The following is a 57671-nucleotide window of genomic DNA, read 5'->3' on the forward strand; positions in this document are numbered from 1 at the left end:
TATTTTCAGAGCCAAAAACGGACCTGAATTTCATTGGATGTACAATACAACATTATTTAAACCTGAGACTATAACTAAAATGATGGCCTCTTTTGAAGAAATTATCAGCAAAGTCATCTCAAACACAAACGATCCGTTATCCACTTTAATTGGAGGAAATTATCTAGCAGATTATGAGACATTAAATAATACCGAAATGCCATATCCTGATGTAACCCTGACCGAATTACTTAGAAAACAAGCGGAGTTTACGCCTGATAAAATAGCTTTGGAGTTTCACGATTCTAAAATCAGCTATTTAGAATTGCATAACAAAGTAAACCAAATGGCGCATTATTTAAAAGAGCAAGGTGTTCAATCTGGCGATTTTATTGCGGTTTCGTTTTCAAGAAGTCCGGAATTGGTTTATTCTTTATTAGCCATTATGCAATGTGGCGCTGCCTATCTGCCGCTGGATCCTGAATATCCAAAAGAACGTTTAGAATTTATGCTGCATGATTCTGGAGCAAAAGTTTTATTAACGAGCAAAACTTTATTTGCATCGTTACCATCTTGGCCACAGACACTTTTTATTGAAGATGCGACAGAGGCATTGCATAAATACTCTTCGTCACCGCTTCCATTTATGGTGAGTTCAGAAAACAATGCTTACATATTGTACACTTCAGGATCGACTGGTAATCCGAAAGGCGTGCCTATTACACATAAAAATTTAGTCAACTTTCTTTGTAGTATGGCAATAGAACCAGGTCTTGACGAAAATGACAGACTGCTTTCGATCACTACAATTTCCTTTGATATTGCTGGTTTAGAATTATACTTGCCACTTATTAAAGGCGCAACATTAATTCTAGCCGATCACGAAACTGCCAGAGATGGAAGGCTTTTACTTGATTTGGTAAAAAGTGAAAAAATCAGCTTTTTGCAAGCTACACCAACAACTTGGTCTATGCTTTTGGATTCTGGATGGTCTGAATTATTGCCAATTAAAGCTTTGTGTGGCGGTGAAGCAATGCCTGCAGATCTTGCTAAAGAATTATTGTCAAAATGCGATTCGCTTTGGAATGTTTACGGCCCTACAGAAACCACCGTTTGGTCTTCTGTAAAACAAATAACAGCCGAAGATAAATTGATCACAATTGGAAAACCAATCGGAAATACGCAGATTTATTTGTTGGATACTCAAGGACAGCTTGTAGCGCCAGGAACTATTGGTGAAATTGTTATTGGCGGAGACGGTGTTGCAAAAGGCTATTGGAACCGTCCTGAACTTACGGCTGAGAAATTCATTCAAGATAAATTTTCTGCAAACAAAGACGATATTCTTTATCGAACAGGTGATTTAGGAAGAATAACTCCAAATAATGAAATTGAGTGTTTAGGGCGTGTAGATCAGCAGGTTAAAATTAGAGGCCATCGTATTGAACCGGGAGAAGTAGAACAAGCGCTTTTATTGCTTGACGGAGTAAAATCTGCAGTGGTATTAGCCGATGAAAACTTCCTTGTTGCTCATATTGTTCCTGATTCCAGTATTGAAAGTGCTGAAGAAAATGTTCCTTCATGGCGCGAAGCTTTAACGGCAAAACTTCCTTCGCAGTTAATTCCGCATGATTTTAATCTTATCGAAAAAATACCAACAACGCTCAACGGAAAAATAGACCGAAAAGCATTGTCGCAATATAAAGTAAACAAGAAAATCGCTTATACTGCTCCTCGAACAGAAGAAGAAAATATCGTGGCAACCATTTGGAAAGAAAGTTTAAATCTTGAAAACATTGATATTTTCAGCGATTTCTTCGAAATGGGCGGACACTCCATCAAAGGAGTAAAAGTGATGATTGAAATTGAAAAACATACTGGTAAACGAATTCCATTATCAGCATTATTCAAATATTCGACAGTAGAGAAATTCGCCAAGTTATTAAACACTGGAACAGAAATTTACTCTGATTGTTTGGTTCCTATAAAACCTGTTGGAAACAAAGTTCCTCTTTTTATTATTCATGGCGCTGGACTTAATGTTTTAAACTTTATTAATTTAAGTAAACATTTTGATGAGGATCAGCCTATTTATGGTATTCAAGGTACGAAACCTAAAGGTTTTGAGGGATGGTACGAATCTATCGAAGCTATGGCTACGCATTACATCGATGCTATTATAAAAGTTAATCCAAAAGGCCCTTACGCTTTGGCTGGATTCTCTTTTGGTGGTATTGTAGCTTTTGAAATGACCCGCCAATTAAATGAAATGGGGAAAAAAGTAAGCCTTACAGGATTGTTAGACTCTTATGTTGATTCTTCTTATTATTATGGAAATTACAGGCGAAAACAACTTGTAAGATACTTTGACATAACGCATAGAAGGCTAGACTTTTTAAAAGAGATGTTGTTGAGCTGGAAAGCTTTCAAAATGCGCATTAACGGAAAAAAAGAATATATTTTAGAAAGATACTTTGGAAAAAAAATTACTATGACAGAACAAGAAGAGTTAGCTCTTCAGGAATTTATCGCAGCCGATAGAATGGTCAAAAAAATCGTTGACCGATATCATCTTAAACCACAAAATTTTAAAGTCGATTTATTTCGATCAAAAGATGATATCAATTATAAGCTAGACCCAACACATTTAGGATGGAAAAAAGCTGCATTAGGAGGCGTTACAATTCATAATATTTCTGGTAATCATCTAGATATTGTAGCCCCGCCAAATGACAAAGTATTAGCGCGATTACTTCAAGATATTTTAGACCAAAATCATGAAGATCTCTAAGCTCTTTATTTCATTTTTTAATTTAAAGATTACTGACTTTGTTCCAAAAAAAGAGTATTCTTTGGATAATAATGATATTGTGATCTATACCGTATATCTGCCCAATTTTAAGGATATACAGGCAGATTTGTCGAAGTTTCTTAATTCTGCTGAATTGAGCAAAACAAAGCGTTTTTATAAAGAAGTAGACCGAAACCGCTTCATTATATACCGATCGATTTTGAAACTTGTTTTAGGAGCTTACACGAAATTAAACGTGAAGAACATTTATCTTGATTATGATTTTAATAAAAAACCGTATTTAGCTTCGCATCCGTGGCTGCATTTTAATCTTTCGCATTCAGAAGATTTTGCGGCTATTGCGGTTTCGCGAAGAAAAGTCGGATTGGATATCGAATATATGAGTAAGGATTTCAATTTTACAAGCCTTCTTCCTGATGTTTTTGATGACAATGAAACCACAATTATTCAAAGATCAACTGATAAAAAAAATACTTTTTACACTTTATGGACACGAAAAGAAGCCTTTGTCAAAGCGCTTGGAAAAGGCATCGATGAAGATTTTAAATTCATTCCGTGTTTGGATGGAGAATATAGTGTCGATTTTTCATTGATAAAAAACAGCCAAGACTGGCAAGTACGTAGTTTTGATCTTGCAGACGATTACTTAGGCGCGATAGCTCTTGAAGGTTTGGCTACGATTTCTAAGAATATATCAATGTATAATGTGCCAAATAACATGAAAGATTTATTAGAAATGGCTCAAAAAAGAGGCAGTTAAAATAATTTATTCCCTAAAAAATCCCATTTTCTCAAATGGGATTTTTTAGTTTATATTACAATTAAATAACCAATTTAAGCAAGAGGTTCGGCTTCATCTATTGGAGAAACTGCTTCAACTTCAGGCTCGGAGGTATCATCGATCCAGGCAACAAAAAGTTTGTAACCTATTGAAAACACAATCGGTCCAACAAATAATCCGATAAATCCTGACATGATAAATCCTCCAATCACACCCAAAAATATAACTAGCATTGGCACAAGAGCTCCTTTCCCTAATAAAAGAGGTTTTAAAACATTATCCGAAAGTCCGCTGATGATGAAAAATACAGTCCAGAAAATAGCGTATCCCGAATCTCCAGTTGAAAAAAGATAAATAATAACTCCAATATTAATTATGATTGGTCCAATCTGTAAAATTGAAAATATCAGACAGATTAAAGTCAAAATTCCTGCGTATGGAATATCCGCCATAAACAATCCAATTGCCTGAATTATCGTCTGAATGACAGCAACTCCCAAAATCCCTTTCACTACTTGATAAATCGTTGAAACAGAAATCGTCATAATTTGTTCTGCTTCACTTCCTGCAATTTTTTTAAGGAATTTCATGAAGAAAGATTTACCACTTGGAGATACCAATAAAACACCTGCAATGATGATAGATAAAATAAATTGAAGAAACGCCGCTCCAGAACTTAAAATACTTGCCATAATTTTAGAAGACAATTCTCTTATCTGATCCTGATATTTAACCACTCCCTGTTCCAAATCTGTTGACATCGACAGTAAAAATTCATAAAGTGGTTTTCCTATTACTGGCCATTCTTTTATATTAGAACCAGGAGGCGCTACTTTTAAAGTTCCAGCCTCAAAGCTATTTTTCAATTCCAAAAAATTACCAGTTGCAGCCTTCAAAAAATAGATTAATGGAACTACCATCACAGCAATAATCAGAATTGTAATTACAACCGAAGCAAGTGCTTTTCGCCCTTTTAGTATCTTCTGTAACGCATTAAATAATGGATAAAAAACCACAGAAAGGATTACAGCCCAGAGAATAGGCATAAAAAAAGGCAACAGCAATTTAAGACAAAATCCAATTATCAGGAAAATGAAAAATAACTGCAAAATAGTTTCAAAGAGCTCTTTCTTTTTATTAGTATTAGTTGTTTTCATGGCTATATTAGTTTTTTAATTGTTGATTGTTAATGGTTAATGGTTAATGGTGAAATATGAGATGTTTAATGAAATTCTTAATTCTTAATTCTTAATTCTTAATTCTTAATTCTTAATTCTTAATTCTTAATTCTTAATTCTTAATTTTTTTTAACCCCAAAATTGGCATCTGAAACCAATCTTCCTATTAAAACTACAGGATATAAAACGCCTGTCAGCACTTCAATCTGGACGAGAGCGCGAGCCAAAGGATGAAGCGGCACGATCTCGCCAAAACCAGTTGAAGTAATACATACATAACTGAAATACATAAAACTAGCCTGATCGCTATTACTTTCAAATTTTGATTCTGTTATCTGAAAAGATCCTTCAATATGTTCAAAAAGAAATAAATAAAGCGTTGACCAAAATTGCACCAAAAGCATATAGACTACTACTGAACCTATAATTCGATAAATTGTTACAGGTCCTGGTTCTAATACTTTGGCTAAAACCAAAACAATCAGAAGAAGCATAATTGCTACTGAAAGAATAAGATCGGCAAATAAAATGAAGACATTGTGATTTAAATAATTGATCCACTGTATGGCAAGAAACAAAACTGGAATTATGGAAATAATTAAAGCTTGTTTTCTATGTTTTGATACGGCTATAATTCCTGCAAAGATGAATAGCATCCAGAAAATATTAACTGCGATCATAAAATGAGGATAACTGCCAAAAAGAGGAATAGCAATAAAATGCATAATAAATAGCAGTATCAGCATTCCGCTAAGCCCTTTTTCTTGGGTCCAAAAACGATACAAGAAGCGATCTTTTTTTATTATCATAATAAAAATCAATTTGTTAATTAAACAAGATGCGAACTACTTTTTATAATCTATATGATCAAATTGGTATTGGCTCTACTTCTACTCTTCCAATTGGCCTACGCCAAAGTTTGAAAAGCAGAATAATGAAAATAGGCAAAAAACAAATCGCCGACATGACGAGATAAATATCCTTATACGCTAATAATATAGCCGATTGAGAGGTTTGGTTGGAAAGACTTTTTTCTGCTTTTTTCTGAGCCTCTGCATCAGACAATCCCATAAATAGAAAATTCCTTTTGTAGTTTTCCAGCTGATTTTCTGCCAACTGATTTACAGAAGACAATTGTTGGCTTAAGCCCGTTTTATGCTGAACATTTAGATTAGAAATAAAAGTTCCTAAAATGGCACCGCCTAATAACGACGCAAAAATTGCCTGTGCGATAATTCCCGTCATCATGCGCGATGTACTTAAATCCTTTGGCACACCTTCGGAAATATAAAGCAGGGAAACAGGAAAGAGAAATCCCATTCCTAACCCTTTAAAAATAAGCGGAAGAAAAAAATCTGATGCATCGATTTCTGGATAAAACCTAAAAAAGAGAACAATATGATACAATCCGTAGCAGGCAAAACCAATAACCCAGATCGTCGCCAAATAAATGCGTTTGTACAAAAGATAAGTTGAAAGCGGAATCGAAATACACAAACCAATTAATAATGAAAGATGAGTTACTGCTCCTAAAACTGGATCAAAACCTAAAATATTGGTCATATAACCTGTAATAACGCTTCCCGTTCCATTTATCACACCGATATAAAACATTAAAACTGCACCTGCAATAACGTTTTTAAACTTGTAAACATTAGGATTAATAAGCGGTTCTGCTGTAAATCGAACATGAAGCAGATAAACTCCTACCGTAATAAATAAAAATGCTGATGCAAGTGTTATTTTAGGATCGCTGAACCAATTTCGACTCTGTCCTTCGGCGCATAAAAAAAGAATGATGGCAAAAAATAAAACCATGATAATCCAGCCTCGCCAATCAAATTGAAATTGCGTTTTCATTGGCGCAACATCAGCTTTATAAAAATACCAAGCCAAAATTATACAGATCAAAAAATTGACATTCAGGAAATAAACTCCAAAAGTCCAATTATGGAAACTCACGAAATGTGCTCCCAAATATTGGTATAAATGCTGACTCCCTTTTTGGATAAACTGAAAAATACCGTACATCAGAGCCATATTAAAAGCTGGATTGTATTTTAATAAAATCGGTACCATTGATGCAAATATTCCGATAATCGAAACTATTGCTAAAAGCGATCTGCACAAAACAAACCATACAATCGTTGGCGCAAAAAGTGATGCTGTATTGAATAACAAGGATAAAAATGAAACAGACAAAATCATTGTTCGCACTTTGATTTGTTTTCCCAATTTTAAACCTAAAGGAAGAAAAGCTAACATTGCAAAAATGGGAATGTAAACCGCATAACTAAAAGCAGTCGTTGAAGGTCCAAAATGTCCTAATATCTGCGAATTATCGTAAGTGGTAACATTGAGTCCATTAAAAAAAGGAATCGTCAGGATATACAATCCTGCAAGTGTAAAAACGCTTCCTTTTTTTCCTGCAAACATCTTTTATTTTTTTACTTCAACAGTTACATTCATTCCTGGTCTTACTTCCTGCAGCTCTTTAGCTGGTGTTTCAAATTCAATTTTAACTGGAATTCTTTGTGTGATTTTCACAAAATTCCCAGTTGAATTATCGGGTTCAACCATCGAAAATTTAGCTCCAGTTGCTGGAGAAAATCCAACGACTTTTCCTTTAAATTCTTTTCCGTCCAATGCATCAATTGTAATGGTAACTTCTTGTCCTTGCTTTATTTTTTCTATTTGAGTTTCTTTAAAATTTGCCGAAACCCATAATTTTTCATTCAGAACAATAGTGGCAATTGTTTGGTTTGCATTGATTAATTCTCCAATAGATAAATTTCTTTCGCCTACAAAACCATTACTAGGCGCCATAATATAAGTGTAAGACAATTGTAGTTTTGCTGCATCGAGATCAGCTTTCTTTCTGGCAACAGTTGCAGATGACGCTTCAATATTAATATTGCTTTGTTTGGTTATAGAACTGCTGGCTTCCAATCCTTTTTGACCTGCTTTTACATAAGCTTCTTCCGATTTTAGTTTTGAAATAACCTGATCGTATTGATTTCGCGTTACAGCTGAATCAGCATACATATTTTTGAAACGCTGATAATCTTTTTGGGCTTTCTCCAAATTTGCCATATCTCCAGCCAATTTTTCTTTTCCCGAAGCTTGATTGGATGCTGAAGTGGTTATATTTTGCTGTAGCGAATGAAGATTTCCTTCGGCTATAGCCAAATCTGCTTCCGCCTGTTTAACTTTTATAATGTACTCTGAATCATCCAAAATAACCAGCGTATCTCCTTTATGAACAAACTGATTGGCTTCAAATTTGATTTCTTTTATATGTCCAGTGGCGCGCGCAGCAACATTGTTGATGTAAGCTTCAACCTGCGCATTATTGGTGGTTTCATAAGTGCTGAAATCAAAGAATAAACTTAAAATCCACAATCCTCCAGCAATTAAAAAAACAAAAGACAATACAGTCAGAATTCTGTTTCTCTTTTTTTCATTTTTCTGAATTACTTCATTTTGTGTATCTGCTTCGCTCATAACAAGATTTATTAAAGTTTTCCCATTGCATATTGAAGTGAATAATATTGAATGATCAAATCTAAATTGGCATTTACCAATGAAATTCGAGAGTTATTCAGCTGTAATTCGGCATCTACAATTTCGCTAATTAATGCAAAATCATTATCGTAACGGCTTTTTACAATTTTATAATTGCTCATCGAAAGCTCAACATCTTTCTTGTAGGTTTTAATATTTTCTTTGCTTTCTGCATATCTAACGTAAGCATTTTTAACTTCTGTAGAAATCTGATCTTTAGTCACTTCCAAAGCAATATTACTTTTATCGATTTCCAGTTTATCACCAGATATTCGATGTTTTAAATTATAAAAACTAGAAAGATCCCAATTCAAAGAAAGTCCTGCAGCCCAATAATTTAGAATATTAACATAATTCGGCCATTGTGCTGGATATTCGGTATTTAGAATAAGATTTGCATTTAAGTTCGGTTTAAATCCGCTTTTGGTCAAACTTAATGATGATTCTGATAATTTGATTTTAACTTCAGCTCGTTTTATTTCTTCTCTGTTTTGAAAAGCTTCTTCTAAACTATCTTGAAGATTTATATTTTCTGTCGGAATCATACTTTCTACTACTTCAGGTTTCAGAATCGTATTCGTTGGAAAACCGATTAAAATATCCAGATAATTACTAATCAGTTGGATTGTATTGGTACTTCTAAAAACTGAAACTTTAAAATTAGATTGCTGCAATTCAGTTCTTAAAAGATCACTTTTTAGATTTTGACCATTATTGACACGAGATTTCAGCTGACTGATTCGAATATCTGTATTGATAATATTTTGTTTTGTTACCTCGATTTGCCGATACAATTTTTCGAGCGTAAAATACTGTTCTGTAATCGCATTTTTTACGTCAGCTTCAGTCATTCTTACAGCCGATTCCTGCATTTGGGTAATTAATTCCTGCTGATTGATTCTGGTGTTGATTGCGTTTCCGCTATAAATTGGAAGTGTCGAAATAATATTGGCAAATGCCTGATGATTGTAATAATCGACCGTAACCTGACTTTCATAAAATCCGTCGTAAAGTTTTGGATCTCCAATATAATTGTATCCGCCATTTAAGCTCAATCTTGGCATTTTTGCAATTTTCGCCTGACTGACATTTTCATTGGCAATAGCCAAATCAGTATTAGCCAGTTTTAATTGCCGGTTATTTTTAATTCCTAATAAAATTGCTTCGTCTAACCTTATTTTTTTTGCAGTGCCAAGGCTGCTATCTTGCTGCGCAAAACTTACGTTGAGGCTGCAGCTCAATAAAAAGAGAGCTAAATGCTTTAAACGAAAAACTTTAAACCGCCAATAGCTCATGAGATTATATTGATTTAATTTTGCATTTTTTGGAAATTTACAATCAACATTATTTAATATTTAGCAGAACTTTCGAGAGAATTGGATTTTAGCTAGGCGGAAAAATTATGGTATCTTTTATTTGGATCTGCTATCCCAATATTATGATTTTCGTATAAATTTAAACATTTATTAATCAATACTTTATAATATAAACACTCAAAATTGTTCCATTTTATAAAATGAAACAACTTCGAAGGTTTCTAAATATATTTTTAAAGCAAAAAAAATCGCAATAATCAATTTGATCATTACGATTTTAAAAATAAATCAAAATGTAGTTATCGGCGTATAATTTCTATTTTTCTGTATTTGCATCCAATAAAACGGCCAATTGAATGCAAGGCGAATCAGAACGATTGCTCCAAGCATGATTGGTTCCTCGCTGAATTACAATATCTCCAGCTTTCAGTAAAGTTTCTTCTTCATCGACAATCAAGTAAATTTCTCCCGAAATAATAATGATATAATCTAAAGTATCTGTCTGATGCATTAAAGGATGCGGCTCTCCCTCTGAAGCTATCACACCTAAATCTTTATCGGGCGGAATCTGGACATAACGAAAATAACTTCCGTTTTTTGGTGTGTTTGGAAAAGCGGTATTTTCTATAACTTTTTCTTCAAATTTTGCTGGTGTCGAATCTGTTGACCAAATATCAGAAATAATTAATCCTGGAAAATGTTCTGATACATTGGTAACAATTTCATCTTGTTCTATAATTGATTTTCCGTTTCGTAAACCCGTTACGACTCTTCTTGGAATTGTTTTCATATTGCATGTATTGGCATTATTTTTTTTTTTACCGATAAGATATGCCTACGGAATATTAGTTACTTAATCTAACTTAAACCATTCGGTAACTTCTCTTTCGATATTGTCTTTAATTTTTGGGTTTTCAAATTCATTTGAAGCGGGATTATATTCGTAATCTTTCTTCCATTTTTTATAATTCAAGGCAACTTTTTCAATGGCATCACAGATATAAAAAAGCTCTTCATTTGTCATTATCGGATGCAATGACAAACGCACCCAGCCTGGTTTATTGGTTTGATTTTTCTGAAGTAATTCGTTTGTAATTGCTTTAGAACGTTTTTCATCAATATTGAACAAATAATGCGCATAAGTACTCGCACATGACCAGCCGCCACGAACTTGAATTCCGAAACGATCATTTAAAAGTCTTACGATTAAATTGTAATGAATATCTTCGATCACAAAAGAAACACAGCCAATTCGGTCGCTTTTTAAATCTCCCAGAATAGATAAACCTTGTATTTTTTGAAGTCGTGAAAAACAAATCTCCAGAAGTTCTTTTTCTCTTTTGGCAATCTTGTCAACGGTCATTTTTTCTTTTAATTCTAAAGCCAAAGCTGTTCGAATTACCTGAAGAAATCCTGGAGTTCCTCCATCTTCCCTAACTTCTATTACATCGCTGTAACAATAATTTCCTAACGGATTTGTCCATTTTACATTTCCGCCTCCCGGATTATCAGGAAACTCAGATTGATATAATTTTTCATCGAAAACCAAAACTCCGCAAGTTCCAGGTCCTCCCAAAAATTTATGTGGAGAAAAGAAAATAGCATCCAACTGCTGTTCTGGATCTTTTGGATGCATATCAATCTCAACATAAGGAGCAGAAGCTGCAAAATCGACAAAACATAAACCGCCATTTTGATGCATGATTTTAGCCAATTCATGATAAGGTGTAATAATTCCTGTGACATTCGAACAAGCTGTAAACGAACCAATTTTTATACTTCTATCAGCATATTTTTTAATTTCCTCTGAAAGGACTTTTGGATCTACTAAATTATTTTCGTCAGGCGAAAGAATTACAACTTCAGCATTGGTTTCATACCACGAAACTTGATTCGAATGATGTTCCATGTGCGTGATAAAAACTACAGGTTTATCTTGTTCATTTTCGTGATTTTTTCTCAAACCAATAATGCGCTGCAATTTTGATAAAGCCGCCGTCATTCCAGTTCCTGTTGTCACCAAAACATCAGAGTCCTTTGCATTTACCGATTTTTTGATAATTTCCCTCGCATGTTGGTAAGCGTATGTAGAAGTTTTTCCTGTCTGACTTGAAAATGAATGCGTGTTGGCAATCATCGGACCAATTTTATTGAGCATTATATCTTCAATCGGAACGTACAACCTTCCGCTGGCAACCCAATCTGCATAAACGAGATTTTGTTCTCCATAAACCGATTCAAAAATATGATCTATTCCTACTGTGTTTTCTCTAAATTTAGAAAAGTAACATTCAGATTCTGTTGGTTTCGTTGTTGACTCAATAGCATTCATTTCCTTATCATTTTTTTAATTAACTAAATTTATTCTTTCTCAATTTTTGTCATTCCGAGGAACGAGGAATCTCCATCCTATATTCCGCAAAGATTGACTGCCTTTTTTGAGGAGCTTCTTGCGGAGATCCTTCCTTCGTCAGGATGACAAGATTGCGCATTCTTTATTAAATTTTATTCTCTAAAAGTGTTTTTAAAGTAGATTGCAATTCTTCTCCATGAAGATTTTTTGCAACAATAATTCCTTTCGAATCCACTAAATAATTCGCAGGAATAGCTCTTACTCCATAAAGTTTGGCAACAGCACTATTCCAGAAAAGCAAATCCGAAACATGTGTCCATGTCAAGTTATCATCTTGAATTCCTTTAATCCAATTTTCTTTCTTTTTATCCAATGAAATTGCTACAATGTTGAATCCTTTATCATGAAATTCTTTGTACGCAGCAACGATATTTGGATTTTCTTTTCGGCAAGGACCACACCATGAAGCCCAAAAATCAACTAAAGTGTAGCCTTTTAAATTTTGGTAAAGACGAACTGGTTTTCCTTCAGGATCATTAGCAGTAAAATCAGGGGCTTTTTTACCAATCGCTAATCCGTCTAAAACGGTAACCAGTTCTTTAAGTTCTTTCACGTAAGTGGTACTTTGAAGGCTTTTATCTAGCAAAGCAATATTTTGTGTAATCTGTTCTGGAGACAATCGATACGACCAGTTTCTGTATAAAACGTATGCAGAAACCAAAGAATTCGGATGTTCTGTAATGAATTTGCTGATTTCTACATCTTTCGTTTTTTTATAAGTTTCGAACAAATCTTGAGAAGCCGAACCTTCTACAACCGAATTGCTGTAATATTTCTTCGGATTTAATTGAACCGTAATTGGTGTTTTTTCTAAGAAAATATAAAGTGGCGAACTTGCTGTATTTACGCTCAATCCGTATAATTCTGGTGTTTTTACTTTTGTTTTAAAGCTAAAATTTCCGTCTTTTACTTTTACCGAATCAATAGTTGTAAACATTTTATTGTGAAACTTTTGCAGATAAACGTATTGTGCCACTGTATCGACAACTGTTCCTTTTAATTGTAAATTACTTTCCTGAGCCTGAGTTTGAAAAGCTCCAAGAAACAAAGCAAAACCTAATAGTATTTTTTTCATTTTATTTTTAGTTTTAAGATTAGACAAAAGAGTTTCAGGCCAATGCCAAAAAGCATTAGCGAATAACATTTAAAAAGAAGATCTAAGAGAGATTATGTTTTCACATTCGAAAAGTGGCAAGACTATATTCTTCAAAAATTGGATTCAAAAGTTCGTAACCGGCGTATAATATCAAGTCTGCTTTCATTTTAAAAAAATAAAGATTTAACGTTGATGATCTTATTCAGATTTTGAGGAAATCTTTTCTTATCTGTCCGTTTAACGGAAGGATTTAGCACCTTATTCGGCAACAGGTTGCTAAGACTTCATCGGGCCTATTCCCTCAGTCTTTCTGGATAAGTATCATTTTATAAATTTTCTGTGATACAAATATATATTAATTCTACCGAATTAGTCAAGTTTAAAATTGTTTTTTTTGAATTTTATTTTTAATTGAGTTGAAAAACATCTTCAACATCAATAAAATCAATGCATTAAAAGCTAAAAATATTTTTAATGATAATTCGTTTTATAAAATAAATTCATACGTTTTATCAAAAACAGAGAATAAATTTCACTTCTTTTTAAAGAAAAACATAAAGATATTTGTTCGTTTCCAGATTAGAAAGAGATTCTTTTAACCCGTTTTCTAGATTTAAAGTAATAGATCGTAAAACTTCTTTTAAGTCTTTAAAATTAGTTGGTTTTATGAAATAACAGACAGCGCCAAGATTTGCAGCGGTGTCCATATCGTTTTTATAGGAAGAAGTCGAAATCATAATTACGGGAATGTTTTTATAACGCTCATCCGATTTTAATTGTTTCAAACATTCCCAGCCGTTCATTATAGGCATATTCAAGTCTAGAAAAACAACTTCAGGAATTTCATTTTGTTTCTCTATCATTTTTAAAGCTTCGCTTCCATTTTCTGCGCAATGACAAATAATATTTTCATCTATATCGGCCAATGCCTCGCAAAACATTTCTGCGTCATCCCTATCGTCATCAGCTAATAGAATTATTTTTTTTATCATATTTAAATGTCTTTTTCTTTTTGCTCAAATGGCAATGTTATAATAAAAACAGCTCCTTTATTTGGAACTCCAGAAGCAGTAATACTTCCGCCGTGGCGTTCCGCTATTTTTTTACAAAGCGATAATCCTAAGCCAGTTCCTTCATAACGGTCTTTAGAATTAAGTCGTGTAAACGTCTCAAATATACGGCCTGTTTGATCAAGATCAAAACCAATTCCGTTATCTTCTACCGTAATAATTGCAAATTTTTTATCCTCTTCAATTTGTTCTTTCGCAGTAATAATAATTTCCGAAGCGGTATCTTCTTTAGCAAATTTAATAGAATTATTAATCAGGTTGTAAAACAATTGATATAATAAAACAGAAGCTCCTTCTAAAACGGGAAGATCTTGGTAATAAATTTTTGCGCCTGTTTTTTGAAGCACGATTTCCAGATCAGTTTCTATGTTTTTAATGGTTTCATTTAAATCGACAATTGTAGCTTTTTGCGAATCGGCATTGATTTTAGAATAGGCCAATACGCCATCAATCATGTTAAACATACGATCTGCCGCGACATGAATTCTATCAAAAAATTTCGAAGCAGATTCGTCTAATTGTCCTTCCAAATGATCTTCGAGACGACTGACAAATGTTTTAATTTTTCTAATCGGTTCTTTTAAATCGTGCGAAGCAACATGAGCGAATTGCTGCAAATCGTCATTAGAACGCTGTAATTCTTTCGTTCGTTCGGCTACCAAAATTTCTAGCTTTTCAGTAGTTGATTTTTGTTCATGAATATCAGTGCAGGTACCAAACCATTTATTGATTATTCCTTCTTTATCTTTGATTGGAACCGCTTTACTTAAAAACCATCGATATCCTCCAGTATTTGCATTTCTTAAACGAAATTCAAGCTGATAAGAAGAACCTGCATGAACACTTTCGTGCCAGCCTTTTGACACTAAATAAACATCATCAGGATGCAATTTTGAAATCCAGCTTGAATCTCCAAATTCATGTTCTTCATAACCGGTGTATTCGTACCAGCGACTGTTATAATAATCAACAAAACCGTCTGGATTGGCTGTCCAAATAATTTGCGGAACTAAATCTGCGAGCTGCCTAAATTTTTCTTCGCTTTCTGTAATTACATTTTGAAGCTCTTTCTGCGAAGTAATATCGCTAGATGCACCAAACCATTCAATGATCTTTTCTTGATCGTCTAATATTGGAACTACTCTAGAAAAAACCCATCCTATAGAATCGTCTGGATTTATCACTCTGTGTTCCATTTCGAAAATGCTTTTTTCTATTATAGATTTAGAAATAAGATCTACTGCTCTTCTTAAATCATTTGGATGAATAAATTTATCTAGCCAATTAACACGTTTTTCGCCAGAATTAGATAAACGCCCATCTCCTTCAAGATTTTGCATAATCATCCAATCGGCATCCATTCGATAGACTAAATCAGATGATGCATTGACTAGCGCTCTAAAACGGCTTTCGCTTTCTTCCATTTTTTGGCGCGCTACAACTTGCTGTGTAACTTCAACCGCCACTTGTATCATTCCAGTTATCTGACCATCTTCAATCAGCGGACGATAGGCCAGATTATAGTAGTAATCTTTTAATTCTCCCGTACGATTATGCGGAACCAAAACTTCGCTTTGGTCAAAAGGAATTCCTTCATTATAAACTTTTAAAAGCTGTTCCCAAACGTACTGACCTTCTAGTTCTGGCAAAACATCAATCAATCGCATGCCAATAACTTCTTGGCCTCGACCAATCATTTGAAGCATGTGCGTGTTTATCTGTTCAATTATGAGATCATCTCCTCTAAGCACTAAAGTTGGTGCAGGTGTTTGGTGAATCATTTTTCTGAAACGACTCTCGCTTTGTTGCAGTTTTTCTTCTGCCAGTTTAATTTCAGTAATATCTCTTGTTGTTCCAGCAACAACTTCAACTTCTCCTTTTTCATTAAATACTGGAACTAAAATATAATCATAAATTCTCCTTCCTAATTCTGCGTGCGGAAAAGAAACAGTTCCTCTTACGGCTCTTTTTTCGGCAACTACGGTGTCTATTTCTTGTTCATGCATTTCGGCATGCCAATCTTCATAACCATTTTCTCTTAGCCCACGCCCGATCGCATCTTCTGCCGTTTTGCCCCACATACTCAATAAGGCTTTGTTTGCATACGTGAACTTATAATCAAGATCAAATACATAAACTAGATCGGGAGTTGCATTTATTATAGAATTGTAAAGTCTTTTTTGTTTTTCGGCATCAATTAATGCATTATTCAAAGCGTTTTCTGCATTTTTCTTTTCAGTGATATCTTCCATCGTCACCACCAATAATTCGCCTTGTTTTACTGTAGTAAATTTGAACCATTTTTTGGCATTTTCATCTCCATACCAATTTTCAAAATTAGTTGTAATTCCTGTTTCTGCAGTTTCAATAATTTTTTGGAGAATATTAGTTTTTTCAATTTTAGAAAAAACTTCGCTGAATCTTTTGCCCTTATAATCAGCAATATTGATCCAATTTATAATGTAGGTATTAAACAGCAAAATGGAGAAATCTTCGACCTTGCCTTTTTTATCATATAAAGATTTTAAAACTGCAATACCGTTAGGCGCAGAATTAAAAACAGTTTGAAAAAGGTCTAAATTATTTATTAGCTCCATTATAGTTTTGAGTTAAAATAATTTCTAATGCTGTATGATTTTTTCCAAAGGCCTTCCGAATTTGTTAAAATTCTTTCTCAAATATAGAGAAAAACCTTGTCACTTAAACATCAGTTAAAATGGAATTTAAAAATCGAAAAAGCCAAACTCTAAGATTTGGCTTTTAAACTTTAAATTTTAATTAATTCCTACTTTTTTATAGTATCTGTACTAATGGTTTCTGTAGTATCCATATTAATTGTATCTACTTCAGGTCCAACTGTATCAAACGTATTTTGAATCGAATCATTTTCATAAGAATCTGTTGTTGGAGTTTCATTCTTTTTACAAGAAAATACCAATCCAATCAATAGAATGAAAAAAGCGATTTTCGTTTTTAATATCGTTTTCATTATTATATTTTTTAAAATCTTATTTATAAAGTTAAAACCTCTATCGCAAACTTCTTTACACAATTTTAAAAACCTGTTATAGAAATCAAATAGTATCAACTCGATTAAGAGGAAAGAAGCTTGCAGTTTCCTATACAGATGTTTTTTATTGAATTAACTCTAACAAAAAAGAGCGGAAAAATTCCGCTCTTTTGTATCCTTTTAATCCGTTTTGGTTGCATCATTTTCAGAAATATCTCTATGGAAATTATTTTTATGCCTAAGTTCCTCGTAATCGTCATCATCACCCCAATCTCCTGTATTTTGCTGTTGAATCGGATTGTTTCTTTCTTTTAATTGTTCATCCTTATTTTCATCACTTGGAAAATACATTTGATAACCAAAAATAGGATCCCAATTTGATTCTTGAGTACGATCGATTCCATCTTGGAACAAACCGTTTTGTTCATTTCTTGTATCCATTTGTCTAACTATTTTTATACCATCACAAATTGAAAGTATGATTATTACTTCATAACGTAGACTCGTAAAATTCAACAAATTAAGTTAAGGGGCTGTTACATCATTTTGTAGAAATTTTATATGATTCTATTTAACAGTTCACTAAAATTAAGCAAAATATTTCCAACATTGATTAAGAAATTGTAAAAAAGAACATTATGTTTTGAATTGTAAAATAAAACTTATTTTTTGCTTTTTAGTTTGATAAAGAACAGCAATCGTTAATAAAAGAATAAAGCCTGTAAACACTAAGTTTACAGGCTTTATACCAATCTAAATCCCTAAAAGTAATTTTAAAAAGTAACCAGCTTAACTCCCAATGTAAGCCATCTTGAAGGCAGTGGCACTGCACCTACTTCATAATAAGTTGCATTGAAAATATTTTGTCCATCTAAGAAAATGGTGAATTTATTGATTGTCTGACTTACTCTAAAATCATTTACCCAGTAAGAAGGTCCTGTAATTCTTTCATTAAAACGAGTTGCAAACATTACAGACAGATTTTTAAACTGATAATCTATCGTATTGGTAATTTGATGTTTTAAAGAAGAAATTGCATATTTTGAATATGTTTCTGTACGGGCAGTTTTGAATTCTGAATCTAAATAAGTGTATCCAAGAAGAATGTTCAATCTAGAATCTTTAGAGAAATCAAATCTGTAAGTTCCACGTAAGTTGATTCCATTTGTGTTCAAATCTCCAGTATTCTGACTTTGCCAAGGCACGGTTGTTTCATTACGCATCCAATCGATATAATTGTCAATTTTTCTGTAGAAATAATTTGCATTCAAACTCAAAGCTCTTTTGTTGTATTTAAATCCAATTTCGCTCTGAAATGCATTTTCTGAATCTAAATCTGGGTTTCCAATATTTCCTGTTTGCTTCAAATACAAATCAGTAAACGAAGGAATTCTTTGGCTTGTACCAACATTTCCAATAATTTTAAAGGCATCAGTAATTGCATAACTTGCATCAATTCCAGGATAAATCTGCCATTTATAATCTGAATTATAGTTTAAATATGTTCCGATATTTACATCTAATTTTTCAGTAAAGCTTCTTCTATATTCTGCATACAATCCAACATTTTCGCGATCGTGATCTCCAATGTTTGAAGAGTGAATATTTTCGTTTCTGAATTCAGCTCCAAAACCAATTTCTCCTTTAGATAATTTAACTGTAGAGTTCAATTCTCCCGCTATTGAATTCGTATAATGCTGACTTCTTCCAACTGCCAAATTTGAGTTTCCTAAATAACGATAATCATCATAATTGTATCTGTAAGTTACTCTCGGCATAATTTTCCAACTGTCCGTAATTTGATGATTTGACTGAATGTTAGCAAATGTAGTCTGAACAATTTCTGTAGAGTTTTTATCTCCCGGCGCTGCGTAAAATCCGTTTGCACCAAATCCGTTATTAATGTAACCAGCAGAACCTAAAATTTCGTTTTTATCATTGATCTGCACATTTCCTTGATAGAAAATTTTATTGTTTTCGAATGCTGTATTGTAGCGGTAACCATTGCTTTTATCGTGCGAAGCGAAGATTAAATGCTGTTGTTTTTCTTTACCTAAAACAGCTCCAGCCTGAATTCCTGTTCCGTAAAAAGTATCTCCTGTATCTTGCGTATCTTTTTCGAAATTAGAACCTGCATAAGTGCTTACCATAAAACCAGAATCGGTTGGTTTTTTTGTAATGATATTAATTGCTCCAGTTAAACTGTTAATTCCGTAAATTCTCGCAGCCGGACCACGAACTACTTCAATTCTTTCAATTGCTTCAACCGGAAGAGGAAGATTCAACATATTATGTGCAGTTTGCGAGTCGATTACTTTTGCTCCGTTCAATAGAACAACAGTTTGCTCAAAACTTCCACCATCAACACTAATGTCGGCTTGAGTTCCAAACGGCCCTCTTTGTCTGATATCTACTCCATTTGCATATTGCAATACTTCTTGCAATGTTCTACCAGGCAGCTTTTTAATCGTTTCGCTAGAAATAACATAAACGTTTCTATTTTGTTTAGAAATAGGTGTATTAAAACGGCCTTCATTAATAATGACTTCATCCATTTGGTTTATGGAATCATTCTTTGTCTGTGCGTAAAAATTGGAACAAATTACTGTAAAAACAGCAAAATAGATTTTTTTCATTTTGGTTTACTATTTTTTTTGGCAAAAGTAGGTGCTTACCGTACCAATAAAGTATTCCAGTTTTACAATTATAACTAGTCCGGTTGAAATTCTATTCTATTTTACTTGAATTTAAAATAATACATAACAAAACTGAAAGATATTACTTATAAATCAAATATTTAGCTCTCATTTTTTTAAACTCGATCAAGCCTTCTTTCCAACTATTTCTAATTTCTTGTTCAGAAATTCCAGCTTCAATTTGCTGCTGCAGTTTTTCATTTCCTGCGCGAATGGCAAATTTTCTTTTATCGAAAAATTTAGATTTATCTGATGTTGTCTGATAGGCTTTTATCAGCCATTTTATTTCTAATCTATTTATTCTCGGAATAGAAGACAGATCTTCTCCATTGCACTCTACGCCATTATACAAAGGATCTTTATCTCCAAAATTAGGTTTTGGCGTAAAGGCGAAATTACTTTTTGGAAGATATGGCGAACCATAAATTTGAAACTGTTTTTCTGTTCCGCGCCCCATGCTCACATTTGTTCCTTCAAAAAGGCATAAACTCACATACAAATTAATCGCCTGATCGTTAGGTAAATTTGGCGAAGGACGAACTGGCAAACTATAAGAACTTTTTCTGGTATAATTCAAACACGGAATCACAGTCAATTTGCACTGAATTCCATCTTTCAGCCATTTTTGTCCATTGATCATTTTTGCTTCTTCGCCTAAAGTCATTCCGTGAAGCAAAGGCGTTGGATGCATTCCGATACCACTTTTAAAAGCAATGTCCAAAACTGGACCGTCGACAATCGCAATATTCGGATTTGGACGATCCAGTACAATCAGTGGAACATTGTTCTCAGCGCAGGCTTCCATAATGCGATGCATTGTAGAAACGTACGTGTATAATCGTGTTCCAACATCCTGAAGATCAAAAATCATAATATCGATTCCTTTCAATTGTTTAGGAGTTGGTTTGTTGTTTTTTCCGTAAAGCGAAACGATTGATAAGCCCGTTTTCGAATCAATTTCATCAGATACATGTTCGCCTGCATCGGCAGTTCCTCTAAAACCATGTTCTGGTGCAAAAATGAATTTGATTTTTACTTTTTGTTCCACTAAAAAATCAACGAGATGTTTTTCTTTAGTAATAATTCCCGTTTGATTGGTTACAATTCCAACGGTTTTGCCTTTTAGTAAAGGAAGATATTTTGCAGAATTTTCAGCGCCAGTTTTTATTTCCTGCGCAAAAGAAACTGCTGAAATTAGTATGCAGATTATTATATTTTTCATGAGAATATTTTGGGTTAAAGTTTTTTCGCCACGAATTCACGAATTATTTCAAATAATTGGTATAATTCAACATGCTTTTTAAACACACAGATTATAAAAAAAATAATTCGTGAATTCGTGGCGAAAAAAAATCATCTATTAATTTGCCTCCAGATTTTAGCACTAAAATCGTCCTTGTACATCAATCTATTTGTTCGAGTAGGATTTACGCGATTGGTCAGAATGATTAAAAAACGGTTGGTATTCCTATTCATAAAGAAAAAAGTTCCCGTAAAACCTGTATGTCCAAAATCATCTTTTGTAAAAAACTCGTCTGGTTTTCTTTTATCAAAACCTAAACCTCTATAAATACCTTCTTTCGCAAGAGGTGAATCTGTAAACTCTTTTACGACTTTTGATTTTAGAATTTGTTTTCCTTTATAATTACCATTGTTCATTAGCATTTTACAGATAACGGCAATCGATTCTGCGTTGGCAAACAAACCAGCATTTCCAGAAACACCACCAAAAATAGCCGCCGCTTCATCGTGCACATAACCTTTAATAGTATCTTTTCTGAAAAAATTATCCACTTCAGTTGGCATGACGTTATCTATCGAAGTCCATTTTAACGGATTATATCCAATTTTTGAAATACCCAATTCGGTATAAATTTCATTGGTGAACTGATCGAGTTTTTTTCCTGTTTTGGTTTCAATCATTTGCTTCACCAAAAGCAAGTTTAAATCGCTGTACAGATATTTCCCTCTCGGATTTGTATTTGCTTTCGCAATCCTTTCATAAACCGATGGATAAAATTCTGGATTCAGCCACATGTTTTTATAAATCTGAACCCAATTTTCTTTTGGCTCAAAAACAAGATATTTTGAATCGTAAACAATGTTTTTGTTCACAAACATATTATCAAAAGGTTCAACATATTGCTCTGATTTTTGATTGCTCAAAAAAGGCGAATTATCTGGTGTAGAAAGCAATGCTTGATAAAAAGTAATACTTGGCGTTAATCCAGAAGTATGCGTTAGCAATTCAAAAAGCGTTAAATCGGAAATGGCTGTTTTATTGTACATCGGAACAATTTCGCCTACTTGGTCTGTCAGTTTTAGTTTTCCATCTCCAACCAAACGCATTGTTACAATCGTTGCTCCTAAAACTTTAGACATTGAAGCTAAATCAAAAACATCATCTGATTTTACAGCCAGTTTTTTATAGTAATCATGAAAACCGTAATTTTTAGAAATCACAACCGAATCTTTTGTTCCAACAATAATCTGTGCTCCAGGAAAAAATCCTTTTTCAAGCGCGTTGATCATCATCGAATCGATAAAAACTTCATTTCGTTTAACATCAAAAAACTTCTTGGAATTTTTCTGTGCATAACCATTTATTCCTAAAGAAATCAAGCAAATAACTAAAAACTTGTCCAATATATTTTTCATTTTCTACGGATTAATTTTTAAGTCCTGACCTGCCATCAAAGGCTCATTATTGGTTCCTGTAATTTTAATTCTAACCGCTTTTACAGGCTGTTTCGGATAAATTGAAGCATTTCCGTAATCAAAATTATCGCCTTTTATAAAATCAGTTCCATTGTATGAATACTCAACAAAACCGTTGTTTACAATGAATCGCGGATGATGTGGAATTCCAGTTAAAACATCAATTTTTGAAGAAGTTACAGGATTTGCAAAAGTGTATAAAATCCAATCGCCGTCTTTACACGCAACGTCTGTACGCAAATAAGATTCTTCATTATAATCTTGCAAATTCGAAATTGGAAACTTCGGATTTTCTGCCATTGAAGAAGTCACTTTCACTTCTGGTTCTTGATAAGGCGAACAATTGAATTTTACATTTGCAGCCGACTTTTTTTCTTCTTTATTTTCTACCGTAAAATCTAATCTATAGGTGTTTTTTTCGTTGTAATTTTCAATCAGAAATCTCAAACGAGGTTTTGATTTTAATGTTTTTTCATCTGCGTAAGTCTGAACTAATTTATCATTTTCAAAAAGTGAAACCGTTTTGATTACGCCATTTGCAGTTTCATCAGTTGAAGGATTAAAAGTCAAATACCAAATTCCTTTTTTATCTATATGTTCCGAAATATTTTCTGAAATGTTTAAAATTTCTGCTTTAGCTGTATTCCATTCTGCAACAGGCAATTTCTCGGCTTTCACAGCCGGACTCGCTGAATCTTCATTGAAAAATACTCGAAATAAATACTGCTCGTAATTCTTCGTCTGAATTGGTCCTGTATATAATGGCGATTGTTTTGTTGGCTCATTTCCATCTTTATCAAATCTGATAACCGCACCTTCATAAGGTGGCGTTACAGTAATAGTTCCGTTTTTATAAATTGCTGTTGGAGGAAAATCTCTGAAAGCAATTCCCATATCGGCCAATCTTTTCAAATGGCTGTTGGTTAATCTTCCATAAAAATCATCCCAGTTTTTATCTTCTTTTTTAGACCATCCAATTTCAGACAAAGCGCTAATTCTTGGATAACTTTGGTATTCCATAATTCTTGCTGGACGATCCAGATATTCGCTCCATAAAGCACCTTGAACGCCTTTTATGTTTTTTTGTTCTTCAGGTGTTAAATCATTATTTGGAATTGGTTCGAAAGAATATGCTCTTTTTGTATCTGTAATTGCCGCCCAACGATGACCACGTTCTGTTTCAGATTGTGCCATGTCAAAATACATAAATTGACCTGGCATCATGATCGTCGAATATCCTTTTTTTGCAGATTCAATTCCGTAACTAATTCCCTGCCAAGCAGAAATTAACGTATTTGGATTGATTTCTCCGCCTTTTAGGATTTCATTCCAGCCGTCTGTTTTTTTATGGTACTTATCTACAATTTTTTGAACCCTTCTAAAGAAATAATTCTGAAGCTGAAAACTATCCGTAAACCCTTCTTTTGCCATCAAAGCTTGACATTTTGGACAATGCTCCCAATTGGCACGATTCACTTCGTCTCCTGCAATATGAATATATTCGAAAGGGAAAAGTCCCGAAACTTCTCTAATGATTGAATCGAGAAGATCATAATTTTCTTCACGCCCCACACACCAAACATTTTTCACTTCGCCCTGAACACTTTTAAGTTCTTGCGTTATAGCGCAACCCACTTCTGGATACGAAGCTGTTACCGCACGCGAATGTCCCGGAATTTCAATTTCTGGCATAACCGAGATACCACGATCTGCTGCATAAGCCACCACTTCTTTAATATCTTCTTGTGTATAAAAACCTCCGTAGCGTTTGTCTCCCGAACCATAAGACGGTAATAAAACTTCGCCAGGACCTCTCCATGCGCCTTTTAAAGTTAAATCTGGCATCGATTTGATTTCGATTCTCCAGCCGTTATCATCTGTTAAATGCCAATGAAAAACATTCATTTTATGAGCAGCCAGCCAATCGATATAACTTTTTACCGTTTGTTTATCAAAAAATTGTCTCGAACAATCGAGCATCATTCCGCGCCAATCAAAACGAGGATAATCTTCTATTTTCACAAACGGTACTGTTCCTTTTTTAACTTCTTTTGCAGAACAAATTTGCACTAAAGTCTGAAATCCGTTTAGAACTCCATTTGTTGTTTTTCCTTTTACGAAAATTCCTTTTTCGTTTATTTCTAATTGATAGCCTTCATTTGGAAGATCTAATTTCTTATCAACTAAAAATGAAATAGTATTTTTTCCATGTTTTTTTCCAATCGAAACAATTGGGTTAATTCCTGTATTTTTTGAAATACTTGCTGAAATATAATCGGCACTGCTTTTTAGTTTTTTGTCTACTACAACTTTTAATGGCGAAGGCAAAACAAACTGTCCAACACTTTGTTGAACTGAAACTGGTTTTGGAATTATATCTAATTTTTGGGCTTGTACAAAACTTATCGAACTTAGAAATATGGCGATTAGAAGAATGCTTTTTCTCATTTCTTACTATTTTATTTTAGTGAAAATTCTATCGGACTGCTTTCGGTCTGGGTCTGACTCAAAGCGGTGAGCGCATAAACGTAGTTTTCCAAATCGGCATTTGAAACTTCTAGCTTTAGTGCAGTTGTCACATAATAAATATTCTCAGGATTTGAAAAATCGGTTATTCTTCCTTTTGGAAATCTGTAAATCACATATTTCTTGTCGTTAAATGCGGCTTTCCATGTCAAAACTGCATTATTACCTTTTTTAGTAATAAATGCGTTTGTCGGTGGTTCTGGTTTTAATCTTGTAATTCTGTTTGCTTCTGGAGTTAAAGCGATGTATTTATATTCTTTTTGAAGAAGAGGCTGTCTTAGCGTGTCTCCTTTTTTTAGAAAAGTAGAAGCAGTAAAATGCATTGAACCCTCAATTTGAGGCATTTCACGAATCATTTCAATTTGTTTTACGATTTGATCAGGACTTCTCCATTCTGGTTCTTTAGCAGAAGTCGAAATTTTATAATCGCCATGACCAACATAAACGTTTGCTCCGTATTTGTGTTCTGCCCACCATTTTGCCAAAACTTCAAAATTGGCTCTATCAAAACCAATGTGCCAGTATAATTGAGGCGTAACGTAATCGATCCAGTTTTCTTTCTGCCATTTTAAAATATTGGCATACAAATCATCATAGTTTGTAGCTCCTGCAACAGTTTTAGAACCTTCAGAATCTTTGGCAATATTTCTCCAAACTCCAAAAGGCGAAATCCCGAATTCAACTTCTGGTTTATTGGCAATAATCGTATCTCTGATTTGCTTGATGATTAAATCTACATTGTCTCGTCGCCAATCGCCTTTGTCTTTAAACTGGCGCGGTTCTTTAGCGAATGCTTTATCATCTGGAAATTCTTGTCCCGCAATTTTATACGGATAAAAATAATCGTCCATATGCACGGCCTGAATATCATATTTACGAACAATTTCACCCACAACAGAAGCTACAAAATCTCTGGTTTCTTCCAAACCTGGGTTAAAATATCTTGTTTTTCCGTAAGTCAGAAAAAGGTCCGGTCTTTTAAAATATAAATGATCTTTTGAAAGTACATCTCTAACAGTATCTTTCTGAACACGATATGGATTCAGCCAAACGTGAACGTTCATTCCGCGTTTTCCTGCTTCATCAATCATCATTTGCAACGGATCAAAACCTGGAGCAACGCCTTGAGTTCCTGTTATCCAATGTGAAGCTGGTTCTTTTGTAGATTTATAAAATGCATCGGCAGTTGGACGAATTTGAAAAATTACAGTGTTCAAATTATACGAACGAAGATTATCCAAAATGGCAATCATTTCGTTTTTCATTTCTTTGTCTGACAAACCTGGTTTAGACGGCCAGTCGATATTTTCTACAGTAGAAATCCAAGCTGCACGCATTTCTCTTTTTGGAGACTGCTGACTGAAAATTTTGGTCTGTATCAGCAATACCAAAATCATAATTTTTACGCTTTTCATAATTATTATTTTGGGTTAGTTTGTATAATATTGTTTAACCGCAAAGCACGCAGTGGTTTACGCAATGTTCGCTAAGTTTTATTTTATTTATTTTTTTTAATCTCGCAAAGTCGCAGAGGCGCAAAGTTTTTATTTTTTAAGTTTTTTATATTCTTTGCGTCTTTGCGAGCAATTTCATTTACAAAAAAAGAAACTTAAAAAATGCTTTTAATTGATTGGCTAAAAAAACCTAACAGGTTTTAAAAACCTGTTAGGATAACCAAACAAAACATGTGCGTACCAATTTTGGAAAGGCTGCAACAAACAATAATTTACTTTGTTTTTACCGTTTCATTGAAGAAATCATGAAAAAACAAAAGTTGATATTTTAATGAGTTTTCCCAGTATTTTAGATTATGCTCTCCTGGACGTTCGATGTAATCGTGATTTATTTTTAAAGCAAGCATTTTTGCATGAAGTTCTCTGTTAACTGTCATGAAAAAATCGTCAACGCCACAATCTATAATCAGTTTTAATTTATTGTCTTTTACCAAATCTAGCATATTGGTAACGGTGTTTTGATTCCAGTTTTCAGAAAATTCTGTAATTGTGCCTAATCGTTTTTTGATATCCCAATTTTCTGGAAACGGACGAAAATCTACTCCTCCGCTCATGCTTCCTGCTGCACCAAATACATCTTGATGTTTAAAAGACAAATATAAAGCGCCATGTCCGCCCATGCTTAAACCTGAAATCGCTCTTCCAGTACGATCTGTAATGGTTCTGAATTTTTTATCAATAAAAGGAACTAACTCTTTTACGACATAAGTTTCATATTTAAAACTCGGATCTATCGGACTGTCAAAATACCAGCTTGAATAATTTCCGTCAACACCAACCACTATAAAACCATATTGATCTACTTGTTTTCCAAGTTCTTTAAAATCTTTTGCCCAAGAAGCATAATTTCCGCTATAGCCATGAAGCAAGTAAACCACAGGAAATGCTTTTTTGCTCTTTTTATAATTGTCTGGAACTATGACACAAGTTTTAATATTCTTCTGCATCGAAGCACTAAAAACCTGTAAAGTATCAACCTTTGCTGCTCTTGCCGTAAAAATTAGAAATGCGAACAAAAAGGTGTAAATTGTTTTTTTCATAACTGATGTTTTTTATAAAATAATATTTTTGAAAAGCACTGGGAAAATACAAAAAATTATTTCAAACAATCTTTTAAAATAGTCACGGGATGCATGGGCTTTCTGCTCGTTCCGTCAAAAATCTGATGACGACAGCTTGTTCCTGCAGCTGCAATTTCTGTTGTCGATTCTGTTGCCCTGATTTTCGGAAACAAAGTATCTTCTCCCATTTGCATACTGATTTCGTAATGTTCTTTTTCATAACCAAATGAACCCGCCATTCCGCAGCAACCTGAATTATAAATGGTAACCGTATTATTTTTGGGAACATTAAGCATTGCAAAAGAAGCTTCAACAGTGCTCAATGATTTTTGATGACAATGCCCATGAATCTTTATATTTTTTTCTTTTTCAGAAAATTGTCCTGCGTGAATTTTTCCGCTTGTAATTTCTCTTTTAAAAAACTCTTCAATCGTAAAAGTGTTTTTTGCTACTTTTTCTGCACTTTCTTTATCTCCAGCCAATCGAAGATATTCATCTCTAAAAGTCAAAATTGCTGAAGGTTCAAGACCTATTAAAGGCGTATTTTCAGAAATTATATTTTTAAAAGTATTGATGTTTTTATTCGCAATTTCTTGTGCTTCTTCAAGAAATCCTTTCGAAATAAAAGCTCTTCCGCTTTCTTCATGATCGATTATAATTACTCTGTAACCTAATTTGGTTAATAGTTCGTAAGCGTCAATTCCGACCGAAACATCATAATAATTGGTGAATTCATCACAGAAAAGATAAACGCTTCCGTTTTCAAAAGAATTAGATTCATAAAGCTTTTTGTTAGTTTGATACCATTTTCTAAAACTTTTTGGAGCCAATAATGGCACTTGCCTTTCAGGTGCAATTCCCATTCTTTTTTTAACGAATGAAAGATTCGAAGCCCAATTGGTAACAGATGGCGCAATACTTCCCAATTCATTCAATTTTGAATTAAAAGCAAATATTTTGTTTCGGAAAGAAAAACCATTTGCTTTTTGATATTGGTATAAAAATTCTGCTTTTAAAGTTGCCACATCTACATTACTCGGGCATTCGCTTGCGCAGGCTTTACAACTCACGCACAATTCGAATACTTTGTACAATTCTTCGTGATCGAATTTATTTTCTTTTTCAGAATTTGTTAGATATTCGCGTAAAGCGTTCGCACGAGCACGCGTAGTATCTTTTTCATTTCTTGTCGCACGATAACTCGGACATAAAGTTCCTCCTGCCGAAGGCATTTTTCGACAATCTCCCGAACCGTTGCATTTTTCGGCAGCACGCAAAATTCCCAAACTGTCTGAGAAATCTTGAATCGTTTTGATATCTGGTTCAACTCTTCCTGCTTCAAAACGAAGGTTTTCATCCATTTTAGAAGCATTTACGATTTTACCAACATTCAAAATTGTGTTAGGATCAAATGCCTTTTTAATTCGTTTGAGCAGTTCATAGTTTTTATCTCCAATCATAAACGGCAGAAACTCTCCGCGTAGAATTCCGTCGCCATGTTCACCGCTTAACGAACCTCTATATTTCTTAACTAAATGAGCGACCTCGGTAGATATATTTCTAAATTGGTGTAAACCTTCTTTAGTTTTTAAATTTATCTTCGGACGCAAATGCAACTCTCCCGCCCCGGCATGTGCATAATAAATCGCACTTTGTCCGTGTCTTTCCATCATCTCGGCAAAATCGGCAATGTAATTTGGCAAATCGCTTAGTTCTACCGCTGTATCTTCAATAGAGTCGGCGGCTTTGTCGTCTCCAACAATACTTCCTAAAAGTCCGAGACCTGCTTTTCTTACCTCGTTTACTTTGTCAATATCTGCTCCGTAAATTTTTGGCAAAGCATATCCAAAACCATTATTTACTAAATCTTTAATTAACGCATCGGCTTGCAATTCGGCATCTTCCATGCTAATGTGAGATCCAACTTCGAGCATGATAACTGCTTTTGGTTCTCCAACAATAAAAAATCTATTTTTGGCTTGTTCTCTATTGGTTTTGGTACAATCTAAAATCGTATCGTCCATCATTTCGCAAGTGTACAAATGATGTTTCATTGCGACAACAACAGCTTCCAAACTTTCTTGAATGGTGTGAAAGTGCGCCACAACCATAATATTATTGGTCGGCGGAAGATCATCTACTTTTAAAGTAATTTCAGTTGAGAATGCCAAAGTTCCTTCACTTCCGCAAAGCAGTTTTCCTAAATTGATGGTATTTTCTGTTCCTGAAAAAAGCTCCGATTTCAACAAAACATCAATCGCATAACCCGTATTTCTTCTGTGAATTTCCGGTTTTGGAAATTCCCTTAAAATCTCTTCTTGATTTTCTTTGATTGAAAGCTCTTCGTAAATCGTTTTATAAATTTTACTTTCTAAAGAATCGCCTTTTATTTTCTCGATAAATTCTTCAGAAGTTAAATCTTTAAATACAGCAATCGTCCCATCGCTTAAAACTGCTTTTATTTCTACAATTTTATCTCTGGTAACGCCGTAGCGAATTGAGGTTGTTCCTGAAGAATTATTTCCAACCATTCCGCCAATCATACATCGATTCGTAGTAGAAGTTGTTGGCGAAAAAAACAATCCGTGTGGTTTTAAATAGAGATTTAATTCATCGCGAATTACTCCAGGCTGAACGGTTATGGTTTTCTTTTCAGGATCGAAAGCGATAATTTTATTGAAATGCTTTGAAACATCTACAATAATTCCGCTTCCTATAGTTTGGCCCGCAAGAGAAGTTCCTGCAGTTCTTGGTGTTATTGAAATTTTATTTTTTGAAGCAAATTGAATAATATTAATTATATCATTTTCTGACTTTGGAATTGCCACGGCAAGTGGCATAATTCTATAAGCAGAAGCATCTGTGGCATACAATTTTTTATGAAGCTCATCATAAAAAAGGTTTCCTTCTAAGGAAGTTTCTAATTCTTGTAGTTGAAGAGAATCGGGCATTTAATTTGGTTCTATTGCTTTTGGTTCTTTAATAAATGTTTTATACTTCTGCACACATCAGTTAAAACAATACAATCTAAATCTTGTTGGAAATAAATATTTATTAAAGCTCCAATTGAAAGCTTTGAACTTCTTCAAATTTACCAGATAAACGGAAAGTAAACGAAGTAATGGTTTTCATAAATATATTTGGTCAAAGGTTTAGCTTTAACAAATATATATACAAAAAAGATAGTTTTTACATTATTCTGCATTATTTAACAAAATAAATTTTAAAAAACGCAAAAACACGCAAAAACTATTTTTTAAAACAATATCTTATAAGATAAAAACACCCGATTTTCTATATTCTTCCAGTTTTGCGTCATACGGATCCAAATCGGTCACAATAGTGTCAAGTTGAGTTAATTCACAAACGCCATGTGGCATCTTAGTATTTAATTTATCTGCAGAAAACATCGAAACTACTCTATCAGAAGCTTCTATCATTGCTTTTTTGACAATTGAGATTTCGTAACCTACTTCTGTAAGCCCTTGTTTTATATTAATACTGCTGGCACCAATGAAACAAATATCTGCTTTAATTTTAGAAACGACCTGAATCACATCCATACCAATTGTTACCATTGCGTTTTTTTGCATTTTCCCACCAATAAATATTAAATCTATATTAGGATGCTGAGACAATTGCATGGCAATTGGTAAACTATACGTATATATTGTAGCTTTCAAATCGGATGGAATTAACTTTGCGAAAACCAAATTCGTGCTTCCTCCACTCATTATAATAACTTGATCGTCATGAAGTAGTGACAACGCTTTTGATACGATTTTCTTTTTCTCTTCTTCTTCAGATATTGCAATATCAAAAACATTTGCAGACTTCTCTTTAACTTGTACAGCCCCGCCATATACTTTCTCTAACAGCTTTTTACTGTCAAGTTCGTTCAAATCTCGTCGTATAGTATCTTCCGACAAATCCAGAGCCAAAGCCAAATCTGTTGTGACAACTTTTTGGTCCTCAATAAGCTTAGTCATTATATATTTATGTCTTTCGGCTTTCAGCATTTTTCTATAAAAGTTAAAGTTCATCACAAATATATCAAATATTTCAATTTATATTAGAAAACACCCTTAAAACTGCAACAGTATGCAAAATTGAAATTTTACAGATTAATCAAGTACAGATTATTTGATAAATTTTGCATTATTTTGCGTTTTTTGATTTTTTTTTCTAAAAAAAGTTCTAAATAATGCATTTGTATGCAATAATTAAATATATTTGCTCAACAACCATTATAAAAACCAGATTAATCATGAAAAAATTACTTCTTATTTCAGTGTTGGTTTTGTTTATTCAAACAGCATTTGGACAAACAAAAACAATTACTGGAACTGTAAAAAGCAAAACGGACGGAATTCCAATTCCTGGAGTCAGCGTCGTAATTCAAGGCACAACAAATGGCACTTCTACAGATTTTGATGGTAACTACAGCATTTCTGTAGCGCCAGGAAGAACGCTAAGTTTTAGTTATATGGGATTTGAGACCCAATTAATTAAAATCGAAAATCAACAGAAAGTAAATGTTGATCTTTCAGAAAGCACTTCAAAATTAGACGAAGTAGTTGTTGTGGGTTTTGCTTCTCAGAAAAAAACCAATTTAACAGGAGCCGTTGCTAACATTGATGTAAGCAAAACTATAGGTAGCCGACCTTTAACTGACGTTAGTAAAGCATTGCAGGGAACCACACCAGGAGTAAATGTTTCTTTTAACTCTGGAAATATTAACCGTGCAGCCAATATCAATATTCGTGGAGCAGGAACTATTAATGGTTCTGATGCACCTTTAATTTTAGTTGATGGTGTTCCAACAGATTTATCGCTTATCAATCCAAATGATATCGCTACAATGTCTGTACTTAAAGACGCAGCTTCTGCTTCTATTTACGGAGCTCGTGCGGCGTTTGGGGTAGTTCTTATTACTACAAAAGGCGGAAAAACTGGAGAAGGAAAAGTAAGATTCTCTTATAGTGCAAATACCGCATTCACTAATCCTATTTCTACTTTAAAATTCTTGGATCCAACAGAAGAAATTCCTGGATTAATTGCTGCGGGAACAAGAACAGATGGTTCGACACCTGAGATTTTTGGTCAAAATTACAGTGTTTTATTAGATGGAATTAAAAACTGGAAAGAAAAATACGCAAATAACCGTACTAGTCATGAAATGGTTTATGGTGAAGATTGGGAAATAAAAAATGGTACACCGTATTTTTACAGAGTTTGGGACGCTAATAAAGAATTATATGCAAGTGATGCGCTTCAAACAACACATAATTTATCTGCACAAGGAAATTTAGGAGATAAAAGTTCTTTCTTCGCTTCATTCGGATTAACAAACCAAGAAGGGATGTTAAGAGTGAATCAGGAAAAAAGACAAAGAGTCAACATTAATTTAGGTTTTACAACCAAATTAGCAGATTGGCTTACTGGAGATTTCAAAGTAATGACTATCAACAGTACTTACGATCAGCCATTTAACTATTACGGTGGTTCTGGAACAGATGATACAGGTTACGGAGGTTATTTTGGTTATGCACTCCGTTGGGGACAATATTTCCCGAATTTCGGAACTTATAGAGGATATAATTTCCGTACTGCTGGAGGATATTTATCAAATGCTTCTAGAAACGAAAACAACAAACGTAATACAAGACTTAGCGCTAAATTTACAGCAGATATTACAAAAGATTTAAATCTTATTACAGAAGTAAGCACTGTAAATGAATATTACAACAGAAAACAAAATGGTGGTAAATTCTTAGCATGGGACAGCTGGTCTGCAATGCCATACGATGCTACAACAATTCAAACTGCTACGCCTGCAACTCTTGAAACAGGAAATGATTATGTAGCGCAATCAAAATCTGAGTCTACTACAAATGTTGTAAACATTTATGGTAACTACAAAAAACAATTTGACAAACATAATTTCAAATTCTTAGGAGGTTTCAACTCTGAATGGCAAAATTTCTCTCGTAATTATGCAAGAAGAAATACGCTTTTAGATAAATCTAAACCAGAATTTAATCTTGCAGTTGGCGAGCAATTTGTTTCTGGAGCTGCAAATACTTCTTTAAACCCAGCAGAAACTGAGTACTCAATTGCAGGTTTCTTTGCTCGTGTAAATTATGACTACAACGGAATTTATCTTTTAGAATTAAATGCTCGTTATGACGGTTCGTCAAGATTCCCTACAAATGAACAATGGGGATTCTTCCCTTCTGCTTCTGTAGGATACAAAATTGTGAATGAGAAATTTATGGAAGGAACACGCAGCTGGTTAACTGATCTTAAATTGCGTGGTTCTATTGGAGCAATTGGAAACCAAAACGTAGGAAATAATGCTTTCTTATCTATCATGAACGCTAAAAATCCTTCTTGGGTAAACGGCGGCACTACAATTCCTCCTTCAACTGACTTGCCAACTAACGTTGATCCTGCATTGACTTGGGAAAAAGTATATACTAAAGATGTGGGTATCGACATTAAAATATTTGACATGTTAGGCGCTACATTTGACTGGTACCAACGTGATACAAAAGGAATGCTTGCTCCTGGTATAACTCTTCCAGGTTCATTCGGTCAGACTTCTGCACAGACAAACTCAGGAAATATGAGAACTAGAGGATGGGAATTAGGATTAAACTTTAATAAACAATTAAGCGAAAGCGCTTCTGTATTTGTTGATCTTGCTTTATCAGATTATAAATCAGTTATCACAAAATGGAATAACTCTTCTAAATTATTAGCATTAGTAACAGCTGATACAAAACCTTACTATGATGGTTATGAAATTGGCCAAATCTGGGGATTAACAAGTGACAGACTTCTTCAAGCTGATGATGTTATTACAAATAATGGTAAAACAGTGAACGGTGTTGATTATTCTAAAACAATGGGAGGTAATTTCCAATACGGAGCTGGAGATGTTCACTACGTAGATTTAGATGGTGACGGAGCTATTACGCGTGGAGCTGGAACTGCTGATGATCACGGAGATTTACGTAAAATTGGAAATTCAACACCTCGTTATAAATACGGTATTACTTTAGGTGGAAAATACAGAGGATTTGACATTTCTGCTTTCTTCCAAGGAGTTGGAAAACGCGATTACTGGGCTGCTTCTGATGCTGTTTTGCCTTTCTTCAGAGCGCCTCAGCAAATGTATGCAAACCAAGCAGATTACTGGACTCCGGAAAACACAGATGCTTATTTCCCAAATCCATATTATGGAAATGAAGCTAATACTTTTGGATCAGGTACATCGGGTCAAAACAACTTTGTTACATCAACAAGATATTTATTAGACATGTCTTACTTCCGTTTAAAGAACTTTACGTTTGGATATAACTTGCCAGCAGCAATTGTGAAAAAAGCAGGATTAGAAAAAGTAAGATTATATACTTCAGGTGAAAATTTAGTGACTTGGAAAGACAAACGTCTTCCTGTAGATCCTGAAATTGACGAAACAGAAGTTTTCTGGGGAAGAGCTTATCCTTACACAAAAACATGGTCTGTTGGTGTTGATTTATCTTTCTAATCTCTAACTATTCAAAACTTTTAAAATGAAAAAATCAAATATAAAATCTAAGTTTCTGCTAATCTTTACTGCTTTTTTATTGGCAGGAAGCGCAGTTAGCTGTTCAGATTATCTAACAGATGATCCTGCAGATAAATTTACAAACGATAACTTTTGGCAGTCAGAAGATAACGTAAAAACCTTTTCATGGTTGAATTATGACACTTTTTATGGTTATGGAAACGGAACTAATATCGGGCTTTCTTTTTTCTACTATCATGGAAGTGATTATAGAGTAGATGATAACTTGTCTGCATTTACTTTTTATCAAATGCCTGTTACAGCTGCGACTACTAATACTTATTCTTGGAATGAATATTACACACTTATTCGCCGTTGCAATCTAATGCTGGAAAAAGTGCCAACTGTAAATATGTCTACAGAAAAAAAGAACCATTATATTGGAGTTGCTAAGTTTTTCAGAGCTTATACTTATTTCCGTTTAGTGCAAAAATTTGGAGATGTTCCTTATACTGATAAATATTTAGCTCAAGGCGATCCAGAAGTTTACTCTCCTGCAATGCCTAGAGCAGAGATTATGGACAAAGTAATTGCAGAACTTCAAGAAGCAGCAGATTTAATGCTTGTAAGTGATGATAAAAACGTTACAGCAAATAAATATACCGCTTATGCAGCTTTGAGTAACGCTTGTATTTATGAAGGAACGTACAGAAAATATCATTTAGGCCAAGACGGAAGTTCTTATCTTAACAAAGCCAAAGCAGCTTCATTAATGATTATGAATAACCCAAGCTATAAATTAAATGCTGATTGGAAATCTTTATACAATTCAGTTGAATTACTTGGAAATACTGAAGTGATATTGGCAAAACGTTACTTAACAAACGTTTTAATGCACTCTCTTCAAAACTATACGAATACTTCGACTATTCAATATGGTTTGACAAAATGGGCAGCAGATAGTTATGTAACAACAAACGGATTACCAATTCAACAAACTGGAAACAGTCAGTATGTTGGTGATGACAACGTTACAGATACGTTTACTAATAGAGATCCTCGTTTTGGTAAAACGGTAAATCCTGCTAATTATGGATACAAAGGAAAACCTTTTGGTACAGCAGCTTTAGTTTCAATGTCTGGATATGTATTCGAATTATACAACAACCCTGCTACAACAGGTCCAGATGTTACAACTGGAGGACGTAACTACACTGATGCTCCATTATTTACTTTAAGTGAAGTTTATTTAAATTATGCCGAAGCTTGCGCTGAATTAGGAAACGCTACAAACAGCGATCTTGATTTGTCAATCAATAAAGTTCGTGCTCGTGCAGGAATTGCGCCTTTAACTACAGATGGAGTTAATGCTTCTGCAAATGGTGTTCAAATTAATGATCCAAGAAGAACTTCTGCTTTAGAGCAAATTTCTGGAACTGTAAATCCATTAATTTGGGAAGTTCGTCGTGAGCGTCAGATTGAATTTATGAGCTGGACAACTTTAAGACAAGCTGATATTTACCGTTGGAAAAAAGGTGATTATTTAGACACTAGTAAAAATCCAGACGTAAATCTTGGCGCTAGAATTGGAACTCCAGTTGGATCGCAAACTGTTGTTGACGCAAATGGATATGTGAAAATATACCCAGCAAGTACAAGAAATTTCGAACCTAAGCATTATTTAATGAACATTCCAACGAATGACATCGACTTATATAAAGCTCAAGGTGTAGAATTAAAACAAAATCCAGGCTGGTAATTTAGTAACAGCTGAAAATTAATACATACAAAACTACCTCCAAGATCGTTTATTTTGGAGGTAGTATTTAAAATATTCTTTTTTAAACACATCGTCAAAAGACAAAAAGACACAATCAAAATCTAGCCTGAAATAATCTAGGCAAAACAATAGTTTTTTTTAGAGTCCCCTATCTACCTAAAACATTTATATATACCAATAATATCCTTAATTTTATTAAGTCAATTTTTTGTCTTTAACTATAAACTGTATTTAAAATGATAAAATTTATAGCAAAAAGTGCTTTTGTTGCAGCATTTCTTTTTAATACTCCGTCTTATTCAACAGTAGTGAAAACAATTGGAACGAATAGTTCTGAGGCATTCAGCTATACTGAAATTAAAACAGGAGCAGATAATTATGAAAAATATCTTCCTCTTTTAAAAGATAAAAAAGTCGGAATCGTTACCAACCAGACTGGAATTTTATCCAACAAAACACATGTTGTTGATTTTCTTTTGGAGAAAAAGATTGCCGTTCAAACTATTTTTGCTCCAGAACACGGATTTAGAGGAACAGCAGATGCGGGCGAACATATCGTTGACGGAAAAGATCAAAAAACCGGTTTGCCAATTATTTCTCTTTACGGCGACAATAAAAAACCAAAACCAGCGCAGTTATCTGGAATTGACGTTATGATTTTCGATTTGCAAGATGTTGGAGCACGATTCTACACGTATATTTCTTCACTTCATTATGTAATGGAAGCTTGTGCAGAAAATAACGTTCCGCTTATTGTTTTTGACAGACCAAATCCGAACGGTTCTATTGTTGACGGTCCGCTTTTAGAAAAAGAATTTACAAGTTTTGTGGGCATGCACCCTATTCCGCTTCTACACGGAATGACGATTGGTGAATATGCTCAAATGGTAAATGGCGAAAAATGGCTGAAAGATGGCGCTCAATGCAAATTGACTGTTATTCCATGTTTAGATTACAAACGAACAATGCCATACAGTTTATTGGTAAAACCATCTCCAAATTTGCCTAACGATCAATCGATCAACCTTTACGCAAGTTTATGCCTTTTTGAAGGAACAAATGTGAGTATGGGACGCGGAACTGAAAAACAATTCCAAATTTATGGTTCTCCGTATTTAACCAAAACTAATTTCAGCTTTACGCCAAAACCTAACTTTGGCGCAAAAGATCCTTTATACAACGGAAAAGAATGTTTTGGCGAAGATTTGACAGCTTATCCAAAACTAAAACAGCTAGAATTAAAATGGTTTATTAAAGCTTACCAGAATACAAGTGACAAAACAAAATTCTTCAATGCTTTTTTTACGAAACTAGCAGGAACAAAAAAATTACAGCAGCAAATTGAAAGCGGTATTTCTGAAACTCAAATAAGACAAAGCTGGCAGAAAGATCTAGCAGCTTTCAAAAAAATGCGAACAAAATATCTGATTTACAAATAATCCCTTAATTCAATAATAACTCAAATTTCACTGTTTTTTCAATAAAACAGAGACTATTAATGCAAAAAAACGAAATCAAATATTCGAAAGAAGTTTGGTTTCAAAATCAAAAAAAAGAAAAATGAAAAATAAAAATCCTGAAACTGAACAAGAATCTTTGTACAAAGACTTGGATCAAATGAGCGTGAAAGAACTTCTTACTAACATTAATACAGAAGACCGAAAAGTACCAGATATTATTGAAGAACAGATTCCTAAAATCGAAAAGCTTGTAAAAGCAATTGTCAAAAAAATGCAGCTTGGCGGACGATTATTTTATCTTGGAGCAGGAACTTCTGGGAGAATTGGAATTTTGGATGCATCTGAATGTCCGCCAACTTTTGGTGTGCCTCATGACATGATTATCGGAATTATTGCTGGTGGAGACACCGCTATTAGAAAAGCTGTTGAAAATGCAGAAGATGATACGGAACAAGCTTGGAAAGATTTAGCTAAATATGAAATTTCTAGCTTAGATTTTATTATCGGAATTGCGGCTTCTGGAAACACGCCTTACGTTTTAGGAGCTTTGAAAAAGGCCAAAGAACATAATGTAAAAACAGGAAGTATTTCTTGTATCAGCAATGGACTTATTGCTCAGGAAGCAGATTATCCAATTGAATTAATTGTGGGCCCAGAATTTTTAACTGGAAGCACCCGAATGAAATCAGGAACTGCTCAAAAACTGACTCTAAACATGATCTCAACTTCGGTTATGATTAAATTAGGAAAAGTAAAAGGCAACAAAATGGTTGACATGCAGCTTTCTAACGAAAAACTGGTAAAACGTGGCATCAAAATGATTATGGAGGAACTTGATGTGGAATATGAAGTTGCGGAAGAATTACTTCACAAGCATAAAAGTGTAAGAGCCGTTTTATTAGCTCAAAAATAAAATCAGGAAATCTAAAACTATCTAAAATCTTTTATAGTTTTATAAAAGAATCAAACACCAAAAAATAAAAATGACACCAAGCACCATCCTTCTTCTAATTATCATTTATTTCGGAACATTATTCTATATTTCACACAGAGTGAGCAAGAAAGACAGCGGAAACGAAGCCTTCTTTACCGCTAATAAAAATTCAAAATGGTATTTAGTTGCTTTCGGAATGATTGGAACTGCGCTTTCTGGAGTAACTTTTATATCGGTTCCAGGAGAAGTTGGTGCTGCAAGTGGTGAACAATTCAAATATTTTCAGTTTGTTTTGGGTAATGCGCTTGGTTTTATTGTCATTACAAAATTATTGCTTCCACTTTATTATCGAATGAATTTAACTTCGATTTACGGATATATAGAGCAAAGAATGGGAATTTTTAGCTATAAAACAGCAGCTTCTATTTTCTTGATCAGTAGAACAATTAGCTCGGCGTTTAGGCTTTATTTGGTTGTAATTGTTTTACAGCGTTTTGTGTTTGATTTCTATCATATTCCGTTTGCATTTACAGTTTTAATTTCACTATTGCTTATTTTCTCTTATACCTATAGAGGCGGATTAAAAACGATTATCATTACGGATACTTTACAGACTTTCTTTTTGGTCACTTCGGTTTTTCTAACCATTTATTTTATCTGCGATCGAATGGATTTAAGTGCCATCAGCGCTTTTGAAGAAGTAAAAAACAGTAATTATTCTAAGATATTTTTCTTTGATGATTTCATGGGAAGTAAATTCCATTTCATAAAACAAATCTTAGGCGGAATGTTTGTAACCATTGCTATGACTGGCTTGGATCAAGATTTAATGCAGAAAAATCTAAGCTGTAAAAACATTGGCGAAGCACAAAAAAACATGTTCACTTTTACAGGAATATTTGTTGTAATCAATATTTTCTTTTTGAGTGTTGGAGCGCTTTTATACATCTACGCAAATAAAAACGGAATCGCAATTCCAACTGATTTAGTTACAGGAAAACCAAGAACCGATTTACTTTTCCCAGAAATTGCTTTAAATCATTTAGCGCTTGTTCCTGCAATCGTATTTTTATTAGGAATCATTGCTGCCACTTTTGCAACTACAGATTCTGCTTTAACTGCCTTGACAACTTCTTTCTGCGTAGACTTTTTAGGAATGGACAAAGCCGAAAACAGCCATAAGAAAAACACAGTAAAAATTAGACATTTAGTACATATCAGTTTTTCTATTTTAGTGTTTTTTATCATCTTGGTCTTTAATGTCATAAACGATAGTTCTGTTGTTGGAATGATCTTTAAAGTGGCATCTTATACTTACGGACCATTATTAGGATTATACGCTTTTGGTTTATTCCAAAAATCTAGAAATGTGCATGATAAACTAGTTCCAATCATCTGTTTATTGTCTCCATTTTTCACTTATTTAATTAATGAAAATTCAAAACTGTTATTTGCAGGATATGTTTTTGATAACGAATTAATCGTGCTAAACGGATTAATAACCTATTTAGGATTATACATTACAAGCTCTAAAAGGAGTGACAAAATAAGCTTCTAATCAGCTTATCAATATTGATTAATCAATTTGGGTTTAATGTTAGATTCCAATTGATTTTAAAAAAAATAACATGAAAAATTCATTCATAAAAATTAGCTTATACGCCTCTTTTATCTTTTTAATTACCAATTGCGCCTCTAAAAAAAACAATAGCGTAACCGATGCAAACAAGGACATTCCTTTGAAAGACACCGTTGTTTACGTTCAAAAAAATAATACTGAGAAAAAGACTTTTTTCAAAGATTCTGATAAAGAAACAGCTTGGGTCGACAGCATTTACAACAAAATGACGGTTCAAGAAAAAATTGGACAACTCTTTATGGTTTCGGCTTATTCCAATAAAGATTCTGTACATGCAAATCAAATCATCAAACTTATTGAAGATTACAAAATAGGAAACGTTATTTTCTTTCAAGGCGGACCAGTTCGTCAGGCGAAATTGACCAATTTATATCAATCAAAAGCAAAAGTTCCTTTGATGATTGGAATCGATGCCGAATGGGGATTAGCCATGCGACTAGATTCAACTTATCGTTATCCTTGGAATATGACTTTGGGTGCGATTCAGGATTTAAATTTAATTGAAAACGTGGGAAGAAATATGGCCGCCGAAAACAAACGAATTGGCGTTCATTTTAACTTTGCTCCTGTTTTGGATATTAATACCAATCCTAAAAATCCGATTATTGGAAACCGCTCTTTTGGCGAAGACAAAGTCAATGTAAGCGAAAAAGCGATTGCCTTAATGAAAGGAATTCAAGGAAACGGCGTTTTCTGTACCGGAAAACATTTTCCTGGACACGGCGACACTTCAACCGATTCGCATAAAGCTTTACCAACCGTTAATTTTTCTAAAGAACGTCTTGAGTTAGTCGAATTATATCCGTACAAAAAATTATTTGACGAAGGTTTGGCTTCTGTAATGGTCGCGCATCTTAATATTCCAAGTTTAGAATCACAGCCAAATTGTCCTTCTTCGGCTTCCTATAATGTAGTAACGAATCTGCTTCAAAAAGAATTAGGTTTCAACGGATTGATTTTTACTGATGGTTTAGCAATGAAAGGAGCGGCAAATTTTAAAGGTCCTGGAGATTTGGAAATAGCTGTAATTTTAGCTGGAAATGATATTTTATTATGTCCTGAAAATGTACCTGTAGCATTTCAAAAACTAGAAGCTGCCTATAATCAAAACGTAATTACAGAAGAACGATTAGCACATTCTGTTAAAAAAATTCTTCATTTTAAATACAAAGCGGGGCTAAATAAATACAAGCCGATTGATTTAAATAATTTGTACGAAGATTTAAATCCGACTCAAAATGATGCTTTGCATTATAAATTATATGAAAATGCGATTACGGTTTTAAAAAACGAAAAAGAAATTCTTCCAATAAAAGATTTAAGCGAGAAAATTGCGTACATAAAATTGGGTGAAGATACCAATAGCACTTTTGTTTCAACCCTAAAAAAATATACTGAAATTACAGAAGTTAAAGATACCAATCTTGATAGTCTTAATAAGGAATTGAAAAAATTTGACAAAGTCATTATCAGTTTTCACAAAGTAAATAAGCCTTGGGAAAAGCAAGAATTCACACTACAAGAAATGCTTTGGCTGAAAGAAATTGCGAAACATAACAAAGTAATTTTAGACATTTTTGCAAAACCGTATTCTCTTCTATCTATTTCAAATTTTGATGATATTGAAGGATTGGTTGTTTCCTATCAAAACTCAGATATTAGTCAGGTTATTTCGGCAGAATTACTTTTTGGAGCCATTGAAGCCAAAGGAAAATTGCCTGTTTCTATCAATGATGCTTTTCATGTCAACGATGGTTTAACGACCGAAAAACTAAATCGCTTAGCTTTTTCAGCTCCAGAAAATGTAAATATGAATCCTGCAATTTTATCTAAAATAGATGCTGTAGCACAAAAAGCAATCGATGGCAGAATGACTCCGGGAATGCAAGTTTTGGTAGCAAGAAAAGGAAGTGTTATTTTCCAGAAATCATACGGAGCACAAACTTACGATAACGGAAAAAAAGTCACGAATACAGATTTATATGATGTTGCTTCGATCTCAAAAATGATTTCGACTCTGCCAAATGTGATGCAATTGTATGATAAAAACAAAGTCGAGCTAGACACCAAATTGAAAGACATGTTGCCTTTTTTTGCTAAAACAAATAAAGAAAATATCACTTTCAAAGAATTACTAAATCATTATGCCGGACTTCAAGCTTGGATTCCGTTTTACAAAGCAACTTTAGACAGCAACAATCAGCCTTCTGAAAAATATTATAGTAAAGTAGCTGGGCCTAATTTTACAACGAAAGTTGCTGAGAATCTTTACATTCGAAATGATTATCATGACACGATTATGAAAATCATTGCAGAAAGTCCTGTATCGCATAAAAAAGAATACAAATACAGCGATTTTACTTTTATCATTCTAAAAGAATATTTAGAAAGAAAAACGCATAAAAAATTGGAAGATCTTAGCAAAGAAAATTTCTTCAGCACATTAGGAATGACAAATACGCTTTACAATCCGCTGGACAGATTTGACAAAAGCAATATTGCTCCTACTGAAATCGATAATTATTTCAGACATCAGGTAATTCAAGGTTATGTTCACGACATGGCTGCGGCAATGGAAGGCGGCGTCGCGGGTCACGCAGGAATTTTCTCGAACAGCATGGATGTTGCCAAAATGATGCAGCTGTTTTTACAAAAAGGAAATTACGGCGGAATTCAATATTTTTCTCCAGAAACTTTTGATGCTTTTAATACTTGTTATTACAAAAATCAAGATGTTTTAAGAGGATTAGGACTTGACAAAAGAGTCCACAAAGGCGGTCCAACTTGCAATTGCGTTTCTGAAGCAAGTTTCGGACATACAGGTTTTACAGGAAACATGGCTTGGGCAGATCCAGAAACCGAAATTGTTTATGTTTTCTTATCCAACAGAACTTATCCAGAAGTGGTTAACGACGAAAATAAATTAGCCAAAGGAAAAATCAGAGAAGAAATTCAGCAGATCATTCAAGACGCAATTATAAAATAAATTTCAAGTCACAAATTCCAAAATTCCAAATTTCAAAATCTAAATTCCAAAATCTAAATTCTAAAATCTAACATCTAAAATATAAACCCAATGACAAAAGAACGTTTAACTTCACTCGATGTCTTTAGAGGATTTACCATTTTCTTAATGACAATTGTAAATAATCCGGGAAGCTGGTCTTCTATTTATCCGCCTTTAGAACACGCCGAATGGCATGGTTGCACGCCTACTGACTTAGTTTTCCCGTTTTTTGTTTTTATAATGGGAACTGCAATTCCGTTTGCAATGCCTGTAAAACATTTTGACGGAAGTGTTTTTAATAAAATCTTAGTTCGTTCGCTTCGAATCTTCTGTTTAGGATTGTTTTTAAGTGTTTTCAGCAGAATTCATTTATTTGGTTTAGAAGGAATTCCGTTATTAATAGTGAGATTAGCAATTGCTTTTGCCGTTGCCTATGCACTTTTAGGAAACTTTTCAATGAAAGTCAAAACCATTCTTGCAGTTGGGATCTTTATCATATTGCTTTCGCTATCTTTTAGCGGATTAGAACATTTTGAAGACACTAGAATTCCAGGTGTTTTACAGCGAATTGCAATTGTGTATTTCTTTACTTCAATTTTATATCTAAAAACAAATTTAAAAACCCAGCTTTTAGTTTTAGCCACACTTTTAATAGGATATTGGCTTTTAATGGCTTTTGTTCCCGTTCCTGGATTTGGCCTTGCAAATTTCGAAAAAGGAACCAATTTAGCCGCTTGGATAGACGATACGCTTTTAAACGGACATCTATGGGCATCGTCTAAAACTTGGGATCCAGAAGGAATTTTGAGCACTTTGCCAGCAATTGGAACTGGAATTTTAGGAATGTACATTGGACAACTTCTAAATCTTTCAATCGAGAAAATTCAGATCGTGAAAAAAACAGCCATTACAGGAATTATTCTATTAATTGGCGGTTTAATTTGGAACACTTTCTTCCCAATTAATAAATCGCTTTGGACAAGTTCTTACGTTTTGTACACGGCAGGAATAGCAACAATTTCATTGACATTTTTATATTTTATAATTGATGTGAAAGGCTATAAAAAATGGACCAAACTATTCTTGATTTGGGGAGTAAACCCGATGATTGTATTTTTCTTTTCAGGAATAATTCCGAGAGTTTTAGGTTCGATAAAAGTGGCAAATCCTGAAATCGCTGGAGAAGAAATTGGACTTCAAGCCTACATTTATGATCACGGAATTATGCCTTGTTTTGAAAATCCACTTAATGCATCGTTGGCTTACGCTTTATCTTATGCCATTTTCTGGTCTTTCATTTTATGGATTTTCTACAAAAAGAAACTGATTTTTAAAGTCTAGTTTAATATTCCGTAGGAATATCTCGTCGGTAGAAACGAATTTATCGTTTTGCATTGTGTTCCGTAGGAGCACCTGATTCTATAGAAATGGAAATTCTACCGACCAAACATTCCTCCGGATTGATTATTTCTGAGAAAAAATAATTTCAGCCGGCCTACGTAATTGTTGTTAGTTATAATTCTTGATGCCAGTACAAAATAGAACTGTTTTTCTTTTTTCTAAAAATTTTGAGAAAAGCAGTATCTTGCCGTACTAATCAAAAGCATCAGTTTCGAATTATGGATAGTCCGGTTGAAATTCCTTTTAAGAGCTTTATTCAGCTTAAGCCAGAAGAAAGCACTGCTATTTACTTGCAGATTGTTTTTGAGTTTATCAAAGCCATACAAACGGGTTTTCTTCCTGAAGGCACTAAACTTCCCGGCACTCGAATTTTGTGCAAAGTACTTTCTGTTAATCGAAATACTTTAATCAAAGCTTTTCAGGATTTAGAATCACAAGGTTGGATAGAAACGCTTCCGAACAAAGGAACTTTTATTTTATCGCAGCAAAAACAAAAAAACAAAGCTGAATTTACGATTTCGAAAGAACAAAATTCATCGGAAGAAAATGTTGGATTTAGTTTTCAGCGTTCGACGATTCTCGAAAATCCGATAGAAATAAGCAATCTTCCACATCAATTTAATGACGGAATGCCCGATTTAAGATTAGTTCAAACAGATGTTTTGGCCAGATTATATGTTTCGAAATTAAAAAGAAGAAAAACTTCTAAAACTTACGAACAGATAGAATTGCGTTCGCATTTGAATTTTAAAACTCATTTTTCTAATTATCTAAATCTTACTCGAGGAATTCGTATTGCAACTTCAAATTTACTTACCACAAGTAGTCATGAAATTGCTTTGTATTTGGTTACCAAAGTGCTTATTTCTCCGAATGATAAAGTGGTTGTCGCTTCTCCAGGTTATTATATGTCCAATATGACGCTAACGAATACAGGCGCGCAGATTATTTCCATTCCTGTAAATAATGATGGAATCGATACCAAAAGATTGAAAGAAATTTGTGAAACGACCAAAATTCGAGTTTTATATTTAACCTCCAATTATCATTATCCAACTACAATTTCGCTTAGCGCGAAAAAAAGAATCGAAGTTTTGGAATTGGCTAATCAATATGGATTTGTAATTCTAGAAGACGATTACGATTTTGATTTTCATTACGATAATAATCCTGTTTTGCCTTTAGCCGCTTTCGATTCTAATCAGAAAGTGGTTTATATTGGTTCTTTTGGAAGATCGCTTCCTTCTGGATTTAGTTACGGATTTGTTGCCGCGCCTGCGGAATTTATTAAAGAACTCGAAAAGCATCAAAACATTCTAGAACCTAGAATTGATGTACTAAAAGAACAAGTTTTAACCGAATGGATTACCGAAGGCGAAGTGCACAGGCTTTCAAAAAAAAATAAAAAAATCTATAAAGAACGCCGAGATCATTTTGTTTCGCTTTTAAATGAAAAACTAAAAGGTAAAATCAAATTTAAGATTCCACCACGAGGATTGGCGATTTGGGTCGAATGGCTAGATCAATTTAATTTGATACAATTTCAAAAGGAATGTTCTAATCATGGTTTATTTCTCCCGAAAACCATTTTATATCAAACTAAAAACCTCACCGCAACCCGTTTAGGATTTGGACATTTAGAAAAAGAAGAAATGGAAAAGGCAGTTACTATTTTAAGTAGCTGTTTAGCTATTATTTTGGACAATTGAAGTGATTCTGACTAATGGAAACAAAGTCAATGATTCAGCTCCATAGATTCAAATGAGCATCTTTATAAAACATAACCCGTGATTGAAACCACGAGGCTATGTTTGAATATAAATGCGTATAAAACAAAAAATATGGCTGTCTTTTACGACAGCCAATTATACAATTCATTACAAAGTTTTTTCTCTTTCCCAGAAACGATGTCTTCCCAAAGCTTTTATAAACGAAGTAGCTAGTAATTTGTCTGCGCTATTTTCACTTGTCAAAACTCCAGAATCTTTAGCTTTTATATCACTGTTGTTTTTCAAGATTTGTACTCCTTCAGCTTCAGCTGCAATAAATTTACAATGGTGATACGCATCATTTAAAAACTCTTTTACTTCTTTTATTTTTGAAAGATCTGCAATTCCTTTTCCACTTGGAATGAAGACACCATCAAAAAGCACCGATGCCGCAATTTTATAAGTTTGCTCTACTGCAATTTCTGTTCCTTCTGCAGAAACAATAGTTCCTAGATGCGGTGCTATAATAACAGCTTTTGCCCCAGCATTTTGCAAGGCTATTTTCATTACTTTAATAGAATCTGCATTTACACCATCAGCACATAAAAAAGCTATTTGTCGAGTTGCAATCGTATTTGAAATGGTTGGATTTTTAAGCATACTCAAAGCATCTGAACTTCCTATGTTTTGCTTTACTTTTGCAGGTTCTTGATTTCCTTCATCGTCTGCTCCTACTCCATGATTAATTGGTTTTTCAATATCTTTCGGAACTGCAATTCCTAATGTTTTAGCAACTGTTGCTGCTAAATTCGAATCAACGTGATTTAAAAGTCCGAGCATTCTTTCTCTAATCGAAACCGTTTCTACTTTTCCCAATTCAAAAGACAAAGCACTTGCAATATGATCTTGTTCTATAGGTGTCTGACTGTTGTAAAAAAGCGCTGCCTGACTAAAATGATCCGAAAAGCTTTTACTTCTTTCTCGTACTTTATGGGCATCTACTCGTTCATTGAAACTTACAAATCCGCCCTGATCCATTTTGGCTTGAAATGGGCATCCGCCTCCTAAAGAATTTGGATGATAACTGACTTTGCCTTTTGCAATTTCCTGACGCATATGTCCGTCGCGCTGATTGTTGTGCATGGGCGCGATGGTTCTGTTAATTGGAATTTCATGAAAATTCGGACTTCCTAATCTTGATAATTGTGTGTCAGTATACGAAAATAATCTTCCTTGCAATAAAGGATCATTTGTAAAATCAATTCCAGGAACAATATGTCCTGGGTGAAAAGCGACCTGTTCTGTTTCTGCAAAAAAGTTATCCGGATTTTTATTCAGAACCATTTTTCCGACAATAGTAACTGGAACTAATTCTTCTGGAACTAATTTTGTTGGATCAAGCAAATCAAAATCAAATTTATGTTCGTCGCTTTCAGGAATAATCTGCACGCCTAATTCCCATTCTGGGAAGTTTCCTGCTTCTATAGCTTCCCATAAATCCAATTTATGAAAATCTGAGTTTTTCCCTGATATTTTCTGCGCTTCATCCCAAGCAACTCCATGTGTGCCTAATTTTGGTTTCCAATGAAATTTTACAAAATGCGATTCGTTTTTATCATTAATAAATCTAAAAGTATGAACTCCGAAACCTTCCATCATTCTTAAACTTCTCGGAATCGCTCTATCGCTCATTACCCACATAATCATGTGCATGGATTCGGGCATTAGCGAAATAAAATCCCAAAACGTATCATGTGCCGAAGCCGCCTGCGGAATTTCGTTATGCGGTTCTGCTTTAACAGCATGAATCAAGTCTGGAAATTTCATGGCATCTTGAATAAAAAATACGGGCATATTATTTCCAACTAAATCAAAAATACCTTCCTGTGTATAAAATTTTACAGCAAAACCTCGAACATCACGAGCTAAATCGGTAGATCCTCTAGAACCAGCAACAGTCGAGAATCGAACAAAAACTGGTGTTTTGATACTCTTATCGTTTAAGAAGCCTGCTTTGGTATATTTTTCCATGCTATTGTACAATTCAAAATAACCATGCGCTCCCGAACCTCTTGCATGAACGATTCGTTCTGGAATTCTTTCGTGATCAAAATGGGTTATTTTTTCTCGTAATATGAAATCTTCTAAAAGAGAAGGGCCTCTTTCTCCAGACTTTAAAGAATTGTTATTGTCGTTTATTTTAACGCCTTGGTTAGTGGTTAAAAATTCGTTCTCGGCATTTGATTTATTGTATTCTAAATCGTTCTGTTTCCCATCAGAATTGTCTTGGTTTGTTTTTTTTGAATTTTTCATTTTCTGTTGATTTTACATTTATCATTCATTCAAGGTTGTGAGGTATTTCTCAAACAATAGGCTCACAAAGTTAGAGTGCTTTTCAAGTTAAAATTTATACAATTCAGTTTAAGGGTTATAACATTCGAATCATAACATAAATGAAAATCAACATATTACTGATAATTATATAATTACGCATTTTAATCCTATAACAGAAAAAGCCCAGCAAAAAGTAACTTTGAAATAGAGTTTTAATTCAAAAAAGGACTTAAGATTTTTTACATTATTATTGATCTTCTATTGTTATGGAATATCATATAGTATGGGTAAAGGACATTTACCAATTTCGCCACTCAATACACTTATTTCAAGAGTTCTCAGTGGTGTAATTGGCATATTCAGCTGGATCATTCTATTTTAAAGTAGCCATTTATCAACCCCCAATTGACTTTAACGGTTGCGATATTCAGCTGTTCTTTGCCCATATTATTTTGCAGCTAACTTTCTAACACCCACAAAAGCTTATGTCATTGTCTAAATACCATCAAAAAAGAGATTTTAAACAAACCCGTGAACCCAAAGGAAAGGTTGAAAAATCGGTAAATGAACTGATTTTTGTTGTGCAGAAACATGCCGCATCACATCTTCATTATGATTTCAGGCTGGAAATGGATGGCGTTTTAAAAAGCTGGGCAGTGCCAAAAGGTCCGTCGATGGATCCTGAAGTAAAACGTCTCGCCATGATGGTCGAAGATCATCCATACAGTTATAAAGATTTTGAAGGTACAATTCCAGAAGGAAATTATGGCGCTGGAAATGTAATTGTGTGGGATAACGGAACTTATACTTCTGATGAAAAAACAGCTTCTGACGAAAAACAGCTATTAAGTGATTTAGCAAAAGGACGTTTGAGTTTTGTTTTAAAAGGCAAAAAACTGAAAGGTGAATTTTCCTTGGTTAAACTTCACGGCAAACAAGAAAATGCCTGGCTTTTAATCAAGAAAAATGATAAATATGCTTCTACTGAAGATATTTTAGAAAAAAATAAATCTGTCATTTCTAAAAGAAGTTTGGAACAGCTGATAGAAAAATCTGAAAAACTCGCTTCAAAAACAGAAGAGAAAACAGAAGAGAAAACAGAAGAGAAAACAGTTGAGAAAAAAGCGGTAAAAAAAAAGTCTAATCCGAAAGTTGAAATAGCTGAGTTTATAAAACCTATGCTTGCCAGCGTACGCGAAGAACCTTTTGACGATGACGAATGGATTTTCGAAAATAAATACGACGGTTACAGAACGATTGCGGTTATAAATGGTCAGCAAGTAGATTTATTCAGCAGAAATAAACTTTCTTTTAATTCTAATTTCAAACCTATTGCCGAGGAATTAAAACAAATAGATCATACAGTCGTTCTGGACGGCGAAGTGGTAGTGGAGAATGATTCTGGAAAAGCCGATTTCCAGCTGCTACAAAACTATATGAAAACCGGAATTGGAAATCTAAAATATTACGTTTTTGATTTATTGAATTTGGACGGAAATCTCATTACCGAACTATCTCTTTTGGAGCGAAAAGAACTGCTTAAAATTCTCTTTAATAAATATCCATTTTCGAATGTTTTTTATTCTGAACATACTATTGGCGACGGAATAAAACAATTTGAACAAGCAATTAAAAATAAAACCGAAGGAATCATTGCAAAAAGAGCTGACAGTACTTATGCGATAAATAGAAGAAGTACAAACTGGCTTAAAATAAAAACAGCAAATGAAGAAGAAGCTATAATTATTGGAATCACAGAACCTAAAAATTCTAGAAAATATTTTGGTGCGCTTCTTCTCGGTCAATATGAAGGTAAAAAATTGAAATATATTGGCAAATGCGGAACTGGTTTTACAGAAGCTATTCTTAAAGAATTATATACTAAACTAAAACCACATTTTATTGAAAAATCGCCGCTTGATGAAAAAATTCCGTTGCGTGATCCGATTCAATGGGTTAAACCCAAAGTCGTTTGTCAGGTAAAATTTTCGGAGTGGACGCAAGATCAGCATTTGAGGCATCCTGTTTATCTTGGGATCAGGATTGATAAAAAAGCGGAGAATGTCAATTATAATAAAAATGGAGATTCTAATTTAATTGAAATGGGAGAACTAAATAAACACAAAACTGAAAATGATTACGATTTAAAAATTGGCAAAACGACGTTGCATTTGACCAATCAGAATAAAATTTATTTTCCGAAAGACAAGATTACAAAAGGTGATATTGTGCAATATTATAATGAAGTTTCTTCGTTGATTCTGCCGTATTTAAAAGACCGCCCAGAATCGATGAACCGTTTCCCAAACGGAATTGATTCTCCTAGTTTTTACCAAAAAGATGTTGATGTAGATAAAATTCCGAAATGGCTTAAAACCAAAAAAATCTTCTCAGAATCGAATAATGCCAACATTGATTATCTTATTTGCAATAATAAAGAAACACTAATTTATATGGCCAATTTAGGCTGTATTGAAATGAATCCGTGGAATTCGACCATTAAACATATCCAGAATCCAGATTGGCTAGTAATTGATTTAGACCCCGCAAAAGACGATTTTAAACAAGTCGTTCAAACTGCTTTAGTCGTAAAAGAAGTTTTAGACGAATTGGAAACCGAATGTTTGTGTAAAACATCAGGCGCTTCGGGACTTCATATCTACATTCCGCTTGGTGCGCAATACGATTATGATTCTATAAAAATTCTAGGCGAATTGATTGCCAAAGAAGTCCAATCCAGACTTCCTGATATCACGACGGTTGATAGAAGCATCAAAAAGAGAAACAACAAACTATATATCGATTTTTTGCAAAACCGACGCGGACAAACTTTGGCAGCGCCGTATTCTGTTCGTCCAAAACCTGGCGCAACAGTTTCTACGCCTTTAGAATGGAGTGAAGTAAATGAAAAACTGCATCCGTCGCAATTTACTATCAAAAATGTCTTGAAACGTTTTGAGAAAAAAGGCGATTTATGGAAACCTGTTTTATTGAAAGGAGCGAATATCAAAAAGATCATTCACAAATTGGAAAATAGTCAAAACAGTTAAGAAGACTTTTTCTTTTTGTTTTCGAGACTGGCTTTTAGCATCGACATTAAATCGTCACTTTGTTTATGCACGACTTTTAATTTTGGAGCTGCTTTTTGTGGTTTTCCTTTGGCTTTATTTTTAATAATATCCAAGAGCTTGGCGGTATATTCGTCTTTAAAACCAGAAATATCAAATTTCTCTGTCAGCTGATCAATTAATTTTTCTGCCATGTCCATTTCTTTTGTAGACTTTTTTGACATTGGCGGAAGCTTTAATTCTGCTGTGCTTCGAATTTCTTGCTCGAAACGAATTCGGTTTAAAACAATAACATTTTTGTACGGTTTTAAAATGGCCAGACTTTCTTTATTTCGCAGAACAAATCTTGTAACGCCCACTTTTCCAGAAGCTTCAAGCGCATCACGAAGCAATCCGTAGGCATTCATCGCGCCTTTGTCTGGTTCGAGATAATAGGGCTGTTCGTAATAAATACTTTGGATTTCTTTTTCGAAAGCAAAACTTTCAATATCAATTGTTTTAGTTTTAATGGCATCCGCGGCTTCAAAATCGGAATCTTCTAAAATGACATATTTGTCATCGAGTTTGTAGCCTTTCACAATGTTCGCAAAATCAACTTCTTTTCCTGTATCTTCATTTATACGTTTAAATTTGATATTGGCGTAATCTTTCGCGTCAAGCATATCCATATCTAAACTGCTTTCCTGCACCGCCGAAAACATTTTTATCGGAATATTAATTAATCCAAAACTTACTGAACCTGTCCAAATCGCTCTCATGGCTTTTGTTTTAAAATTGAATATTAAATTTAGCTAAGCCAAAAGACATAAACCTTACAAAATCAACGATTTGTTTTATAAAATTCTTCTCAAAAATATCAACCGTAAGGTGATAAAAACAATTTCACAATTCACAATTCACAATTCACCATTCACAATTAATAATAAATATTCAGTATTATTTTTGATTTCGAGCTATCGATAATTTTTTCCAATTTTTTAAAAAAAGCGTCACTAACCATTGGACAACCCTGACTATTATAAATATAATAATCCTGTTCTTCATCTGGCACGGCTGAATAAGGATGTAGTACAATGGCTCTTTTTTCGGCATTGCTATTCGATTCATCTAAACCAGAAAGTCTGTACGATTTGCCAAACATTCCTCGATACGATTTACCGATTACATAATTCCCTAAAGAAGTACATCTTGAATTAGGTTCGTTACTGAATTTTAATTCTCCTCTTCTATTTGTTTCAGAACCAGACCCGTTTGCAACGAGACCTTCTTCTAAAATTTTATTGTTTTCAAGATCGTAAACAAAAAACCGGTTTTTACCCGATTTGATTTTCATATCAATAAAAAAAGCAATTTTAGAATTGTAGGTATTATTTTTTGCAATAGCTGCTTTTACTTCTTCAATCTGTGCATTAAAACGTTCCATTTCTGGACTTAAAGGCGGTATTTCTTTTTTATTTTCATTTGGAGTTCCCAAAAAACCAATAAATAAAAATAAAGTCAAATTAAAGATTTTCATAATAATTGTTCTTAGAAATTAACAGAACAAAATTAGTTTGCCGTTAAAAAACAAATTATCACTACAAGACTGAAAAACAACACAATACGACTTTTGTATATAAAAAGAGACAGATGATTCTTCTATCATCTGTCTCTTTTTGTTTCAGGTTTCAAGTTTCAAGTTACAGGTTAAAAACTCATAACTTATAACTTATAACTCATAATTGTTTACCATCCTTTTACAGCACCGCCTTTAAATTCTCGTTCAGCTGCTTTTTCTACTTCTGGAGATTGGAATGCTTGTAAAAACTGTTTTACTTTTTCTTCGTTTTTATTGTCTTCGCGGCTCACCACCAAATTTACATAAGGAGAATCTTTATCTTCAACAAACAAAGCGTCACGAGATGGAACCAATCCAGCAGCAGAAGCAAAAGTATTGTTGATGATTGCAATAGAAACATTTTGGTCGTCTAAGGCACGAGGCAATTGAGGAGCTTCTAATTCTAAAATTTTTAAGTTTTTAGGATTGCTCACAATGTCTGTTACTTTTGGCAATAAACCAACGCCCTCTTTTAATTTCAATAATCCGTTTTTCTGTAAAAGCAATAATGAACGCCCGCCGTTTGTTGGATCATTTGGAATAATAATGGTGCTTTCGTTTTTCAATTCAGAAAGGCTTTTTATTTTTTTAGAATATCCAGCAATCGGATAAACAAATGTATTTCCGATAATAGCCAATTTGTAACCTCTTTGTTTTGATTGCTCGTCTAAATATGGTTTGTGCTGAAAAGCATTGGCATCAATATCACCTTGGCTTAAAGCTTCATTTGGAATTACATAATCGTTAAAAGAAACCAATTCTACTTCTAAACCGAATTTTTCTTTGGCTACTTTTTTTGCTGCTTCAGCCACTTTTAATTCAGGTCCAGAAGCTACTCCTACTTTTATAAAATGAGGATCATTATTTTTACTTTTTCCGCAATTTGATAAAACAAGCGCCAAAGCCAAAACTCCAGCAGATTTTAAAATATTAAGTTTCATATTTTTTTAATTGTAAAATGTTAATTATTAATTGTCAATTGATGACTATCTATGATCAAATCTTTTTGATAATTTGTCTCCCGCAAACTGAATTATGAATACTAAGATTACCAATAAAGCTAGAACAGAATTCATCGTTACAGCATCATAACCAATATATCCGTATTGATAACCAACTTGCCCTAATCCGCCTGCTCCAACAGCTCCACCCATTGCAGAATAACCAACAAGCGTGATTAAAGTAATTGAAGCCGCATTGATTAAAGATGGCAAAGCTTCTGGCAATAAAACTTTGTAAACGATTTGGAATGGCGTTGCTCCTAATGCTCTTGCTGCCTCAATTAATCCTGACGGAAGACTTAGCAAGCTATTTTCGACCAAACGGGCAATAAACGGCGCTGCACCAATACTCAACGGAACCAGAGCCGCACTCACACCAATTGAAGTTCCAACAATGGCACGTGTAAACGGAATCATCCAAACGATTAAAATAATAAATGGAATAGAACGAAAAACATTTACCACAACTGATAATGTTCTGTTTAAAACCGGCTGTTCTAAAATCTGGTTTTTACGAGTTAGAAACAATAAAATTCCTGTTGGAAGTCCCAATAAAAAACCGAAAAAGCCCGATACAAAAGTCATAACAATGGTTTCCCATGTTCCTTTTAACAATAAATCTATAATAGAATCAGACATAACCTATAATTTCTGTTTTAATGTGTTTTGAATTAAAATATTGAATTGCTGCGTCGTAATTTTCGCGTTTACCTGAAAGTTCAATCAGCATTACACCAAAATTCACTTCGCCAGCCTGATCCATTTGTGCGCTTACAATTTTGAAATCGGTATCAAAAAGTCTTGAAACTTCTGAGATAACAGGCTCGTTAACCGATTTTCCTGTCATTTCCAGTTTCAATAACGGATTCAGATTTCCTTTGTCTTCTTTTTGTAATTTTTCCTGATAAACAGATGGTACTTCAATATGAAGCGAAGAAGAAATAAATTCTCTTGTCAGTTCATGTTTTGGATCTGCAAAAATTTCTCCAACACTTCCCTGCTCTATTAATTTTCCGTGACTAATTACCGCCACTTCATCACAAATAGATTTTACAACTTCCATTTGGTGTGTAATCAATAAAACGGTAATATTTAGACGTTTGTTAATGTCTTTCAATAAATTTAAAATCGATCTTGTTGTTGCTGGATCAAGCGCGCTTGTAGCTTCATCACAAAGCAAGACTTTCGGATTATTTGCCAAAGTTCTTGCAATCGCAACTCTCTGTTTTTGTCCGCCCGAAAGACTTGCAGGATAATCGTTTGCTTTTTCTGCTAAACCAACCAATTGCAATAATTCTAAAACACGAGTTTTGATTTCAGCTTTTGAGGTTCCAGCCAATTCTAACGGAAAAGCAACATTTTCGTAAACCGTTCTCGAAGAAAGTAAATTGAAATGCTGAAAAATCATTCCGATTTGTCTTCTTTCAATCGCCAATTCTGCGTTTGATAATTGCATCAAAGCTTTTCCGTCCACAATGATTTCGCCAGAAGTTGGCCTTTCCAACAAATTGACACAACGAATCAGCGTACTTTTTCCTGCTCCAGAAGTTCCAATTACACCAAAAATTTTCCCTTCAGGAACTCTAAGCGAGACATCAGACAAAGCAGCAACAATTCTGTCTTTCTGATGAAAAGTTTTGGTTACATTTTTTAATTCAATCATTTTTAAAAGTTTAAAAACAAAAAAGCCTTTCAACTATATATGAAAGGCTTTTTTGAAATAAATAACATTATTTTATATATAAGCCAGATCAACAAATACCATAATAGCATCACAGCACATCATGCTGCAACGATAATAATTATTCATTTTCTGGTTCTCTTTGTTCATAGCGAGTGCAAATTTAAATAGTTATTTTCAATTTTAACGTATAAATCGTTAAAACTTTTATTAACCTATCAATCTAGTAGGTTATTTTGAAATTTCAATAAAAAAATTCCAAATTCCAATTTGAAGTTTTTCATTTTGGAATTTGGATTTTTTTTCAAGGATTCAGGATTGGGACTTAAAAATTAATTATTCTGCTCTGAAATGGTTGACTTATTTAGTTTTATAACTCTGATTTTTTTATTTGTATTATCAGATATAAAAATACGATCGTCAAGTTGTGCAGTTCCTACAATTGTTCCAAAAGCATTTTGCCCTAAAATATCAGAAGCGCTTAAAACTGCTTTGTAATTCATTTTAATAAACTCTTCTTTAGGGTATAATTTTAAATAAGACGCACTTCCAACATTTTCTGAAGTTACAGCCCAATCTTTGCTAAAAGATACTGCAATTGGTTTTATATCTACAAACTGTACTAGTTCTGGCTCGATAGGAGTTGTTAGTGAGCTTGTAGCATTCTTTTTAATATTGGCAATATTATAATACAAATAACTTTTAGCATCTCTTCCTGCTACAACCAAATTTCCTCCGTAAACATCAAGTGAATAAACCTCTGTATATCCT

38 protein-coding genes and 1 riboswitch (2 of these 39 cut by a window edge) are annotated in these 57671 nt (G+C 33.8%); of the genes, 11 read left to right on the forward strand and 27 right to left on the reverse strand.

Translation table 11 applies throughout. The features are described 5' to 3' along the window. Together DM444_RS16830 and DM444_RS16835 are read left to right on the forward strand one after the other, a co-directional pair. A protein-coding gene (locus tag DM444_RS16830; protein WP_111288730.1) for a non-ribosomal peptide synthetase crosses the window boundary here: on the forward strand, positions 1-2770 show its 3' portion. Its footprint begins 1241 nt before the window's first position; the window shows 2770 of its 4011 coding nt (coding positions 1242-4011); the start codon falls outside the window, past its left edge; its stop codon occupies positions 2768-2770. Continuing rightward, positions 2757-3551 (forward strand): 4'-phosphopantetheinyl transferase family protein, encoded by a 795-nt coding sequence (locus tag DM444_RS16835; RefSeq protein ID WP_111288732.1) that lies wholly within the window; start codon positions 2757-2759, stop codon positions 3549-3551. The genes DM444_RS16830 and DM444_RS16835 overlap by 14 nt, the downstream gene beginning before the upstream one ends. A 74-nt stretch (positions 3552-3625) precedes the next feature. Here the strand turns inward: DM444_RS16835 and DM444_RS16840 are convergent, their stop codons facing one another. The 20 genes from DM444_RS16840 to DM444_RS16935 form a co-directional block, all read right to left on the reverse strand. Further along, the gene (locus DM444_RS16840; protein ID WP_111288734.1) at positions 3626-4729 is read right to left on the reverse strand and encodes an AI-2E family transporter; all 1104 of its coding nucleotides are present in this window, start codon (positions 4727-4729) and stop codon (positions 3626-3628) included. 140 nt (positions 4730-4869) lie between these two features. Then, positions 4870-5559, reverse strand: a complete 690-nt coding sequence (locus DM444_RS16845) for an ion channel (protein ID WP_111288736.1) — start codon at positions 5557-5559, stop codon at positions 4870-4872. A gap of 58 nt (positions 5560-5617) precedes the next feature. Continuing rightward, positions 5618-7186, reverse strand: coding sequence for an MFS transporter (locus DM444_RS16850; RefSeq protein ID WP_111288738.1), 1569 nt, complete (start codon positions 7184-7186; stop codon positions 5618-5620). 3 nt (positions 7187-7189) lie between these two features. Next, positions 7190-8254, reverse strand: coding sequence for an HlyD family secretion protein (locus DM444_RS16855; RefSeq protein ID WP_111288740.1), 1065 nt, complete (start codon positions 8252-8254; stop codon positions 7190-7192). Between the two features lie 11 nt (positions 8255-8265). Beyond that, positions 8266-9609, reverse strand: coding sequence for a TolC family protein (locus tag DM444_RS16860; RefSeq protein ID WP_111288742.1), 1344 nt, complete (start codon positions 9607-9609; stop codon positions 8266-8268). Positions 9610-9946: 337 nt separating this feature from the next. Beyond that, the gene (locus DM444_RS16865; protein ID WP_111288744.1) at positions 9947-10420 is read right to left on the reverse strand and encodes a cupin domain-containing protein; all 474 of its coding nucleotides are present in this window, start codon (positions 10418-10420) and stop codon (positions 9947-9949) included. Positions 10421-10483: 63 nt separating this feature from the next. Next, positions 10484-11962 carry an aminotransferase class V-fold PLP-dependent enzyme gene (locus tag DM444_RS16870; protein ID WP_111288746.1) on the reverse strand — a complete coding sequence of 493 codons (1479 nt, stop codon included), beginning with the start codon at positions 11960-11962 and terminating at the stop codon, positions 10484-10486. Positions 11963-12128: 166 nt separating this feature from the next. Further along, on the reverse strand, positions 12129-13118 hold the full coding sequence (locus tag DM444_RS16875) for a TlpA disulfide reductase family protein (RefSeq protein ID WP_111289256.1): 990 nt from the start codon (positions 13116-13118) through the stop codon (positions 12129-12131). Positions 13119-13361: 243 nt separating this feature from the next. Beyond that, a riboswitch (SAM riboswitch) is annotated at positions 13362-13460 on the reverse strand. Between the two features lie 221 nt (positions 13461-13681). After that, positions 13682-14131 carry a response regulator gene (locus DM444_RS16880; protein WP_111288748.1) on the reverse strand — a complete coding sequence of 150 codons (450 nt, stop codon included), beginning with the start codon at positions 14129-14131 and terminating at the stop codon, positions 13682-13684. 2 nt (positions 14132-14133) lie between these two features. Then, positions 14134-16806: a PAS domain S-box protein gene (locus DM444_RS16885; RefSeq protein ID WP_111288750.1), complete on the reverse strand. Its 2673-nt coding sequence runs from the start codon at positions 16804-16806 to the stop codon at positions 14134-14136. A gap of 188 nt (positions 16807-16994) precedes the next feature. Further along, on the reverse strand, positions 16995-17198 hold the full coding sequence (locus tag DM444_RS16890) for a hypothetical protein (RefSeq protein WP_111288752.1): 204 nt from the start codon (positions 17196-17198) through the stop codon (positions 16995-16997). Between the two features lie 201 nt (positions 17199-17399). Next, positions 17400-17660 (reverse strand): hypothetical protein, encoded by a 261-nt coding sequence (locus tag DM444_RS16895; RefSeq protein WP_111288754.1) that lies wholly within the window; start codon positions 17658-17660, stop codon positions 17400-17402. A 332-nt stretch (positions 17661-17992) separates the two neighbouring features. After that, positions 17993-19855, reverse strand: coding sequence for a TonB-dependent receptor plug domain-containing protein (locus DM444_RS16900; protein WP_111288756.1), 1863 nt, complete (start codon positions 19853-19855; stop codon positions 17993-17995). A 142-nt stretch (positions 19856-19997) separates the two neighbouring features. Then, positions 19998-21137 (reverse strand): exo-beta-N-acetylmuramidase NamZ family protein, encoded by a 1140-nt coding sequence (locus DM444_RS16905; protein ID WP_111288758.1) that lies wholly within the window; start codon positions 21135-21137, stop codon positions 19998-20000. A gap of 131 nt (positions 21138-21268) precedes the next feature. Further along, on the reverse strand, positions 21269-22573 hold the full coding sequence (locus DM444_RS16910) for a serine hydrolase domain-containing protein (protein WP_111288760.1): 1305 nt from the start codon (positions 22571-22573) through the stop codon (positions 21269-21271). A 3-nt stretch (positions 22574-22576) separates the two neighbouring features. Then, the gene (locus DM444_RS16915; protein ID WP_111288762.1) at positions 22577-25081 is read right to left on the reverse strand and encodes a beta-N-acetylhexosaminidase; all 2505 of its coding nucleotides are present in this window, start codon (positions 25079-25081) and stop codon (positions 22577-22579) included. 11 nt (positions 25082-25092) lie between these two features. Continuing rightward, positions 25093-26574, reverse strand: coding sequence for a glycoside hydrolase family 10 protein (locus DM444_RS16920; RefSeq protein WP_111288764.1), 1482 nt, complete (start codon positions 26572-26574; stop codon positions 25093-25095). Positions 26575-26885: 311 nt separating this feature from the next. Beyond that, complete coding sequence (locus tag DM444_RS16925; protein ID WP_111288766.1) at positions 26886-27713, reverse strand: alpha/beta hydrolase; 828 nt, start codon at positions 27711-27713, stop codon at positions 26886-26888. A 56-nt stretch (positions 27714-27769) separates the two neighbouring features. Further along, entirely contained in the window at positions 27770-30685 is a 2916-nt protein-coding gene (locus tag DM444_RS16930; RefSeq protein ID WP_111288768.1) for an FAD-binding and (Fe-S)-binding domain-containing protein, read from the reverse strand. A 318-nt stretch (positions 30686-31003) separates the two neighbouring features. Next, entirely contained in the window at positions 31004-31777 is a 774-nt protein-coding gene (locus DM444_RS16935; RefSeq protein ID WP_317048484.1) for a DeoR/GlpR family DNA-binding transcription regulator, read from the reverse strand. A gap of 224 nt (positions 31778-32001) precedes the next feature. On the opposite strand from DM444_RS16935, the gene DM444_RS16940 reads away from it, so the two are divergent. The 8 genes from DM444_RS16940 (at position 32002) to DM444_RS16975 (ending at position 47219) form a co-directional block, all read left to right on the forward strand. Then, a complete protein-coding gene (locus DM444_RS16940; protein WP_111288772.1) occupies positions 32002-35289 on the forward strand; it encodes a SusC/RagA family TonB-linked outer membrane protein in 3288 nt (1095 codons plus the stop codon). A gap of 25 nt (positions 35290-35314) precedes the next feature. Continuing rightward, positions 35315-37048, forward strand: coding sequence for a RagB/SusD family nutrient uptake outer membrane protein (locus DM444_RS16945; protein WP_111288774.1), 1734 nt, complete (start codon positions 35315-35317; stop codon positions 37046-37048). 257 nt (positions 37049-37305) lie between these two features. Then, positions 37306-38508: an exo-beta-N-acetylmuramidase NamZ family protein gene (locus DM444_RS16950; RefSeq protein ID WP_111288776.1), complete on the forward strand. Its 1203-nt coding sequence runs from the start codon at positions 37306-37308 to the stop codon at positions 38506-38508. A gap of 121 nt (positions 38509-38629) precedes the next feature. Then, positions 38630-39442 carry an N-acetylmuramic acid 6-phosphate etherase gene (gene murQ, locus DM444_RS16955; protein ID WP_111288778.1) on the forward strand — a complete coding sequence of 271 codons (813 nt, stop codon included), beginning with the start codon at positions 38630-38632 and terminating at the stop codon, positions 39440-39442. A gap of 70 nt (positions 39443-39512) precedes the next feature. Next, entirely contained in the window at positions 39513-41021 is a 1509-nt protein-coding gene (locus DM444_RS16960; RefSeq protein WP_111288780.1) for a sodium:solute symporter, read from the forward strand. 70 nt (positions 41022-41091) lie between these two features. Beyond that, positions 41092-44088, forward strand: coding sequence for a glycoside hydrolase family 3 N-terminal domain-containing protein (locus DM444_RS16965; RefSeq protein ID WP_111288782.1), 2997 nt, complete (start codon positions 41092-41094; stop codon positions 44086-44088). 90 nt (positions 44089-44178) lie between these two features. Further along, positions 44179-45450: an acyltransferase family protein gene (locus DM444_RS16970; RefSeq protein ID WP_111288784.1), complete on the forward strand. Its 1272-nt coding sequence runs from the start codon at positions 44179-44181 to the stop codon at positions 45448-45450. 227 nt (positions 45451-45677) lie between these two features. Beyond that, entirely contained in the window at positions 45678-47219 is a 1542-nt protein-coding gene (locus tag DM444_RS16975) for an aminotransferase-like domain-containing protein (protein WP_239455702.1), read from the forward strand. Between the two features lie 168 nt (positions 47220-47387). On the opposite strand, the gene DM444_RS16980 is transcribed toward DM444_RS16975, so the two are convergent. Next, complete coding sequence (locus DM444_RS16980; RefSeq protein WP_111288788.1) at positions 47388-49532, reverse strand: catalase; 2145 nt, start codon at positions 49530-49532, stop codon at positions 47388-47390. Between the two features lie 506 nt (positions 49533-50038). Between DM444_RS16980 and ligD the strand changes: the two genes are divergently transcribed. Further along, on the forward strand, positions 50039-52603 hold the full coding sequence (ligD, locus tag DM444_RS16985) for a DNA ligase D (protein WP_111288790.1): 2565 nt from the start codon (positions 50039-50041) through the stop codon (positions 52601-52603). On the opposite strand, the gene ku is transcribed toward ligD, so the two are convergent. From ku to DM444_RS17015, 6 genes are all read right to left on the reverse strand, one after another. Beyond that, positions 52600-53379, reverse strand: a complete 780-nt coding sequence (gene ku / locus DM444_RS16990) for a non-homologous end joining protein Ku (protein ID WP_111288792.1) — start codon at positions 53377-53379, stop codon at positions 52600-52602. The genes ligD and ku overlap by 4 nt on opposite strands. 158 nt (positions 53380-53537) lie before the next feature. Continuing rightward, positions 53538-54137, reverse strand: coding sequence for a murein L,D-transpeptidase catalytic domain-containing protein (locus tag DM444_RS16995; RefSeq protein ID WP_111288794.1), 600 nt, complete (start codon positions 54135-54137; stop codon positions 53538-53540). A 209-nt stretch (positions 54138-54346) separates the two neighbouring features. Then, positions 54347-55159 carry a methionine ABC transporter substrate-binding lipoprotein MetQ gene (gene metQ, locus DM444_RS17000; RefSeq protein WP_111288796.1) on the reverse strand — a complete coding sequence of 271 codons (813 nt, stop codon included), beginning with the start codon at positions 55157-55159 and terminating at the stop codon, positions 54347-54349. A 45-nt stretch (positions 55160-55204) separates the two neighbouring features. Next, complete coding sequence (locus DM444_RS17005; RefSeq protein ID WP_111288798.1) at positions 55205-55858, reverse strand: methionine ABC transporter permease MetI; 654 nt, start codon at positions 55856-55858, stop codon at positions 55205-55207. Next, a complete protein-coding gene (gene metN, locus DM444_RS17010) occupies positions 55851-56882 on the reverse strand; it encodes a methionine ABC transporter ATP-binding protein MetN (protein WP_111288800.1) in 1032 nt (343 codons plus the stop codon). The genes DM444_RS17005 and metN overlap by 8 nt, the downstream gene beginning before the upstream one ends. Positions 56883-57232: 350 nt before the next feature. Beyond that, on the reverse strand, positions 57233-57671 hold the end of the coding sequence (locus tag DM444_RS17015) for an NHL repeat-containing protein (protein WP_239455703.1). 569 nt of this gene lie beyond the right edge of the window; the window shows 439 of its 1008 coding nt (coding positions 570-1008); its start codon lies off the right edge, out of view — the gene reads right to left on this strand; it ends in the stop codon at positions 57233-57235.

The organism is Flavobacterium ginsenosidimutans (assembly GCF_003254625.1).
GTDB lineage: Bacteria > Bacteroidota > Bacteroidia > Flavobacteriales > Flavobacteriaceae > Flavobacterium > Flavobacterium ginsenosidimutans.

What these genes read in the sequence shown, in the direction of transcription:
- DM444_RS16835 (WP_111288732.1), top strand. Translation starts at nt 2,757, where the DNA reads ATGAAGATCTCTAAGCTCTTTATTTCATTTTTTAATTTAAAGATTACT.
- DM444_RS16840 (WP_111288734.1), bottom strand. Translation starts at nt 4,729, where the DNA reads ATGAAAACAACTAATACTAATAAAAAGAAAGAGCTCTTTGAAACTATT.
- DM444_RS16845 (WP_111288736.1), bottom strand. Translation starts at nt 5,559, where the DNA reads ATGATAATAAAAAAAGATCGCTTCTTGTATCGTTTTTGGACCCAAGAA.
- DM444_RS16850 (WP_111288738.1), bottom strand. Translation starts at nt 7,186, where the DNA reads ATGTTTGCAGGAAAAAAAGGAAGCGTTTTTACACTTGCAGGATTGTAT.
- DM444_RS16855 (WP_111288740.1), bottom strand. Translation starts at nt 8,254, where the DNA reads ATGAGCGAAGCAGATACACAAAATGAAGTAATTCAGAAAAATGAAAAA.
- DM444_RS16860 (WP_111288742.1), bottom strand. Translation starts at nt 9,609, where the DNA reads ATGAGCTATTGGCGGTTTAAAGTTTTTCGTTTAAAGCATTTAGCTCTC.
- DM444_RS16865 (WP_111288744.1), bottom strand. Translation starts at nt 10,420, where the DNA reads ATGAAAACAATTCCAAGAAGAGTCGTAACGGGTTTACGAAACGGAAAA.
- DM444_RS16870 (WP_111288746.1), bottom strand. Translation starts at nt 11,962, where the DNA reads ATGAATGCTATTGAGTCAACAACGAAACCAACAGAATCTGAATGTTAC.
- DM444_RS16875 (WP_111289256.1), bottom strand. Translation starts at nt 13,118, where the DNA reads ATGAAAAAAATACTATTAGGTTTTGCTTTGTTTCTTGGAGCTTTTCAA.
- DM444_RS16880 (WP_111288748.1), bottom strand. Translation starts at nt 14,131, where the DNA reads ATGATAAAAAAAATAATTCTATTAGCTGATGACGATAGGGATGACGCA.
- DM444_RS16885 (WP_111288750.1), bottom strand. Translation starts at nt 16,806, where the DNA reads ATGGAGCTAATAAATAATTTAGACCTTTTTCAAACTGTTTTTAATTCT.
- DM444_RS16890 (WP_111288752.1), bottom strand. Translation starts at nt 17,198, where the DNA reads ATGAAAACGATATTAAAAACGAAAATCGCTTTTTTCATTCTATTGATT.
- DM444_RS16895 (WP_111288754.1), bottom strand. Translation starts at nt 17,660, where the DNA reads ATGGATACAAGAAATGAACAAAACGGTTTGTTCCAAGATGGAATCGAT.
- DM444_RS16900 (WP_111288756.1), bottom strand. Translation starts at nt 19,855, where the DNA reads ATGAAAAAAATCTATTTTGCTGTTTTTACAGTAATTTGTTCCAATTTT.
- DM444_RS16905 (WP_111288758.1), bottom strand. Translation starts at nt 21,137, where the DNA reads ATGAAAAATATAATAATCTGCATACTAATTTCAGCAGTTTCTTTTGCG.
- DM444_RS16910 (WP_111288760.1), bottom strand. Translation starts at nt 22,573, where the DNA reads ATGAAAAATATATTGGACAAGTTTTTAGTTATTTGCTTGATTTCTTTA.
- DM444_RS16915 (WP_111288762.1), bottom strand. Translation starts at nt 25,081, where the DNA reads ATGAGAAAAAGCATTCTTCTAATCGCCATATTTCTAAGTTCGATAAGT.
- DM444_RS16920 (WP_111288764.1), bottom strand. Translation starts at nt 26,574, where the DNA reads ATGAAAAGCGTAAAAATTATGATTTTGGTATTGCTGATACAGACCAAA.
- DM444_RS16925 (WP_111288766.1), bottom strand. Translation starts at nt 27,713, where the DNA reads ATGAAAAAAACAATTTACACCTTTTTGTTCGCATTTCTAATTTTTACG.
- DM444_RS16930 (WP_111288768.1), bottom strand. Translation starts at nt 30,685, where the DNA reads ATGCCCGATTCTCTTCAACTACAAGAATTAGAAACTTCCTTAGAAGGA.
- DM444_RS16935 (WP_317048484.1), bottom strand. Translation starts at nt 31,777, where the DNA reads ATGAACTTTAACTTTTATAGAAAAATGCTGAAAGCCGAAAGACATAAA.
- DM444_RS16940 (WP_111288772.1), top strand. Translation starts at nt 32,002, where the DNA reads ATGAAAAAATTACTTCTTATTTCAGTGTTGGTTTTGTTTATTCAAACA.
- DM444_RS16945 (WP_111288774.1), top strand. Translation starts at nt 35,315, where the DNA reads ATGAAAAAATCAAATATAAAATCTAAGTTTCTGCTAATCTTTACTGCT.
- DM444_RS16950 (WP_111288776.1), top strand. Translation starts at nt 37,306, where the DNA reads ATGATAAAATTTATAGCAAAAAGTGCTTTTGTTGCAGCATTTCTTTTT.
- murQ (WP_111288778.1), top strand. Translation starts at nt 38,630, where the DNA reads ATGAAAAATAAAAATCCTGAAACTGAACAAGAATCTTTGTACAAAGAC.
- DM444_RS16960 (WP_111288780.1), top strand. Translation starts at nt 39,513, where the DNA reads ATGACACCAAGCACCATCCTTCTTCTAATTATCATTTATTTCGGAACA.
- DM444_RS16965 (WP_111288782.1), top strand. Translation starts at nt 41,092, where the DNA reads ATGAAAAATTCATTCATAAAAATTAGCTTATACGCCTCTTTTATCTTT.
- DM444_RS16970 (WP_111288784.1), top strand. Translation starts at nt 44,179, where the DNA reads ATGACAAAAGAACGTTTAACTTCACTCGATGTCTTTAGAGGATTTACC.
- DM444_RS16980 (WP_111288788.1), bottom strand. Translation starts at nt 49,532, where the DNA reads ATGAAAAATTCAAAAAAAACAAACCAAGACAATTCTGATGGGAAACAG.
- ligD (WP_111288790.1), top strand. Translation starts at nt 50,039, where the DNA reads ATGTCATTGTCTAAATACCATCAAAAAAGAGATTTTAAACAAACCCGT.
- ku (WP_111288792.1), bottom strand. Translation starts at nt 53,379, where the DNA reads ATGAGAGCGATTTGGACAGGTTCAGTAAGTTTTGGATTAATTAATATT.
- DM444_RS16995 (WP_111288794.1), bottom strand. Translation starts at nt 54,137, where the DNA reads ATGAAAATCTTTAATTTGACTTTATTTTTATTTATTGGTTTTTTGGGA.
- metQ (WP_111288796.1), bottom strand. Translation starts at nt 55,159, where the DNA reads ATGAAACTTAATATTTTAAAATCTGCTGGAGTTTTGGCTTTGGCGCTT.
- DM444_RS17005 (WP_111288798.1), bottom strand. Translation starts at nt 55,858, where the DNA reads ATGTCTGATTCTATTATAGATTTATTGTTAAAAGGAACATGGGAAACC.
- metN (WP_111288800.1), bottom strand. Translation starts at nt 56,882, where the DNA reads ATGATTGAATTAAAAAATGTAACCAAAACTTTTCATCAGAAAGACAGA.